Source organism: Endozoicomonas sp. NE40 (genome assembly GCF_040549045.1).
Lineage (GTDB): Bacteria > Pseudomonadota > Gammaproteobacteria > Pseudomonadales > Endozoicomonadaceae > Endozoicomonas_A > Endozoicomonas_A lisbonensis.
In genome coordinates, this window is sequence record NZ_JBEWTB010000002.1 from 1,161,885 (window position 1) to 1,219,555 (window position 57,671).

General features: G+C 50.2%; 43 protein-coding genes (2 of these 43 cut by a window edge). 23 read left to right on the plus strand and 20 right to left on the minus strand.

All coding sequences use genetic code 11. From position 1 onward, the window contains the following. The 4 genes from xdhA to V5J35_RS06175 all read left to right on the plus strand — a co-directional run. Window positions 1–1,303 carry the 3' portion of a xanthine dehydrogenase subunit XdhA gene (gene xdhA / locus V5J35_RS06160; RefSeq protein ID WP_354010405.1) on the plus strand. Its footprint begins 1,010 nt before the window's first position, so 1,303 of the gene's 2,313 nt are visible here — the last part of the coding sequence; its start codon lies off the left edge, out of view; its stop codon occupies window positions 1,301–1,303. After that, window positions 1,304–2,218 (plus strand): xanthine dehydrogenase subunit XdhB, encoded by a 915-nt coding sequence (gene xdhB / locus V5J35_RS06165; RefSeq protein ID WP_354010406.1) that lies wholly within the window; start codon window positions 1,304–1,306, stop codon window positions 2,216–2,218. Beyond that, window positions 2,215–2,706: a (2Fe-2S)-binding protein gene (locus tag V5J35_RS06170; RefSeq protein ID WP_354010407.1), complete on the plus strand. Its 492-nt coding sequence runs from the start codon at window positions 2,215–2,217 to the stop codon at window positions 2,704–2,706. Before xdhB ends, V5J35_RS06170 begins: the two co-directional genes overlap by 4 nt. A 305-nt stretch (window positions 2,707–3,011) precedes the next feature. Beyond that, entirely contained in the window at window positions 3,012–4,802 is a 1,791-nt protein-coding gene (locus V5J35_RS06175) for a sigma-54 interaction domain-containing protein (RefSeq protein WP_354010408.1), read from the plus strand. 34 nt (window positions 4,803–4,836) lie between these two features. Here V5J35_RS06175 and ggt read toward each other — a convergent pair whose 3' ends face one another. The 4 genes from ggt to yqeC all read right to left on the minus strand — a co-directional run bounded on the left by ggt (window position 4,837) and on the right by yqeC (window position 9,071). Continuing rightward, window positions 4,837–6,582: a gamma-glutamyltransferase gene (gene ggt / locus V5J35_RS06180; RefSeq protein WP_354010409.1), complete on the minus strand. Its 1,746-nt coding sequence runs from the start codon at window positions 6,580–6,582 to the stop codon at window positions 4,837–4,839. A gap of 66 nt (window positions 6,583–6,648) precedes the next feature. Next, complete coding sequence (yqeB, locus tag V5J35_RS06185; protein WP_354016292.1) at window positions 6,649–7,620, minus strand: selenium-dependent molybdenum cofactor biosynthesis protein YqeB; 972 nt, start codon at window positions 7,618–7,620, stop codon at window positions 6,649–6,651. Then, window positions 7,595–8,263, minus strand: a complete 669-nt coding sequence (locus V5J35_RS06190) for an XdhC family protein (RefSeq protein ID WP_354016293.1) — start codon at window positions 8,261–8,263, stop codon at window positions 7,595–7,597. The genes yqeB and V5J35_RS06190 overlap by 26 nt, the downstream gene beginning before the upstream one ends. Continuing rightward, a complete protein-coding gene (yqeC, locus tag V5J35_RS06195) occupies window positions 8,253–9,071 on the minus strand; it encodes a selenium cofactor biosynthesis protein YqeC (protein WP_354010411.1) in 819 nt (272 codons plus the stop codon). The genes V5J35_RS06190 and yqeC overlap by 11 nt, the downstream gene beginning before the upstream one ends. A 65-nt stretch (window positions 9,072–9,136) precedes the next feature. On the opposite strand from yqeC, the gene mocA reads away from it, so the two are divergent. From mocA to pntB, 10 genes are all read left to right on the plus strand, one after another. Beyond that, window positions 9,137–9,727, plus strand: a complete 591-nt coding sequence (gene mocA, locus V5J35_RS06200) for a molybdenum cofactor cytidylyltransferase (protein WP_354010412.1) — start codon at window positions 9,137–9,139, stop codon at window positions 9,725–9,727. A 441-nt stretch (window positions 9,728–10,168) separates the two neighbouring features. Continuing rightward, a complete protein-coding gene (gene ygfK / locus V5J35_RS06205) occupies window positions 10,169–13,279 on the plus strand; it encodes a putative selenate reductase subunit YgfK (RefSeq protein ID WP_354010413.1) in 3,111 nt (1,036 codons plus the stop codon). A 99-nt stretch (window positions 13,280–13,378) separates the two neighbouring features. Then, window positions 13,379–14,704 (plus strand): putative aminohydrolase SsnA, encoded by a 1,326-nt coding sequence (ssnA, locus tag V5J35_RS06210; protein WP_354010414.1) that lies wholly within the window; start codon window positions 13,379–13,381, stop codon window positions 14,702–14,704. Between the two features lie 73 nt (window positions 14,705–14,777). Then, complete coding sequence (locus V5J35_RS06215; protein ID WP_354010415.1) at window positions 14,778–16,118, plus strand: NCS2 family permease; 1,341 nt, start codon at window positions 14,778–14,780, stop codon at window positions 16,116–16,118. A gap of 76 nt (window positions 16,119–16,194) precedes the next feature. Beyond that, entirely contained in the window at window positions 16,195–17,037 is an 843-nt protein-coding gene (locus V5J35_RS06220; protein WP_354010416.1) for an FAD binding domain-containing protein, read from the plus strand. A 1-nt stretch (window position 17,038) separates the two neighbouring features. Next, the gene (locus V5J35_RS06225; RefSeq protein WP_354010417.1) at window positions 17,039–19,930 is read left to right on the plus strand and encodes a molybdopterin-dependent oxidoreductase Mo/Fe-S-binding subunit; all 2,892 of its coding nucleotides are present in this window, start codon (window positions 17,039–17,041) and stop codon (window positions 19,928–19,930) included. Window positions 19,931–20,045: 115 nt separating this feature from the next. Continuing rightward, the gene (guaD, locus tag V5J35_RS06230) at window positions 20,046–21,365 is read left to right on the plus strand and encodes a guanine deaminase (protein WP_354010418.1); all 1,320 of its coding nucleotides are present in this window, start codon (window positions 20,046–20,048) and stop codon (window positions 21,363–21,365) included. A 153-nt stretch (window positions 21,366–21,518) separates the two neighbouring features. Then, on the plus strand, window positions 21,519–22,454 hold the full coding sequence (gene arcC, locus V5J35_RS06235) for a carbamate kinase (protein WP_354010419.1): 936 nt from the start codon (window positions 21,519–21,521) through the stop codon (window positions 22,452–22,454). Window positions 22,455–22,563: 109 nt separating this feature from the next. Next, on the plus strand, window positions 22,564–24,096 hold the full coding sequence (locus V5J35_RS06240; protein ID WP_354010420.1) for a Re/Si-specific NAD(P)(+) transhydrogenase subunit alpha: 1,533 nt from the start codon (window positions 22,564–22,566) through the stop codon (window positions 24,094–24,096). An 11-nt stretch (window positions 24,097–24,107) separates the two neighbouring features. Next, a complete protein-coding gene (gene pntB / locus V5J35_RS06245; RefSeq protein WP_354010421.1) occupies window positions 24,108–25,505 on the plus strand; it encodes a Re/Si-specific NAD(P)(+) transhydrogenase subunit beta in 1,398 nt (465 codons plus the stop codon). Window positions 25,506–25,577: 72 nt separating this feature from the next. Here pntB and V5J35_RS06250 read toward each other — a convergent pair whose 3' ends face one another. Together V5J35_RS06250 and V5J35_RS06255 are read right to left on the minus strand one after the other, a co-directional pair. Further along, window positions 25,578–28,790 carry a hypothetical protein gene (locus tag V5J35_RS06250; RefSeq protein WP_354010422.1) on the minus strand — a complete coding sequence of 1,071 codons (3,213 nt, stop codon included), beginning with the start codon at window positions 28,788–28,790 and terminating at the stop codon, window positions 25,578–25,580. 118 nt (window positions 28,791–28,908) lie between these two features. Beyond that, a complete protein-coding gene (locus tag V5J35_RS06255; protein ID WP_354010423.1) occupies window positions 28,909–29,550 on the minus strand; it encodes a hypothetical protein in 642 nt (213 codons plus the stop codon). Window positions 29,551–29,791: 241 nt separating this feature from the next. Between V5J35_RS06255 and V5J35_RS06260 the strand changes: the two genes are divergently transcribed. Beyond that, window positions 29,792–30,460, plus strand: a complete 669-nt coding sequence (locus tag V5J35_RS06260) for a hypothetical protein (protein WP_354010424.1) — start codon at window positions 29,792–29,794, stop codon at window positions 30,458–30,460. Between the two features lie 49 nt (window positions 30,461–30,509). Here the strand turns inward: V5J35_RS06260 and V5J35_RS06265 are convergent, their stop codons facing one another. Continuing rightward, entirely contained in the window at window positions 30,510–31,406 is an 897-nt protein-coding gene (locus tag V5J35_RS06265; RefSeq protein ID WP_354010425.1) for a hypothetical protein, read from the minus strand. 214 nt (window positions 31,407–31,620) lie between these two features. Here V5J35_RS06265 and V5J35_RS06270 point away from each other — a divergent pair, with 214 nt between their 5' ends. From V5J35_RS06270 to tssM, 5 genes are read left to right on the plus strand one after another with little or no spacing between them, the layout of a single operon-like run. Then, window positions 31,621–32,751 carry an FHA domain-containing protein gene (locus tag V5J35_RS06270; RefSeq protein WP_354010426.1) on the plus strand — a complete coding sequence of 377 codons (1,131 nt, stop codon included), beginning with the start codon at window positions 31,621–31,623 and terminating at the stop codon, window positions 32,749–32,751. Beyond that, window positions 32,738–33,211: a type VI secretion system lipoprotein TssJ gene (gene tssJ / locus V5J35_RS06275; RefSeq protein WP_354010427.1), complete on the plus strand. Its 474-nt coding sequence runs from the start codon at window positions 32,738–32,740 to the stop codon at window positions 33,209–33,211. Before V5J35_RS06270 ends, tssJ begins: the two co-directional genes overlap by 14 nt. Window positions 33,212–33,226: 15 nt before the next feature. Further along, window positions 33,227–34,564 (plus strand): type VI secretion system baseplate subunit TssK, encoded by a 1,338-nt coding sequence (tssK, locus tag V5J35_RS06280; protein WP_354010428.1) that lies wholly within the window; start codon window positions 33,227–33,229, stop codon window positions 34,562–34,564. Window positions 34,565–34,578: 14 nt separating this feature from the next. Continuing rightward, on the plus strand, window positions 34,579–35,469 hold the full coding sequence (gene icmH, locus V5J35_RS06285; protein ID WP_354010429.1) for a type IVB secretion system protein IcmH/DotU: 891 nt from the start codon (window positions 34,579–34,581) through the stop codon (window positions 35,467–35,469). Then, on the plus strand, window positions 35,466–38,891 hold the full coding sequence (gene tssM, locus V5J35_RS06290; protein ID WP_354010430.1) for a type VI secretion system membrane subunit TssM: 3,426 nt from the start codon (window positions 35,466–35,468) through the stop codon (window positions 38,889–38,891). Before icmH ends, tssM begins: the two co-directional genes overlap by 4 nt. A 20-nt stretch (window positions 38,892–38,911) precedes the next feature. Here tssM and V5J35_RS06295 read toward each other — a convergent pair whose 3' ends face one another. The 13 genes from V5J35_RS06295 to V5J35_RS06355 form a co-directional block, all read right to left on the minus strand. Continuing rightward, complete coding sequence (locus V5J35_RS06295; protein WP_354010431.1) at window positions 38,912–39,211, minus strand: PAAR domain-containing protein; 300 nt, start codon at window positions 39,209–39,211, stop codon at window positions 38,912–38,914. A gap of 2 nt (window positions 39,212–39,213) precedes the next feature. Beyond that, the gene (locus V5J35_RS06300) at window positions 39,214–39,792 is read right to left on the minus strand and encodes a DUF6931 family protein (protein ID WP_354010432.1); all 579 of its coding nucleotides are present in this window, start codon (window positions 39,790–39,792) and stop codon (window positions 39,214–39,216) included. A gap of 8 nt (window positions 39,793–39,800) precedes the next feature. Then, complete coding sequence (locus V5J35_RS06305; protein WP_354010433.1) at window positions 39,801–41,954, minus strand: type VI secretion system Vgr family protein; 2,154 nt, start codon at window positions 41,952–41,954, stop codon at window positions 39,801–39,803. 70 nt (window positions 41,955–42,024) lie between these two features. Next, the gene (gene tssH, locus V5J35_RS06310) at window positions 42,025–44,640 is read right to left on the minus strand and encodes a type VI secretion system ATPase TssH (RefSeq protein WP_354010434.1); all 2,616 of its coding nucleotides are present in this window, start codon (window positions 44,638–44,640) and stop codon (window positions 42,025–42,027) included. After that, window positions 44,640–45,686, minus strand: a complete 1,047-nt coding sequence (locus V5J35_RS06315; protein ID WP_354010435.1) for a type VI secretion system baseplate subunit TssG — start codon at window positions 45,684–45,686, stop codon at window positions 44,640–44,642. The genes tssH and V5J35_RS06315 overlap by 1 nt, the downstream gene beginning before the upstream one ends. Further along, entirely contained in the window at window positions 45,650–47,440 is a 1,791-nt protein-coding gene (gene tssF, locus V5J35_RS06320; protein WP_354010436.1) for a type VI secretion system baseplate subunit TssF, read from the minus strand. Before tssF ends, V5J35_RS06315 begins: the two co-directional genes overlap by 37 nt. Continuing rightward, on the minus strand, window positions 47,433–47,867 hold the full coding sequence (gene tssE, locus V5J35_RS06325) for a type VI secretion system baseplate subunit TssE (RefSeq protein WP_354010437.1): 435 nt from the start codon (window positions 47,865–47,867) through the stop codon (window positions 47,433–47,435). Before tssE ends, tssF begins: the two co-directional genes overlap by 8 nt. 5 nt (window positions 47,868–47,872) lie before the next feature. After that, window positions 47,873–49,216, minus strand: a complete 1,344-nt coding sequence (locus V5J35_RS06330; protein WP_354010438.1) for a type VI secretion system contractile sheath domain-containing protein — start codon at window positions 49,214–49,216, stop codon at window positions 47,873–47,875. Window positions 49,217–49,227: 11 nt separating this feature from the next. Continuing rightward, a complete protein-coding gene (tssC, locus tag V5J35_RS06335) occupies window positions 49,228–50,730 on the minus strand; it encodes a type VI secretion system contractile sheath large subunit (protein ID WP_354010439.1) in 1,503 nt (500 codons plus the stop codon). After that, window positions 50,727–51,245 carry a type VI secretion system contractile sheath small subunit gene (tssB, locus tag V5J35_RS06340; RefSeq protein WP_354010440.1) on the minus strand — a complete coding sequence of 173 codons (519 nt, stop codon included), beginning with the start codon at window positions 51,243–51,245 and terminating at the stop codon, window positions 50,727–50,729. Before tssB ends, tssC begins: the two co-directional genes overlap by 4 nt. Window positions 51,246–51,283: 38 nt before the next feature. Continuing rightward, a complete protein-coding gene (locus V5J35_RS06345; RefSeq protein WP_354010441.1) occupies window positions 51,284–51,856 on the minus strand; it encodes an Hcp family type VI secretion system effector in 573 nt (190 codons plus the stop codon). Between the two features lie 36 nt (window positions 51,857–51,892). After that, window positions 51,893–53,389 (minus strand): type VI secretion system protein TssA, encoded by a 1,497-nt coding sequence (locus V5J35_RS06350; RefSeq protein WP_354010442.1) that lies wholly within the window; start codon window positions 53,387–53,389, stop codon window positions 51,893–51,895. A 127-nt stretch (window positions 53,390–53,516) separates the two neighbouring features. Beyond that, entirely contained in the window at window positions 53,517–53,933 is a 417-nt protein-coding gene (locus V5J35_RS06355) for a VOC family protein (RefSeq protein ID WP_354010443.1), read from the minus strand. A 142-nt stretch (window positions 53,934–54,075) separates the two neighbouring features. Here V5J35_RS06355 and V5J35_RS06360 point away from each other — a divergent pair, with 142 nt between their 5' ends. From V5J35_RS06360 to V5J35_RS06370, 3 genes are all read left to right on the plus strand, one after another. Further along, complete coding sequence (locus tag V5J35_RS06360; protein ID WP_354010444.1) at window positions 54,076–54,843, plus strand: AAA family ATPase; 768 nt, start codon at window positions 54,076–54,078, stop codon at window positions 54,841–54,843. 229 nt (window positions 54,844–55,072) lie between these two features. Further along, window positions 55,073–56,527, plus strand: a complete 1,455-nt coding sequence (locus V5J35_RS06365) for a Mur ligase family protein (protein WP_354010445.1) — start codon at window positions 55,073–55,075, stop codon at window positions 56,525–56,527. Window positions 56,528–56,547: 20 nt separating this feature from the next. Next, window positions 56,548–57,671 carry the 5' portion of a D-alanyl-D-alanine carboxypeptidase family protein gene (locus V5J35_RS06370; RefSeq protein ID WP_354010446.1) on the plus strand. The gene runs 55 nt beyond the window's last position, so only the first 1,124 of its 1,179 coding nucleotides appear in the window; it begins with the start codon at window positions 56,548–56,550; the stop codon falls past the right edge of the window.

The window sequence follows — 57,671 nt, forward strand, 5'->3', positions numbered from 1 at the left end:
GACTGCGATGCGTTATAAGGCGATGACGCACTACTCAAACCTTCCCGCCGCCGGAGCTATGCGGGGTTATGGCTCGCCGCAGATTGTGTTTGCCGTAGAATCCATTATGGAAGAGGCGGCCCACAAAATTGGCATGGACAGCGTTGAATTTCGTCTGCGCAATGTCGCCCAAAAGGGGGATATGAATCCATTAACTGACAAACACATTACCAGCTGTGGCATCAGGGAGTGCCTGATAAAAGGCAGAGAGCGTATTGGCTGGGATAAAAAGAAAGAAGACTACAGGCATTCAAATACCCCTTCTGAGAACCCCTCTTATAACAAGCGACGCGGGCTAGGTGTCGCCTGTTTCTCTTATGGTAACGGTACCTACCCTGCCGGTGTCGAAATTGCCGGAACCCGAATGGTGCTAAACCAGGATGGACGCATTACTGTTCAGGTGGGCGCTACAGAGATCGGACAGGGTTCTGATACCGCCATCGCCCAGATGGCTGCGGAACATCTGGGGGTTCCATTTTCTGCTGTTCACGTAGTGTCTGCCCAGGATACCGATGTGACACCTTTTGATCCGGGTTCATTCGCTTCCCGGCAAACCTACGTTATTTCCAAACCCGTCTCAGAGGCAGCCAGAGAGCTGCGCCAGAAAATCCTTTGTTATGCGGCAGAGATGCTCAACTGTCCGGTTTCTGAACTGACACTCAGAGACGGTACAGTGGTTACAGAAGCCGCCGAAAGCCAGACTCTGACCCTGAAAGAACTGGCAATGGATGCCTATTACCATAAGCAGCGGGGACATCAGTTAACGGCGGATGTTTCACGCAAGACAACCACCAACGCCAGCTCTTTCGGCTGCACCTTTGTAGAAGTCGAAGTGGATATTGAACTGTGTCAGACCACGATACTCAACATCATCAATGTACACGACGCAGGCAAAATCATTAACCCGGTCCTTGCCGAAGGCCAGGTGCATGGCGGCATAGCCATGGGGCTGTCTGGTGCCATGGGGGAAGAACTGCTGGTCAATTCTGAAACCGGAACCATCTATAACAACAACCTGCTGGATTACAAAATAGCCACCATGCCCGACATGCCGGATATTGGCAGTGACTTTGTTGAAACCACTGAACCGACTTCAGCTTATGGTGCCAAGTCAGTTGGGGAACCACCGCTGTTGTCAGTGGCTCCCGCGATTCGCAATGCCATTCTGGATGCAACCGGGGTAGCCATCAACCGCTTACCCATGTCGCCTAAAGCTCTGTTTAATGCCTTTCGTGAAGCACATCTGATTCAGGAGGCAAACTGAATGTTTCCGGTAGAACAGTATTATAAAGCAGACAGTATCGATTCAGCCTGTGCTTATCTTGCCGGGCATCCTGATGCCCGGCTGATTGCAGGCGGTACTGATGTATTAATCCGGCTGCGGGAAGGGAAACCAGACTTCCGTCATCTGGTAGATATCCAGTCCATTGCAGCACTTCAACAGCTGACCATAGACAATCAGGGACGAATAACCATTGGTGCGGGTGTCACCGTTTCCCGGCTGATCCGTTTTCTGGAGCGCCATAAAGTATGTACTTCTTTAATTGAAGGTGCTTCTTCTCTCGGCGGACCACAGGTTCGCAACATGGCGACCCTTGGCGGTAATATCTGCAATGGTGCGCCCAGTGCCGACAGTGCTGCCCCCCTGCTCACCCTGAATGCGACACTGACTGTGCAAAGTCAGCATGCAACAAGAGTTGTACCGATGGAGTCCTTTTATCAGGGACCCGGCAGAGTCGACCTTAAACCGGGTGAGCTGGTCACCACCATCACTATTGATGCAGGACAGTACCGCAACACCGGCAGCCACTTCTATAAATACGCCATGCGCAAAGCTATGGACATAGCCACTATCGGTTGTGCGGTTACTTGTGAACTGGAAAACAGCCCTGAGCTGGTAAATAGCTGTGAACTCGAAAACAGCCAGCGTATAAAAGCGCTAAGAATTGCCTATACCGTCGCTGCACCGGTACCTAAACGGTGTCGTACCGCTGAAAAACTGGCAGAAAACCGCATCGCTGACCAGACGCTGGTTGAGGATATTGCCGCTGTTGTACTGGAAGATCTGAGCCCCAGAAACTCCTGGCGTGCCGCAAAAGACTTTCGTGAACATATTATCAGGACTCTGGCTCGCCGGGTTGTCACTGAAGCTATTGTCAGAGCCGGAGGCCAGCTATGAAACAGATTATCCATTGTCAGCTTAATGGCAAACCCACAGAGCTGCTGATTGATACACGACAGTCATTGCTTGAGGCCCTGAGGGAACACGGGCTGACCGGTACAAAAGAAGGGTGCAGTGTCGGTGAGTGTGGTGCCTGTACGGTACTGGTCGATGATATCCCTGTTAACGCCTGTATCTCACTGGCTGTCAGGGCAGAAGGCGCGTCAATCAGAACCATTGAAGGAGAAGCTGTAGCCGGGGAGCTGTCGCCCGTTCAGCAGGCTTATGTGGATGCCGGTGCGGTACAGTGCGGTTTCTGTACGCCGGGTCTGGTGATGAAAACCACCGCATTGATTGAAGACCTTAACCGTGAGGATTCAACCAGTTCATGCAACCTGAGCCGTGATGATATTCGTCGGGAGCATGCCGGAAATATTTGCCGCTGTACGGGTTATCAAAACGTTGTTGATGCTGCGATTAATGCAGTAAACGCTGCTCAGAAATAGCAGCATTAATTAACTCAGCAACCTTGATATAATTTTGAATATACATTCGATTTATTTGAAACATAAATGGGTCGAATGTTTTTTTTCAATAAGCCAATGCATTTGTTTTAAGTCTTTATAAAAATTTACGTATCATTTGTATAAAAAACAATACACGTCACTATTCAATTGCTTCAGCTCAATACAAAGCACCCGCCTGCTATGAGAAAAATAGAAGATACCTATCACAAAGACAGCTATTAATAAAGTTCCTTTCAGATGAACTTTATTAATAGCCAGTTTTAAGGCATTGGAAGGATAATGTGTTGAAAGCAACATCTAAATTAATGTCCATTCAGTCAACCATAGCAAGGTTCGTACAAATTCTGTCAAGAATGATAAACCTTGATGTTGAGGTTATTGATAATGAACTGGTACGTATAGCGGGAACAGGACTTTATGCCAATAATCTTGGCCGGCCATTAACCACTGGAACCAATGCCTTCAAGTGGATCATTACGAACCGAAAAGAAAAAATTATTAAGAAGTCAGGTGAGGACCCTGAATGTTTATCCTGTACCCGTAGGGTAAGTTGCCAGGAAAAAGCGTTTCTGGGCATCCCGGTACTGTTTAAAAATGAATGTCTGGGTGTGATCAGTCTGGTTTGTTTCAATGAAGAACAGCGTCAGCAACTGCTGACTAACACCTCGCTTTATATGGGATATATTGAAGATATATCCAAAGTGTTTATTGCCACTAAACTGGAGGATATGTATTACAACAACCTGAAGAATACTGAAAATGTCATCCGGTTATTATCCAGCAAAATTACTGAAGGCGTTCTGGAAGTCGACGACAAAGGCAACTGCACACATATAAATGATGCCGCTAAAAAACAGTTAAAACTGAATAAGAGTGATAAGTTAAGCCTGATCAGTGTTCGTCCATTTGGTAAGCGACGAATAGCTAACCGGGAGTCTGAAGAGTTTATTATCAAGAACGGAACTGAGGAAATTCTATCGCCGGGAATTCTTATCCAGAATGGCAACGGCAAGTTACTGGTACTGACTCAAAATGATCGGGACCCTCACCAACCGTCAGTACCCGGCAAATGTCACAGTCGTATGGTAGGAGACTCCCTGCCCATGCAAAAACTGCAGGATAAAATTGTAAAGATCGCCAGCAGCCCTTCCAGTGTTCTGATCAATGGCGAAAGCGGTTCGGGTAAAGAAGTGGTCGCCCGGTTAATTCATGAAACCGGAGCCCGCCGTAAAAAACCGTTTATCGCTATCAACTGTGCAGCCATTCCTGAACATCTGCTGGAAAGTGAGCTTTTTGGCTATGCACGGGGCGCATTTACGGGAGCCGCTACTCAAGGCAAAGAAGGTCTGATAAAAAGCGCTGATGGCGGCACACTGTTCTTAGACGAAATTGGCGATATGCCACTCAACCTTCAGGCAAAATTACTCAGGGTTCTGGACCGCCGGGAAATTTCACCGGTGGGATCGTCCACGGTCAGTACTGTTAATATCCGGGTTATCTCGGCAACACACCAGAACCTTTCGACGCTGACTGAAAAAAAACTGTTCAGAGAAGATTTATATTACCGCCTTAACGTTATCCCACTGATTGTTCCCTCCCTGCGGGAAAGAAAAGACGACATTCCTCTGTTAGCCCGGTTTTTCCTGAAAAAACAGGCGAAAGAGATGGGGCTGCCTGTACCGGTTATCAGTGAAGACACTATGAACTGCCTGACTAGCCGGGACTGGCCCGGCAATGTCAGGGAACTGGCGAACACCATGGAGTATCTGATCAATATGGTCGAGCATGGAGGCGTTATTCTTCCTGATCTCCTGCCTGACCATTTTTGTCGATCAAACGACGGCTATCATTCAAATAAGTCAGACAGTACAGCCGTATCGACCTTCTCTGTCGAGAAAAACTCATCATCAATGAGCCTGGAAGAAATGGAGAAGCAACGCATTCAGGCTGCGCTCAAAAAATATGACCTGAAAAAAGGTAAACAAAAAGTTGCGGATGAACTGGGTATTGGTATTGCGACTCTCTACCGGAAAATAAAAAAATATCAGCTTGAAGAAGATGCTGCAACAAAATGACAGCATCTCCTGTTATGAAGGCACCGGGGAAAAATCAGTCTCCCATCGCAGTACCTTCACGACGAGGGTCAGACGCGCCCACCAGACGTCCGTCCCTAAACTGAATCGCCTGAAGACCGGAATTAAGATCCATAATCCGAACCTGATAGCCCATTTTTTCCAGGGGTACCTGTAAGGCTTCTGCGCCTGTACCCGCTTCCAGCTCATAAGTACCCGAACGATTCTGCAGATGAGGCGCATCAATCGCTGCCTGAACAGAGATACCCCATTCAAGATGCCGAATCAGTGTATTCGCGACATAACTGATAATACGAGCGCCGCCCGGTGATCCCAGAACCAGGTAAGGCTGGTCATTTTTCATCACAATAACCGGTGCCATGGAAGACCTGGGGCGCTTACCTGGCTCAACGCGGTTGGCGACAGGATAACCATTTTTGTGGCTGACAAATGAGAAATCTGTCAGTTCATTATTCAACAGAAAGCCATTGGTCATAACCCGGGAGCCAAAACCGTTTTCAATAGTGCTGGTCATCGAGACAATATTTCCGTTTTTATCCACAATCGAAATATGGGTCGTGGAAGGCAACTCAATAGACTGATCGTCGGCCTGAGTCACGGCATTGTCCCAGTCAGGCTGGCCAGCATGAACCTGCTCCAATGCTTTGCCTTTTGAAATCAGACCGGCTCGTTCAGCCAGGTACTTCTGATCCAGCAGACCCTGAGGCATAGGAACATAATCAGTATCCGCCATGTAGCGGTTACGATCCGCAAAAGCCAGGCGAGTCGCGTCGCCTATTACCTGCCATGCCTCAGGACTTTCTTTCTGCAAAGAGCCAAGGTCTGCCTGAACAGAAATACCCAGAATCTGTCCAACCGTTAACGTGCCGGAGCTGGGCGGTCCCATACCACAAACGCTGTATTGCCGGTACGGAGCACAAACGACAGGTCGTTCCTTTATGCGATAACTGGCTAAATCCACATGGGAAAGCAGTCCGGGATTATCTTCCAGCTCCTGTACCTTTTTAACAATCTGCGCGCCAATTTTTCCATGATAAAACGCATCCGCTCCCTGCTTTGCCAACAGGCCAAGTGCTCTGGCGTACTCAGGATTTTTCAGCACATCACCTTCAGCCAGAGGCTGACCATCCTCCCTGAAAAAATAACGCCGAGTATCCGGATAGCGCAGCAATCGATCCTTATCCTGCTGAATTGCACTGCCGAGACGCTGGGACACCACAAAACCGCTCTCTGCCAGTTCCTGTGCCGGTTTCAGCAACGATGGCCAGGGTTGTTTACCATATCGAGCATGGAGTTCAGACATCAGTTTCACGGTTCCCGGAGTGCCTACGGAACGTCCGCCAACAACGGCATCGAAAAACGCCAATGGCTTGCCATTCTTATCCTGAAACAACTCAGGCGTTGCTGCCGCAGGTGCGGTTTCACGGCCATCAAATGTGGTCAGTTCTTTTTTTTCAGCGTCGTAATAGACCAGAAAAGCACCGCCTCCCAAACCTGACGACTGTGGTTCAACCAACCCCAGTACAGTTTGCACAGCCACCATGGCATCAATGGCACTGCCACCGGTTTTCAGTACATCGAAACCTGCCTTCACGGCCAGAGGATTGGCGGCAGAAACCATAAATTTTTCCGCAACCACCTCGATTTTAGTCGTTAATCCACTGCTGCCTTCCGGTGCGATGCCTCCCCCGGAAACCAGAGAGGCATTAAGCCATACCGGCAATAATGCCACCACTGCAAATGACATTAACTGTCTATACACAGTTTTTATTCTTCTTTTATGCATTATTTTTTAACCTTTCACTCGTCCAAATCTGGCTGTTTTTGTTTATCCGTTTTGTTTTGATAGTCTTAAAACCACTTCCAGAACACCACCGGCAATAGCCCTGGCTTTATCCGTGGTGGTGGAATGATCCACCGATGCACCCCTTGGATCAACATCACCAATTTTGAAGTGTTCACTCACTTTCAGTCCCGGATTAATCATTCCACGCACCTTGCCGCTGATCTGAGTAATCACGGGTTCTGCGTATTCTCCCACCGTGGCAACGGTCTGGCCTTCACAAACCAGATCACCAATCTTCACCAGTGGTGTCACAACACCAGCACAGGGAGAGCGCAACACACGTTCAGTACCATAGCCACCAATCACGCCGGGCGTTCCCGTATTGGCCTTTGCCTCACCGGAATAAATAATACGCCCCAGATCATGACCACGACAGGTTTCAATAACGGCATCCACATCCTTACCGGCTGAAAAACCGGGACCCAGTGCCAGTGTCACCGGAGCCATCTCCCGGTGTGTCCCAAGGTTTCGTTTTGCCAGAATGGCATCAACCATGATGGCAGGCTTCAGTTGTCGTAACGATGCCGCCTCAGGGTCAGCCATGACCGCAATGTTCCGCTGTTCAGTAATCTTCAACGCATCGGCGACTGAACGGGCTTTGCGCCCGGTCACACCTTCAATCGTTATCATTTTATCGTCGTTTACCAGGGCCTGTGCAAAGGCAATATTGGTGCGAATAACAGTTGGCTCGGGCAACTCCAGCATAATCACGTTATAACCACTGTTGTGCAGCTTAAGTGCGACTCCGGTCGCCAGATCGCCAGCGCCACGAATCACTACCCGCTTTTTCAGACCTTCCGCCACCGTGTCGCCCATTGGAACGGGCTTTTTATGGCGACTGATGGCCAGTATTTCAGACATAATGCTGACGGCGATTTCCTCGGGCGTTTCTGCGCCAAGGTCCAGCCCCACCGGTGTGCGAACCTCATTAAAACGTTCGGGGAGAGATGCCACTTTCCAATGCTTTCGCTTTCAGCGTCTTCACTTTTTTGCGGCTCGCCAGCTGACCGATGTGTCTGGCCTCTGTCTTCAATACGGTCATCAACGCCTGGGTATCTTCATGGTTGGTCGCTATAACGACCTGTGTGTCAGGGGTAATGGTGGTTTTAACAATCGCTTCAGAAATCGTGTCACCGTCAACCAGCCGGGTAAATTTGGGAAAACGTTCAGCCGTTAAATTAGGTTTCCAGGAGTCAGCAACGGTAATGGCAAATCCCAGTCTGGCAGCGAGATGGGCCACGGCCTGGTTAACATGACCCGCACCAATCAGTAACAACTGTGGCTTAACATTGTGAACATCAATAAAAACCTTCATGGCTCCACCACAGTCCATCCCCATGGCATTTTTACCACTGCGAGACATACTGGCATCCACCATCCGTGACTGGCCGGTTTTTATGGCAGCAATGGCCTCTTCAATCACATGGCGCTCCACCATGCCACCACCCACAGTACCAAAGGTTTGACCACTGTCTTCTACAAGAAGTTGCGCATTATGCCGTGGAGCTGATCCACTGGTTTCAATGATGGACGCTATAGCGAAAGGTGTATGACTGTCTGATAATTCTGCCGCTCGTGAAAAAACATTATTGGTCATTATTTAATCCATAAAGAGTGGTATTTTTAATAGGTTCCAGCCATGGATAAGGCTGAGAGAAACTACTCAAAAGTGTCGTATGAATGGAAGGTGAGTGAGCAAGAACTTCTAACGCAAAGGCCCGGCCAGATTGCCGCTGTTTCTGAGAATCCAGCTGATTCAGCAACCATATTTTTTTGCAGGGCTTCTTTTCAGAAAGCGTCTGTTTTAAATGAGGCTCTTTAAATAAACCGGACGGTGAGTTAACAAGCGCTGACATCGCCCCGGGCTTAATTCTGTCGCCAGCCTTGAGACCGGTAACGGCTGAAAACCACTCCCTTCGATGCACAGTATCAGCCGATACCGGTGACTCAATGCCTTTCCAGCCTGTTACTCCAACCAGCACCTGATAACCGTCGGGTAACACGGGTTCTTTTTCGGAAGGCGCTTTCAGGGGAAGCCGATGGGAGCCGTCTGCTTCAATAAGAATATTGTCGTATAGATCGCGCTTAATCAGTTCTGCCGGAAGATCAGCCGGAATACCAGACAGTTTCTTAGGATTTTTACAGATCATTCCGGCAACAGTAATCGACGCGGGTTCAGGCTGGCTGGTATAAAGCTCTTCAGAATCTGTGCAGCAGATCACCCGGTTAACACTGCCTGCAAAACCATCAATATTCGGATGATAAATATGCGTTGTGGTAGATAGCAGCACAGTCCGGCCTGACTGTTGCAACAATCTGGCAAGATGTTGTAAAAAACAGGTTTTTCCGCCTGCACCGGTTGCGGCAATTATTCGGTCTTTATCTGGATCTATGCCCGGGATCATTACACACCCTACTAAACCAAAAAAGCTGAACCAAAAAAGCTGAGCCAAGAAGGTATAAAAAATTAATGAATACGAAACTGCACCAATGTGAATGTCTTATAGCGGCTGCCGGCTTGTCATCCCGGATGGGGCAATGGAAAGCCATGCTTCCTTTTGGTGAACCGGATCAAACCATTCTGGATTGCAGTATTGCCAATGCGTTAAATTGTGTCTCCCGGGTTATTCTCGTTACAGGCTACCGGGGTGAAGAACTGTTTGAACGGTATACAAATAATAAGCGGATTCAAATTGTTCATAACCCGGACTATAAAAAGGGTTTATTCAGCTCACTGCAGTCAGGTATACAACAGGCAACCTCTGATCATCTATTTATTACACATGGCGATATGCCATTTATTCCAGAGGAGGTTTTTATCAACCTTTTTGCTAACAAGGGTGATGATATTGTTTTCCCGGTTTACCAGGAAAAAGCCGGACATCCTGTGCTTTTGAATCGCCGCTATTATCAACACATCCTGAATGCGCCTGTTGAAAGCCGAATGAAATCTTTATTAACAGCATTACCCCATCGTTTTATTTCTGTAAACACTCACAGTGTTCATCTGGATATCGATACACCTCAGCAGTATCAATATCTTTGCAATAAAGCTCTTTAATTTTAGTGACATATATCAATAGTTAAGTATCGTTATCAGTTTTTGTCAGCGCCTGATTATCAGATTGATAGCGATCATTTAATGGTTATCAGGCAGTTATCATAATGACGAACATTCTCGTTTAACCAGAGTTTAAATGAAAATTATTACTATTTGCCAATAATAAACAGATAAATCAACTCTCATCATTATCCGTATTTTCCGAATTAAACTGAATTTAATAAGCGTTCTTTTTTTGCTTCAGGTCAATAACTTTCTCCTAATGCCACTCTGTTGATTTTTTCCGTTCCTCTCTGTGAATAATTGGTCTGATTCATGCATTACTGAGATCAGTGACACCGTTTGCACGGTAAAACATTATGAAAAAACAGACCGGCAACCATAAAGTCACCTGAAGAAAACATTAAACGGGCAATATTCAAGCCGTATAAGGAGAAGTCAATGGGCGATATTATGCGTCCCGTTCCGTTTCAGGAAATGCTGAATCGAATTCACGGGGAATATCAGAAAAACCAGTCCTTGTTTGGCATTAAAGTTGATCAGCTGTTCAGAAAGAAAAACAACCTCAGGGTCAGCGTCTGCTCTGAAACCGCCACTACCGCAGTAGGCCCGGCAGCAGGACCTCACACACAGCTGGCCCAGAACATTATTACCTCCTGGGTGGCAGGCGGTCGCTTTATCGAGCTGAAAACCGTTCAGATCATGGACACGCTGGAAATTGAAAAGCCCTGCATTGATCCCGACGACGAGTGTTACAACACAGAATGGTCCACTGAATATACCCTGCCCAAAGCGTATGACGAATACCTGAAGTCATGGATTATCCTGCATGTTCTGGAATCGCTATTTGATCCGGCCCTGGGCGACCAGCAGGAAAAAAGCTTTATCTTTAACATGAGCGTGGGTTATGACCTGAAAGGCATCAAAACCACTCGCATGCAGACCTTCATTGACGACATGATGGACTGCAGCAGCCACGAAAACTTTGTCGCTTATAAAGAATCCATCAAACAGTGGCTGCGTCAGCCCGAGGTGATGGCAACGTTCCAGCATAAAGGGCGTCTAGAGTCACTGGAACAACAGATTGACCAGATTTCGCCAAAGATCGTCCAGTCCGTCACTCTGTCCACCATGCATGGCTGTCCTCCCCACGAAATTGAAGCCATCTGCCAGTACATGCTGACAGTGAAGCGTATCGATACCTTTGTAAAACTTAACCCAACCCTGCTTGGCTACGAACGGGTTCGTGACATCCTTGATCAGCGTGGCTTTGATTACATCAGCCTGAGCGAAGAGTCCTTCAGTCACGACCTGCAAATGGCAGACGCGCTGCCTATGTTGCGTCGCCTGCGCGAGGTAGCCTCTGATAAAGGCCATCACTTTGGTGTCAAACTCTCCAATACACTGGGCTGTATAAACGACAAAGGACGTTTGCCTGGTGATGAAATGTACATGTCAGGCCGTGCGCTGTATCCACTGACCATCAACCTGGCTGCCATCATCGCCGACGAGTTTAACGGCCAGCTGCCCATGTCCTACTCCGGTGGTGCCTGGAAAGGCAACATCGCCAATATCTTTAACACCGGCATTCGCCCGATCACCATGGCCACCGAACTGTTGAAGCCCGGTGGTTATATGCGTCTGCGTGACTGTGCCAATGCCCTGGAAGAGTCAGGCACCTGGAACAAACAGGAAGTTGACGTACACGCATTGCAGCAGCTTGCCGAGAACGCACTGACAGAGGACGAGTACACAGAAAAAAGCTGGCATGAGTCACCCCGCAAGCAGGAAGACGTATCACCACGATTTGACTGCACCATTGCCCCCTGTAAAGAAACCTGCCCTATTGGACAGGATGTGCCTGAGTATATTCAGAATGTCGCCAGAGGTGACTATCAGGGCGCGCTCAAACTCATCTACGACAAAAACCCACTGCCTGGCATCACCAGCCATATCTGTGACCATCAGTGCATGTCCAGCTGTACCCGTAAGGATTACGAAGGCTCGATAAAGATTCGTGATATGAAGCGAATCGCCGTTGAACAGGGCTGGGAACAGTATGAATCCGAATGGGAAAAGCCCAAGCAGATATCACAGGCCCGCTGCGCTGTTATTGGCGCTGGTCCAAGTGGATTGTCTGCCGCTTATTTTCTGGCGCGGGCTGGTTTCCCGGTGGTGGTGTTTGAAAAAGAAAAAGACGCTGGCGGTATTATTCGTAACATTCTGCCAAACTTCCGTATTCCGACCGAAGTGATTCAGCAGGATATTGATTTTGTAAGGGCTCACGGCGTTCAGTTTGAATTTGGCTGTGACCCGGATATTAATGCGCCGATGCTGAAAAACGTGGGTGGTTTTGACTACGTCTTTATGGGAGTCGGTGCTGAAAAAGGCAATAACATGCCACTGGAAGGTGACCGCTCCCGACTGCTGCCATCACTGTCTTTCCTGAGAACCTTTAACAGCAAGCCGGAAACGATTTCTCTTGGTAAGAATGTCGCTGTTGTTGGTGGTGGTAATACCGCTATGGACAGTGCCAGGGCTGCCCTGAAGATACCCGGTGTTGAAAAAGTGTTTGTCTTCTATCGCCGGACTGAACACGAAATGCCCGCAGACCGGGAAGAGTACCACAACGCTGTGGCTGACGGGGCAGAGTTCCACTTCCTCACCAACCCTGAATCCATGACTGACGACGGTGAACTGACCTGTCGTGTGATGGAGCTGGGAGCAGAAGACACCAGTGGCCGCCGTCGTCCGGTTGCAACAGATGAGACCATGACGATGCCAATCGACACCGTGATCACAGCCATTGGCGAATCCGCCGACACCGAGCTGCTGAACAGCATGGGCTTACCCGTTGGCCGTGATGGCTGGACCATTGTTGATAAAACCACCTGTGAAACTGCTGTTTCCGGCATTTTCCTGATTGGTGACGCCCATACCGGGCCATCGACGGTTGTTCGCTGTATCAACGAAGCCAGAAAGGCAACGGATACGATCATCAGGCGCGAGTCAGCCCGGACTCATGCGGATACCAGCGTATTGTCGTCTGATTCCCAGACCATTCGCCAGCGCAGAGGGTTCATTCCCCTGACCAACGTTACCCGGGAAAATACTGAAGCCTTTGCCGCCCAGGAAGGGGAACGTTGCCTGGAGTGCAACCACATCTGTAACAAGTGTGTAGGTGTATGCCCTAACCGTGCCAATGTGGCACTGGACATTCCCGGCTTTAAGGAGCGTTACCAGGTTCTTCATCTGGATGCGTACTGCAACGAATGCGGCAACTGCGCCCGGTTCTGTAACTGGGACAGCAAGCCTTATAAGGAAAAGCTGACCATCTTCAGCCTGATGGAAGATTTCGAAAACAGCACCAATACCGGTTTCTTTGTAGATAACGAAGATGTCTGGGTACGCCATGAAGGAGAAGTACGCAAGCTGCATATTAATGTGCTGGGCGAAACCGGTGAGCTTCCGGATGAAATGGTCACCCTTGGTCGTGTGATTCGCCATGTGTACCTCAGATACCCATATCTGCTGGGTGCTGTAGGTCATTAAGTTGGGCGTAGGTTGGGTAGAACGAAGTGACACCCAACCTACACACCGAATAAAGGTGAAAATGCATAAAACCGTCTTACCAAGATTGGAAAAACAATAATGCTACTGATAAAAAATGCTACTGCTGTACAGTTTCAGCCTGCTTCAGTGACCGAAGGGGTTGATATTCTGGTTGATGGCAACAAAATCGCCCAGGTCGGCAAAGGGATTGATCCGAAACAGGCGACAAAGGTGATTGATGCAGCTGGCCGTGTTGTTATGCCGGGCATCGTCTGCAGCCACAACCACTTTTACTCCGGACTCTCCCGGGGCGTGATGGCAGACATCAAACCCTGCCCTGACTTTGTCAGCACCCTGAAAAACCTGTGGTGGCGACTGGATCGCGGCATTGACGAAGAAATTCTGTACTACAGCGGCCTGATCTGCTCCCTTGAAGCCATCAAGTCCGGTAGCACCGCTGTTATTGATCATCACGCCTCACCAGCCTTTATCAAAGGTTCACTGAATACTCTGCGCAAAGGTTTCATGAAAGCCGGCCTCCGGGGCATGACCTGTTTTGAAACCACCGACCGCAATTTCGGCATGAAGGAACTGGAAGACGGTGTTCAGGAAAACATCGACTTTGCCAACCTGATTGACAGCGCCAAAGCGACAGCCGACGAGCCTTATCTTGTAGAAGCCCATATTGGTGCTCATGCGCCGTTTACCGTACCCAATGACGGGCTGGGACTGCTGGCTGACGCGGTTAAAGAAACCGGGCGCGGGTTGCATATTCATGTGGCTGAAGATAAATACGACAGTACATGGAGTCGTCACCATTACGGGCAGGAGCTGCTTCAGCGTCTGGATTCCTTCGGGTTGCTGAATGAAAAATCCCTGATTGCCCACGGCACTTACCTGACCGATGCCGACATTGAACTGCTGAACCATCGCGACGGTTTCCTGGTTCACAATCCACGTTCCAACATGAATAACAACGTGGGCTACAACACCCAGCTTGATAAGTTCAAAAACGTTGCTCTGGGTACTGATGGTATTGGCAGCGATATGCTGGAAGAAATGAAGTTTGCCTTCTTCAAACACCGTGATGCCGGTGGCCCTCTTTGGCCCGACAGTTTCCTGAACTTCCTGAATAACGGTAACCGTCTGCTGGAGCGCAACTTTGGCGGCCAGTTCGGGCGACTGGAACCCGGTTATCAGGCCGATCTGGTTATTCACGACTATATCAGTCCAACGCCGTTTATAGGCGACAACCTGCCGGGCCACCTTGCCTTCGGTATGGGCAGCAATGGCGTACGTACTGTGGTGGTTGACGGTGCTGTTGTCTACGAAGACCGCGAATTCCCGTTTGACATAGAAGGCATTTATGCCGAGGCACGCACAGCGGCTACACGCCTCTGGAAAAATATGGACAACCTCGACTAAGCAGACTCCGGCCGGGTTAACACCCGGCCGGTTCTGTCTTGAAAACAAGAAAGCCCCGGGGAGGGGATAAGTAATGCTAAGTACCGACGCTGACCTTAATACCGAAGCGAAACCCGACCTGCTTGAACGTCTTTTTAAACTGAAACAGCACGGCACCACTGTCAAAATGGAGGCTCTGGCGGGCTGCACCACTTTCGTCACCATGTGCTACGTGGTGTTTGTAGTACCCGAAATGCTCTCAGCAGCAGGCATGGACAGAGGCGCACTGTTTGTTGCCACCTGCCTGGTAGCAGGTCTGAGCTGTATTGTTATGGGCCTGTACGCTAACTGGCCAGTGGGGCTGGCACCGGGCATGGGTCTGAACGCATTCTTTGCCTATGCGGTTGTATTGGGCATGGGCTACTCCTGGGAACAGGCGATGGGTGCCGTATTCTGGGGGGGTATTGGCTTTATGCTGCTAAGCCTGTTCAAAGTGCGGGAGTGGATTATCAACAGTATTCCCAAAGGACTGCGTATCGGTATTACCGCCGGTATTGGTCTGTTCCTGGCACTGATTGGCCTGAAAAATTCCGGTATTGTCGTAGCTAACCCCGGCACCATTGTGGGTCTGGGTGAAATCACTGACTTTGCACCGGTAATGGCCAGCCTCAGTCTGTTTCTGATTCTGGCGCTGAGCTATCGCAAGATGAAATCCGCCGTACTGATTTCCATTGCAGTCGTCACAGGTATTGCCCTGGCGTTTGGTGACGTTCAGTTCACAGGTATTGTCTCTCTTCCTCCCAGCATTATGCCTATCTTCGGCAAACTCGACATCATGGGTGCCCTGAACCCGGACATGATCGGTGTCATTGTCGCCTTTATGTTCGTCAACCTGTTTGACACCACCGGTACCCTGATTGCCGTAGGCGATAAAGCGGGTCTGGCAGATGAAAACGGCAAAATGGAAAACATGAGCAAGGCCATGATCACCGATGGTACTTCATCCTGGGTCGGAGCCATTATGGGCGCGCCCACCGTCACCACTTATGTTGAAAGCGCCTCTGGCGTAGCAGTCGGCGGACGTACAGGTTTAACCGCCGTATTCATTGGTCTGCTGTTCCTGCTGACCCTGTTCCTGTCACCTCTGGCGGGCATGGTACCCGGTTATGCAACAGCGGGCGCACTGATGTACGTCGCTGTACTAATGACTTCCAGCCTGGGTGATATGGACTGGTCTGACCTGACTGAGGCTGGCCCGGTTGTTATCACCACCATCATGATGCCTCTGAGTTTCTCTATTGCTAACGGTATTGCCCTTGGCTTTATCGCCTATCCGGTGATCAAACTGCTGGCAGGCCGTGTCAAAGAAGTCAGTGTGAGTGTATGGGCTCTGGCCATTATGTTCGCGCTTAAGTTTGTGATCTTTGGAATTTGATGCGAAGGCGTTACCCACTTTTTCTCTCAGCTTGAATCAAAAAGCAGAGAAGAAGTGGCAACGAAAAGGACTAAGAATGATCAAGCAGTTTTTACGACCTGAGAGCCTGGATGAAGCCCTGGCACTGAAAACGAAATACGGTGATGATGCCGTTTATATGGCGGGAGGGGCGCGACTGAACGCATCTCCGACCCGTACTGAACATGAAATCGTCATCAACCTGTCAGGCATAGACCTCGAAGGCTGTGAAAAAACCGCCAGAGGCTGGGAAATTGGCGCGCTGACAACACTGCAAACCGTTGTCGACCACGTCGCTTTACCTGAAGGGCTACGCGAAGCGGCTGCCCTGGTTTACAGTCGTAATGTTCGTAACCAGTGTACCCTTGGCGGTGAAATAGCCGCAGCCCTGCCCGCCTGCCTGATCGTTCCTGCGCTGCTGGCTATGGATGCCAGAGTTGAGTTGGCTGACGGCAATGTCATGTCCGTGGCAAAGTATCAAAAACAGTGCGAAGGATTGATTACCAAAGTCATTGTTCCTGCCGAAGTCTATGCCTGCTTTAACCAGAACGTCAGCAAAAGTGCTGCCGACCTGCCCATCGTCAATGCCAGTTTTGCCATTCAGCGTGATAAGGACGGGAATGAGTCCTACGGTATAGCCGTCTCCGGTTCCTCCATCCCCTTTGCACGTATCCCGGCAGAAGATTCGATTCTTGCCTTCCTGACCAACGACATCAGCCGTCAACAGCTGGAGGAACGTATCGCAGAAACGGTTTCATGTGAGACAGATTTCAGGGGCAGTGCTGACTACAAGCGTGAAGTCAGTGGTGTACTGGTGGCTTCCATGGTTGAAGAGTACCGTCTTCAGGCAAACAAAGTTCAGGCGAGCAAGGTTCAGGCCGGCAAGGTGAAAGGACAGTAAAATGGATATTACGTTTAATCTTAACGGTAAAGAACGGGTTATCAGGGCTGAAGCCGGTGAAAATGTTCAGGTGCTTCTGAAGCGTCTGGGCATGCGTTCCGTTCGCAACAGTGACGATGGCTATGGTTTTGCCGGTTCCGACACCATTCTGCTCGATGGTCGCACCGTTAATGCCAGCCTGTTAATTGCAGCCCAGCTCGAAGGATGCGATGTAGTCACCGCTGAATCACTCAACGAGTATGGCAAACTGGGTCCGGTTCAGTCTGCCCTGATTGATGCCGGAGTCGTTCAGTCCGGCTATAACGACCCTGCCCTCGCCCTGCTGCTGACCGATCTGCTCAAGCGTAACCCGAATCCGGATCGTGCTGAAATCACCGATATTCTGTCGTCTTTATTCCTGCGAGAGAGTGCTTACCAGCAGGTGTTCGATGCAGTTGAAATCGCCAGCAAGCGTATTAAGAACCCACAATTCAACAAAACTACTGCGCCTTCTTTTGCAGACAACCTGCGCCATGTAGGCAAACCCGGCGGTAAGGTTGACGCCGCAGCAGCCATTAAAGCAGAAGCCTGTTTTGTGGAAGACTTTGTCGCTGCCGATGCCTGCGTCCTGAAGATGCTGCGCAGTCCTCATGCCCACGCTTACATTACCCATATTGATACTACCGAGGCAGAAAGCATGCCCGGTGTGGTAGCCGTATTTGACCATCGCAACTGCCCGGATGTCTATTACACACCCGGTGGCCAGACAGCTCCCGAACCTTCACCATTAGACCGTCGTCTGTTTGGTCAGAAGATGCGTCATTACGGCGACCGTGTTGCCGCTGTTGTCGCAGAAACCGAAGAACAGGCGGAAGCCGCCCTGAAAACCATCAAGGTGGACTACGAAGAGCTAAAGCCAGTACTTTCCATCCGTGAAGCCATGGCAGACGACGCTCCCATTGTTCACAATGGCGTGATCAGCTATGGCGTTGGTGCGCCGGATAATCTGGAAGAACAGAATAAAACCGCTGATGCTCGCGATGGCCGTATTCATTTCAACTTCCCGTTTGGTGGTGATCCCCGCAAGAACATTGCAGCCACCGGTCACGGCGAAATTGGTGATGTCGATAAAGGTTTTGCTGAAGCGGATGTGGTACTGGAACGTTCCTATCAGTCCCGTCAGGCACAACAGTTACCCCCTGAACAGCATCTCTGTTACACCTACATGGAAGCGGATCGTGTCATTGTTCGCGCTGCTACCCAGGTGCCATGGCATGTTCGCCGTAAGATCGCTACGGTTCTGGGCATAAAACAGCATAAAATCCATGTTATCAAAGAACGCCTGGGCGGAGGCTTTGGTTCCAAGCAGGACATTCTGGTCGAAGAGGTTTGCGCCTTTGCCACTCACGCCACCGGTCGTCCGGTACTGTTCAGGCACACCCGGGAAGAAGAGTTTATAGCCACCTCTACCCGCCATGTAGCTGAAATCGCCATCAAGATGGGGGCGAAAAAAGACGGCACCATTACAGCGTTCGACGTTGATTTCCGTTTTAACACCGGCCCTTATGGCAACCATGCGCTGACCGTTCCCTGCAACGCTCCGGCTATTTCCCTGCCTTTGTACCCCTGCGATAACGTCAAGTTCAAGGTCACCACTTACTACTCCAATATTGTTCCTACCGGAGCCTATCAGGGGTATGGCGGTCCAAAAGGTAACTTTGCGGTACAGATGATCGTGGCAGAAATGGCGGATGCCCTGGGCATCGACCAGCTGGAAATGATCGAGAAAAACCGGGTACACGAAGGCCAGTCGCTGGAGTTACTGGGTAAAGTGGGCGAAGGCAAGCTGCCAACGTCTGTACCTGTTGCCCATAGCTGTGCATTAGGCAAAGTGCTGGAACAGGGGGCGGATCAGTTTGGCTGGAACACGCCTAAAGAAGAACCTGCCGAGTCCCATATCCGTGTTGGCCGAGGTCTGGCAACCATGCAACAGAAGTCAGGTATTCCCGACATTGACCAGGCCAATGCCTGGATCAAGCTGGCTTCTGATGGCACCCTGATTGCCCACTCCGGCGGTGCAGACCTTGGTACGGGACTGGATACCGTGGTGGCAAAACTCTCCGCCGAAGTACTGTGTACCAGTCTGGATGATATTCATGTGGTGTCCGGCGATACCGACAGCTGTCTGTTTGACAAGGGTGCATACGCCTCCAGTGGTACCTGTTTCTCCGGCAATGCCGCCAAGCTGGCCGCTGAAGATCTGCGCAAAAAGATTCTGAAAACCGCTGCTCACCTTCTGGAAGAACCCTTTGAGTCACTGGACGTGGAATATCCGGGCATTGTCTGTAGTAAAGACGCCTGTAGTAAAGACAAGCGCATCAGTTTCTGCGAAGTCGCGGAATACGCTGAAAGCGGCACCGGCTGCGGGCAGCTGATGGGACAGGGCAGCTTTATCACCAGTGAGTTTGCCTTCCCTTACGGTGCCAATTTTGCCGAAGTGGCGGTGGATACCCGTACCGGTAAAGTCTCTCTGCGTAAATTCCATGCCCTGGTGGATTGCGGCACACCGGTCAATCCGGAACTGGCACTGGGACAGATCTACGGCGCCAGCCTGCGAGCCATCGGCCATACCCTGCAGGAAGCCATTCAGTATGACGACAAAGGTCGTGTAGTGAATGCCAACTTTGCAGACTACGGAGCGCCTATGGTGGGTGACCTGCCGGAAGATTTCCTGGCGACACTGGTACCCAGTAATGATCCGGTCGGTCCGTTCGGAGCGAAATCGGTGTCCGAGATCAGTGTTAATGCGGCAGCACCGGCTATTGTTTCAGCCATACACGACGCAACCGGTGTATGGATTCGTGACTGGCATATAACACCGGAGAAAATGCTGCGAGCTTTGCGGGAAAAGTAAAAACAAACAACCGGGGTAATTAAAACTGCCCCGGTTTCAATAACATAGCCCACAAAGACCCATTGAGAGCCAGTGCCAGAAGCTTTAAAGCAAATAAATAGAGAAAGGCGTTGTCATGCAATACCCAAATACGGTTAAAGCTGTCCGGGGAACGTTGCTGGATATCAGCAAAGTCGGCAGTGAACTGGAATTAATCGAAAACAATCTGCGTTATATCAAAGATGGCCTGCTGATTATCAATCAGGGCAAGATCGCTTTCGCCGGTGAGTGGGAAGATGGCAAGGATGCTTTGCCGGAGTCCCTGCGTATCTGCGATTACCGGGGCAAACTGATTGTACCGGGATTTATTGATACCCATATCCATTATCCACAGATGGAGATTGTCGGTGCTTATGGCGAACAGTTGCTCGAATGGCTGAACACCTACACCTTCCCTACCGAAATGAAATACGGCGACAAACGCTATGCCAAAGAGATGGCAGGGCTGTTTGTTAAAGAGCTGCTGAAAAACGGCACCACCACCGCCATGGTGTTCTGCAGTGTTCATCCGGAATCGGTGGATGCGCTGTTTGAAGTGTGCGACCAGCGCAATATGCGAATGATCGCCGGTAAAGTGATGATGGATCGCAATGCGCCGGATGAACTGCTGGATACACCACAAAGCAGTTACGACGACTCCCGTCGCTTATTGAAAAAATGGCACAAGCGCAATCGTCTGCTGTATGCCATAACCCCAAGGTTTGCACCTACTTCCAGCCCGGAACAACTGGAAAAAGCTATGGCCCTGCGGGAAGAGTTCCCTGATGCCTATGTGCAAACCCATCTCTCTGAAAACACCAGTGAAATTGAATGGGTGAAATCCCTGTTCCCCGAGCGTAAAAGCTATCTGGATGTGTACGACCATTACCGTTTAACAGGCGAGCGCAGTGTTTATGCCCACTGTATCCACCTGGAAGAACAGGAGTGGCAGGTCATGGCAGAAACCGGATCATCTGTAGCGTTCTGCCCTACTTCCAATATGTATCTCGGCAGCGGCCTCTTTAATTACCCCAAAGCCGTGAAAGGCAATGTGCGGGTTGGTATGGCGACGGATGTGGGCGCAGGCACCTCATTCAATATGTTCCAGACCCTGAACGAAGCCTACAAGGTTGTACAGCTGCAACAGCAGAAACTGTCAGCACTGGAAGGATTCTACCGGGCAACGCTGGGTGGCGCTCACTCTCTGTATCTGGATGACAAAATTGGTAATTTTGACATTGGCAAGGAGGCTGATTTTGTGGTGCTTGACCCAATGGCCACCCAGGTACAACAACTGCGCTGGGATAACTCAACCACCCTGAGTGAAAAGCTGTTTGTGCTGATGACACTCGGTGATGACAGGAACATTTACCGGACATACGTCGACGGAACAATGGTTTACTCCTGTACCCGATAACATCATTTTTTATTTGCTTTAAGGTTCCCTGCTTAAGAAAAGGGATTCATTTAACCAGGATTTTCGTTGCAGTCAGGACAGGAATGCCGTCACTTCTGAAAATCACCACAAGAGAATTATTAATTATTATTTTGACCATTAAACGGAAGTGCAATGAGAATTGTTATAGCTTTGGGAGGCAATGCGATCCTCCAGCGTGGTGAACCCCTTGACTGTGAAACCCAGCGTAAAAACATTCATATCGCGGCAAAATCCATTGCCAGAATCGCCCGTGACCATCAGGTGATTCTGACCCACGGCAACGGGCCACAGGTTGGCTTGCTGGCGCTGATGAATGATCACTATAAAGAGGTTGCACCTTATCCTCTGGACTCACTGGGCGCTCAAACCCAGGGCATGATCGGCTACCTGTTTGAACAGGAACTGCGTAACCAGATGCCAGGACAGAAAGTGTGCGTTATGTCCACACAAACCCTGGTCGACAGTGATGACCCGGCGTTTTCCGATCCTGATAAATTTGTTGGCCCGGTTTACACCCGTGAACAGGCTGACAGCCTGCTAAAAGAACATCCTGACTGGGTAATAAAAGCAGACGGAAAACATTTCCGTCGAGTTGTCGCATCGCCAAAACCTCAGGCCATCCTTGAATTGCCGTCACTGCAACATCTGACCAGCGCCGAAGATATTACCGTGATCTGCGGTGGCGGCGGCGGTGTCCCCGTCAGGCGCACCACAGACGGGCTGTTAAAAGACGTTGAAGCCGTTATCGATAAAGACCGTTCCTCAAGCCTGCTGGCAGAAAAGCTTAACGCTGACGCCTTCCTGATTCTGACTGATGTCCACGCCGTTGCTACGCAGTTTGGGCATCCGGATTCCAGAGATATTCGTACCGCAACTCCTGAAGGGCTTAGCCAGTTTGATTTTGCCTCCGGCTCCATGGGCCCGAAAATCGAGGCAGCTGTCGATTTTGTGAAGAACACCGGAAAAATGGCTGCCATTGGTTCCCTGAGTCGTTGCAGTGAAATTCTCTGTTCAGATTCCGGGACCGTCATTCGCCCCGACGTTGAGGGACAAGTGACGTATTACTAGCTCATTATTTCAATAAAATTGATGCTCGTAGGTTGGGTATCACTACGTTCCACCCAACCTACGTGGCCTCAAATCGTTTCCCAGAATCAAGAATAAGCGAGTTTAGATTATGCAAATAGGGATTCCCGGAGAGATTCAGGCGAATGAAAACCGGGTGGCGGCCACACCGGATACTGTCAAAAAGCTGATTAAGCTGGGTTACAGTGTAATTGTTGAAAGTGGTGCCGGATTAAAAGCCAGCTTCGATGACAACGCTTACACTCATGCCGGAGCTGAGATTAAACCACGCAGCGAGGTATGGCAGGCTGATATTGTGATGAAGGTTAATGAACCTTCGGACGAGGAGATTGGCCTGTTAAAAGATGGGGCAACCCTTGCCAGTTTCATCTGGCCCGGACAGAACGAAGCGTTGATGAACCAGTTAAGCCAGCGCAATATTAACGTGCTGGCACTGGACAGTGTGCCTCGTCTGTCCCGCTCCCAATCCCTTGATGCCCTGAGTTCCATGGCAAACATTGGTGGTTATCGTGCGGTGGTTGAAGCGTCTCACCACTTTGGTCGTTTCTTTAACGGTCAGATCACGGCCGCTGGTAAAATTCCCCCCGCTAAAGTTCTGGTGATTGGTGCTGGTGTGGCTGGTCTGGCGGCTCTTGGCGCTGCTGGCAGCATGGGTGCTATTGTCCGTGCCTTTGATACCCGCCCTGAGGTTAAGGAGCAGGTTGAAAGCATGGGGGCTGAATTTCTGGAACTTGACTATGAAGAGGAACAGGACTCTTCCGATGGTTACGCCAAAGAGATGAGCCAGGCGTTTATTGATGCCGAAATGGCACTGTTTATGGAGCAGGCCAAAGACGTCGATATCATTATCACCACTGCGCTGATTCCCGGACGTCCGGCTCCCCGGCTGATTACCGAAGAAATGGTAAAAGCCATGAAACCCGGTAGCGTTATCGTCGACCTGGCTGCCCTTACCGGTGGTAACTGCGCCTGCACAGAAAAAGATAAAGCTGTCGTAAAACACGGCGTCACCGTGATTGGCTTTACTGACATGCCCAGTCGTCTGCCTACCCAGTCTTCACAGCTGTACGGTACCAACCTGGTCAACATGCTTAAGCTGATGACACCAGAAAAAGACGGCGAGCTGGTGATTGATTTTGACGATGAAGTGGTTCGTGGCCTGACCGTTATCAAAGAAGGCAATATTACCTGGCCACCGCCGCCTGTTAAGGTCAGTGCTGCCCCGACGACCAAAGCTCAACCCAAAGCCGCAGAGGAAGAAAAACCGCAGAAACCTTCCCGCCCCTGGTTAAAGCCTGCCCTGCTGGTAGTAGGAGCCTGTCTGTTTGGCTGGGTGGCGAATGCCGCGCCGGCAAGCTTCCTGGAAAACCTTACCGTCTTTGTATTGTCGTCTATTGTCGGTTATTACGTGATCTGGAACGTGACCTCTGCCCTGCATACACCATTGATGAGCGTAACCAATGCCATCAGCGGCATTATTGTCGTTGGCGCCCTGATGCAGATGGGCAGTGACAACAGTGCGGTACTGGTACTGTCGGGTATTGCCCTTGTCGTGGCGATGGTGAACATCGTCGGGGGCTTTGCGGTCACCCAGCGCATGCTGAAAATGTTTATCAAGGAATAGGGAGGTTAACCATGTCTGAAGGATTACTGGTCTCTGCGTATCTGCTCGCAGCCATGAAGTTTGTAATGAGCCTGGCCGGACTGAGTCGACAGGAAAGCGCCAAAAACGGCAGTTTTTACGGCATGCTTGGTATGGCGGTGGCCATCATTGCCACGATAGCCCATGCCAGTATCGCCGGTATGAACTGGGTAACTGTGCTGATGATTACCGGTGCCGGTATCGGGCTGTATCTCGCCAGAACGGTTGAAATGACCGAGATGCCGCAACTGGTCGCTATTCTGAATGGTTTTGGTGGCCTGGCTGCCGTCCTGATCGGCTTTTCCAGCGCCATTGAAGCCTCGGCTGCGGCGGGGCTGGTGACCGGAATGATATCCGCCGCTGAAATCATGATTCATGATTCACAAATAGGCTTTGGTGTGATGGTCGGCACCGTGACCTTCAGTGGTTCTGTAGTGGCCTGCCTGAAACTTCACGGTCGCCTTTCCAGCCGCCCGGTTTCCCTGCCCGGAGGTCACTGGACCAATCTTGCTATTATCGGTGCCTCTGTACTGATGGCCGTGGTCTTTGTGCAGCAGCAAAACATGCTGGCACTGTCGTTAATGACAGCCTTTGCCTTTGTTTTTGGTATTACGCTGGTTCTGGGTATTGGTGGTGCCGATATGCCTGTGGTGGTGTCCATGCTGAACGCCTATTCGGGTATTGCTGCCGCAGCCACTGGTTTCATGCTGGGTAACAACCTGCTGATTATCACCGGTGCCATGGTCGGCTCTTCCGGTGCCATTCTGTCTTACCTGATGTGTGCGGCCATGAACCGGTCGTTTGTCTCTGTGATTCTTGGTGGCTTTGGTACCGAAGGCGGCACTATTGTTGCCAGTGAAGATCAGGGTGAACACACGGAATCCAGTGCGGAAGACGTGGCAGAAATGCTTAAAAATGCCACCAGCGTTATTATCACCCCCGGTTATGGTATGGCGGTTGCACAGGCCCAGCATCCTCTGCAGGAGCTGGTCAACAAGCTCCGGGAGAAAAACATCAACGTTCGCTTTGGTATTCATCCGGTTGCCGGACGGCTGCCCGGACACATGAACGTACTTCTGGCTGAAGCCAAAGTGCCATACGACATCGTTGAGGAGATGGATGAGCTGAATGATGACTTTGTCGACACCGACGTGGTTCTGGTCATCGGGGCAAACGACACTGTTAACCCGGCTGCCATGGACGATCCTAACAGCCCGATAGCCGGTATGCCGGTACTCAGGGTTTGGGAATCCGGTCAGGTGGTGATCTTTAAGCGTTCGATGGCAACCGGTTATGCCGGTGTCCAGAACCCGCTGTTCTTCAAGGATAATTCCAGCATGCTGTTTGGTGATGCGAAGAAGTCTGTACTGGATATTCTGAATTTCTTCTGAGCAGCCATCTTTTCTAACAGAATACAGGCGACAAGGTTCACACACTGAACCCTGTCGCCTTTCCTGTTCAAACTATTGCTTCTTTTGCTCCAGCTTCCTTGCAGTCTCTTCTTCCACGTATTCAAAGAGATGGGGAAGAGAGGTAAACCAGTGACGGTCTTTTTCAGTCGTAAAGTACTCCAGTGACAAATAAGGCGCCTCCGGGTACTCATTCATCTCAATTTTCAGGGGTTTGCTCAGACCCGTCCGGCAATTAAATACTTCGGTCGCTTTGGCTGTAAGACGAACAGGTATTCCCAGCGCATCTGACAGAATCGCAAAATCCTCCAGCGAGCCAGGGTTCGACAAAAAGGTGCCAGCCTGAATTCTGGCTTTCACACCTTCCAGGTTAAACTTCTCAGGCAATGGTTTTCCATTGGGCTTTTTTTCATCGGTGATCAAAGCTTGCAGGTAATCGCGCACACGCAGCTGCATGATATTACCTGTTGCAGCAAGCATGTCATCTTTTTTCGATTCAACCTGTTTTTTCACAGCCGCTTTCTGTTTTTTCCCCTTACCTTTTTTCTTCCCTTTGCCGGACTGCTGAGGTTCTTTTGCACCGGTTGATGCCTCTGGTGCTGACGCAGCTTCTGTGTGTTTAACTGCGGTTAAACCTCTCTTTCCCATCTGCCAGGAAAGCTGGGTGTCTTTAAGTGATTGTTCAAGAGAATCAAAAACATCCCCAGGCATAAACAGTCCAAATGGCAGCTGAAATGGCTGAGGTTCCTGAGATTCCGCCGCAATAGCTTCGGCTTTGGTTTCAGCGCTGCCAGAAGCTTCTGCGCCAGAACGGTCTTCTTCGCTGACTGGCTGATTGACTGCCTGACTGGATAGGGCTGAAGCAGAAGGCTCATCCGGAAGAACCTGTTCAGAAGGCGCCTCCTGTACAAGACCTTCAGCCTGTTCTGGCGCAGTTGCCGGTTCCGTTCTTGTATCAGGAATACCGGTTGCCCGTTTCACTTCGTTTCGCAGTTGAACCGGCAAGGTGTCAATCATACTTTCATCACTAAAACGTACCCTGCGGGGTCTTCGGGCTGTGGCACAGTCTTGTTGAGCCTCTTTTACAGTGTCCTTTATGTTCTTCTTATTCAGTAAGTTCTTTATAAATGCGATACTACCATTCAGTTTCACACTAAACCTTTGAATATCCCTCATGCTTTCTTCAATAATCTCTTTGTTTCCTTTCCCACTTCGCCCTGTCTTTGGTAGCTGACGTAGCACCTCCCCCCTCCGTTGGTAAATTTCAGGCAATCGCATACAGCAAGCTGAAACTTTTTCAGCTTGCTTAGTCAGGTCTTCTGCAAGATGGTGCAGCTCAAGCAGTTGATCCAGAAATTCTGTTTGTTCATCTTCCAGTTCATAAAACACATCCAGTGCAGATCTGATCGCCTGTGCTATTTCCAGAACCCCCCAGTTGACATCTTTAACCTGATCTTTAAATTCTCTAAGAACATCATTAAAACGAAATTCATGCTCAGGAGGAGGAAGCTGACCCGTTTGCAGTACCAGCTCATAGTCATAAGTAGCATCTACCAGAGCAATCAGTTTCTCCAGACGCGGAACCAGCCGGATTGCCAGAACATCGGCATACCCATAATGAGCCTGGGCCTTGTCGAACACACTGGCGTCTTTATCCTCTATAACCTCATTAAAAGCTGACTTAACGACCTTGTTGGATTCTTTCCGGGAAACAGCATCAAGTGCTTTCACCAGGGAAGGGTGTAGCTGCACCTCATAATCAGGTCGGTTATCAGGTTCATTAACAGGCGCATCGGGTGACGCTGCCCGGGCAGTCTGCTGCTGCGCTATTCGCCTCTGCCTTCGTCGTTCACGCTTCTCAAGTTTTGTCTGGACTTTTTGCTTTTGAGCCTCTTCTTCACGAATCAGCTCATTGCCAATATCAAGGCCTCTCTGCTCTAAGGTCCTCAAACGCTGGACTATTGCATCACAATGTAAGTTAATTTTCGGGAATAAATGCAGTAGCGAGGCCCGATTTTCATCGTTCACCAGTCTGTTCTCATCTATATGCCTGATTAGCTCTCCAAAAGCGTCAACTATTTTTTTCGCACCCTCAACACGCTTCTTATGTTCCCCCAGAGGTTCTGCCCGGTCATATAACCAGGTCACTGCACTCATCAGCGGCATACAGAACAACATGCAATCTTTCGCTGGTAAGTCACCACTTTTTATTCGGTGGCTGAACTCTGCCAGCAGCTCCAAAGCCACTTCCGGCTTGTCGAGAACCATTGCCGTGACAATAGCGTTGATGCATTTCTGGCTGTCACACGGCTTCTGTTTAGAATCTCTGAATATCTCCAGCCAGTGTTCGAGGTAATGTCTGTTATCAGCCAGAACCGCCCGCAGCTCCTCCTGTTTTTCATTAGCCATGTATACTATGACAGAATCTTTGATGATCGCGGCAGCCCCTTCTGCCGCTACATCAAATTCCTTAATACAGCTTTCAAGTTCAGCGACTCGGTGCTGAGCAATACTACACTGCATAACTTCTGCAAGCACACCCATCCACTCAAGATTCTGGGCAATAAACTCTTCTGCCCTGAGAATATAAAGGTCTTTATCACGCAATTTTTCAAGCATGGGAGGAGCCTTACAGACAGCTCCAAAACGCTGTTTACAGAAAGCCGAATAAAGCCGGATATACCCTCTTTCGTTCCAGTACGCTGCCTTACGCTCATCACTACCGGGAACCGCTGACACTTCCTCCAGCAGCGCCTTTTCTTCAGGTGTCTGATTCCTTTTAATGGCAGCTGCCCTGACAGCCTTATCCACCATTTTAAATTTGGGGCTGACAGGAGAAATAATGCCGTATATCTGATTCAACAGTCCGGTATGCTCGAGAATTAAGTCTTTATACTGCGACATCAAAATAAACAGACGCTGACTTTTGTCGGAAAAGCCATGAAGGCCGTATTCCACTTCAACCGGTTTATACAAGTCATTGGTTTTAATGAATTTCTTAATAGCCCTGGTTGAAAGGTCCAGCTTTTCAGCAGCCTCTGTTATTGCAGCATCTGTCTTTCTTTTTGCAACTAACTGTTCAGTTTGATGCTTATCAGGTCCAGCCAATGCTTTGGCTTGAGCGATAATGGAGCTGGAATCCTTCGGACTCTGCTGGCTGACAGTGCGCCCGGCATGGCTTGTTTTCTTTGCCTCTTCTGGCTTGTCAGAAGGCTTCTGATCTTTTGCAGTTGGTAAGCCTGGCTGGTAGTGTCCTGTAGCATCCATAGGGTAAAGGCCTTTCCGTATTATTGTTCGAAAATTGTTGGACACCGTATCAGCCAGCTAGTTCAACTCCTAAGAGGTAGATTCTGCACCCATATCGTTAACCGGAAGCTTGTTGGGCTCATTCCTGCGCCGGAGGCTTCACTTCATATACGATCCATTCCCCTCCCAGAGAATAAAGATAATATTCAACAACCAGTGCCCTCATAAATTCTTTGCAGATTCCAGTATCAGAATATTGGTATAAACCAAAATTGGGATCAAATGTCTCTATGATTTGACCATCATATCGCAGACCTATCATGTGTCCTGACTCACCCGCCGGATGCAGAAAAGCAAACAGGCAGTGGCAGGGTTTACGTGATACCCAGTTAATAACAAATGTGGGATCAAAGAAACCTGCCCCTCTTGCAGACTCTCCGGGTGTAAGATTCTGACTACTGATCAAAGCAGGAATACCATCAAACTTATCCAGCTTATATTTATCCTTGTTAACAAAAGGAATAGTCCCGCGAGTATAAGCCCCCTGTATAATTGCCATTAAGTACGGTGGGCCAAGCTCATCAACGCTACGAACCCCCCTCCCTTCTGTTGCGATACTCTTTCTCAACCAGGTGAGTGTCGCTGCTGTGCATATGCCTGCGTTATTTATGTCCCAGACGGGCTCAAAACTGACATAACGCCCCGCTCTTTTCTTATTCCATCGCACATCTATAGCAGTAGTCTTATAGCCTCTCGTCGAGAACATCTTGATTATTGTCACCGTTAACGACCTTCAATCAGGAATAGACCAAACCAATTGCGCCACCCTGTTATGGCGTCGCAAAAAGAAGCTGGGTATAAGGTTAGTTCAGACGACAAAGGACAGATTTACAGAGGGTTAAAAAAGGTGTCTCCATTACTCTCTGGATAAGCCTTCATGAGGAATGTGGGGCAAATCCTGCCTACACTGCGGATAGCTTTTTGCCCATTTGAAGCCCTCTGCCTTTGAACCGGAACTCACCATGGAAAATTATTTTTCTGGCCTTAATCCCATTGACGCTGTTGATGCTGCTGGTGCCGCTGCACAGGGTTATACACCACTGCCAGACATTGATCCGGAACTTCTTAACTATTATGAGTCCCACAAGGCTTCACTGTTAGAGCAATTGAAACAGGAAGTGGTGAAAAGAACAGCAAAGCACGTAGCTATGCAAGGCTTAAGGCTGCTGACCGGTAACCTTTCCGAAACAGTGGCTAAAGTGCCTGCCGTTATGAGCACAACCCGTCACCTCGCCTGCCTCCGCTTATTGCTGGAAACAGAAAATTACGAGTGTGTTTGCCGTGATGGGGAAGGGCAAAACTGCAAAAACATCATTCGTTATGTCATAAACCAGAAGTCCAAAAAACTCGTCAGAACCGGTGTCGATATGGTACCTGGCCTCAGCCCGATACAATCTGCTGGCTCAAAAGCTCGCGCTGCCTATAAATTCGTCCGGGGGACGCTTGGTCAGGCCAGGGGGTACATGGCTTATGACCTGCATAAGAAAATGAAAACATGCTCTCTGGCCCAGGCCACTGCGGCTGAAATGCTGGGAAGTGTTTATCTGCCACAATGCTGGATAAAAGCGTTCACCGTCAGGGACTGGGATGAAGGCTGGAAAGTTCTGGAAGAAAAAATGGCGTCAACCTGACCGATGCTTCAAAAGCCATCGTCATCAAAAACCGGGAGGAAAAGTGTACTCATTTTCTGGTTACAGAAAAGATCTGGGTAAAAGGTGTCAATGAACTGGTATTGTAGTCAGACCATTTCAAAGGCAGACACTCATCGTTATAAGTGATCATAAACTCCATCAGGTTATTGCGTTGGATCCGGTAAGAACCCGCATTGCCATCATAAAACAGAAATGAACCAGACCGCTCCTGAATGACAGCGATAGCATGCTGGCCAAACCACAGAGTCATAAAAACGGCTTTGATATCGGGATTGATATCGAATGACTCATGGATGTTTCTAAAGTTCCTGTTCCAGGGCAATTCTTGCGCTATTAAACCCAGCCGTTCTGCCTCCAGGACAATAGTTCCAACAGCGGAATCTTTTACCATTGCCTTTTCCGCAATATCGCAAGCCCGCCTGCTGGCGACAACATTCTTTTCCTCAAGCCTTGGGAAGCTGGTTGTCATGTGAAAACTTAACTGCTCCCTCAACCACAGAAGAACGATCTGCAAACAGACTCCATGTCCGGGTTCACCCTTTGCCACAAAAACAGTATAGCGCTGCTGTGACTTCGACAATTTGACGGATAAGTTTCGGGGTTCAGCGTGCAATGCCCTGAAGATATAGGAGTTCTGATTCAGCATGTTTTTTAGCAGGAACTTGATGGCTATCGCGTACCTTCTTTGCTTGTCCGGCCTGATGGCTTTAAGCAGAGCTTCAAACACAGGACCTGCATCCATTGGTGACGGAGGCTCACTCTCCCAGACAACAGGTTGATTAACCCGTTCATTGAGTGCATTCAGTAAAGGCAGCATGGAGCTTTCTTTTTGCCCGGGGTTTTCTGCCTGCTCAAGGCGGGCAGCAGGATTCACCTGCCTGATGCGAAAAATGAAATCATTTATAAATTGCTGCGTTACTATCACTGCACTGTTTACTGGACTATTCCCACAACCTGTCAGAAGCATAACACAGCCTGCACGCCCGCAAGACTGCAATTCCCCACAAACCATCTACAATCTTTAACACCAGATTATCGTCATTCCCGCCTTCGCGGGGATGGCAATGGGGTTTTATTATCTGCCGCTTCCCCCAAGTCGGCTTCCATTCTGACATTTAACCAGACCCCCGATCATTACCATGCAGTTTATGATCATCAGTGTGCCTGAAGGAGAACAGGTTGCCAGCCTGAGCCACTCGCTGAATGCCGATGAGCTGCTTATCGGTCAGTCAGAGTCCTGCCAGATCCGGTTACCCGATCGCCAGAACCGTGTTGCTGATCAGCACGCCCGCCTGACTCGTGAAGACTCACTCTGGTATGTGGAAAACCTGAGTGACCTTCCTTTACATATTAATCAGGTCGAAGTACCGGTCCAGGCCAGACAACGACTACTATTAAGCGACGGTGACATTCTTTCCTGTGGTGACTATCAACTGGCGGCCAGCGATTTCAGCCCCTGGCTGGGTGCCACGGGTCTGCTGGACACACCTGTGTTGGCAGCAACAGAAGATCAGGCACCGGAGCAGTACGAACTCACACCCACCAGCAACGGGGAAGAAAATGAAGAGGCCCTTGATGACCCTTTTGCCAGAAAACCTGCATCCGTGGACAGTCAGACTGAGGCCGGGAATGTGGATGTCGCTATGGCCGGAGCCGACAGGCCACTGGTGGATCTCGCTACGGCGACCAGCCTGAACCCTGCTCCTGAAAAGAAACCACTGATTGATGTACTGTCAGAACCAGACGACCTGGATAATGACTGGAGCATACACAGAGGACTCTGGTACGGCAAAATTACCCAGCCTCAGGAGCCGGATGAATCCTGCTTTTATCCACAGGACAGCCATCCCGTGCTGACACAGATTCCACGCATTTACTCTCCATCACCAGGCTCAGGGGAGCACGCAACAGCCTCCCCCGATACACCGGCCACACAGCAACGATCTATCTGCAAGGCAATGCTTTCAGCGCTTGATCAGGCCATCGAAGATTTTTGTCCGGATCATCTGGCTGAACAGTTCAGGCAATCCGTTACCTCTTCATCGCCGGTCACCGACACTCATCGAACGAGCCGGATACGACAACACTTTCGCTGGCAGCCTGACGAACCTTCAGACGCATCATCAAATGTCGATTTCCTGCCCAACTACCAGCACTACTATCAGCAACTGATGGTCAGCAAACGCTACCGGTTACTGTTTCTGCAGCGCTTTCGTCAAGCCTTAAAGGAACAGGAGCAGCTATTCAGGAGCAACGATGATGGAACGTAAAAGAACCGCCTTTGTATTAATCATGGTTGCCATACTTCTGTTTGGCTGCCGCTCAAAACCGTCCCCAACCATCCTGACCCTGGATATCAGCACAGGCTACGATATCAATCGTATCGGATCGGGTCTGGCGGCACCGTTGCAAACCCGTCTGTATGAACTCAGTAGCAAAACCTTATTTGAACAGGCGGACTTTCTGGATATCTACCTGAAAGACGGCAGCACATTGCAGGACAGCCTGATCAAAAAACATCAGCTTCCCGTACTCCACCCCGGCGAACACCGCAAACAGACTTTTCAACTCAACAGTGCCACCCGATACATTGGGATTTTTGGCGAATTTGCCAGCTACAACAGTGCCGTGGCCTGTGCTGTTGAAGCCGTAAAAAAAGACGTAAACAACACTGTGACGCTGGTTATCGAGGAAAACCGCTTACGACTGGTGTCCACACCCAACAAATAACAGGGCAGCGAACCCATGAATCACACGTTTGATAAAGTGGTCTGGCAGGAAGGGATGTTTTTAAGTCCTCAGCATTTCCAGCAGCAGGAGCGCTACCTTGAACACCACAGCCGCCAGATGCTCAGTTTTATACATCCGGGGCTGGCTGGCTTTTCCAGTCTGCGTATTGATACCGATCAGCTTAAAGCCGGCAAGCTGTTCCTGCGTGAAGCCTGTGGACTGTTTCCTGACGGGACACCTTTCGAGCTGACTGACAATCTGATCCGGGATATAGAAAGCGCCAATGCCGGAGCTACGGTTTATCTGGTACTTCCACTGTTACGTTCAAACCAGGTTGACACTGCCACAACAGAGCAGCTTTCCAGTGCCATACGAAACAAAAGTTTTGACCGCACCGTCAGGGACAGCACAAACCACGACAACGACGCCGTTGAACTGGAACTCTGCCTTCTGAACCCCAGCCTGATGCTGGACAGTGAACCTCTGGACGATTACACCACTCTGGCTGTTGCACGTATTCAGGAATTCAACTCCGACAGCGAGATCCTGCTGGACAGAACTTTTATCCCCCGTTGCATGGACTACCGGGTTTCCCGTTACCTGCTTGAGCAAGTACAGAACATGCAGGCCCTGATGCAGCAACGCGCAGCGCAGATTGCGGCACAGATCGGGCTGGAAGGTGAGCAGAAAAGTTTCCAGACCATGCAGATTGCCTATATGTGGCTGCAGTCCCTGAATCGCTATGGCGCCTGGCTGAAGCAGATTGAACATCAGGCCGGCGTCAGCGCTGCGCAGCTTTACCAATGCCTGGTTTTGATGGCTGCCGATCTGTCCACCTTTACCACTACCCTGGCACCGGACTTCCCGGTGTTCGATGAAAACAACATATACGCCTCGTTCGCGCCCGTCATTTCCTGCCTGTTACTGAACCTGCGACAGGCCAGCAAAGAGAAAGTCGTGACCATAAGCTGGGATAAAAGCCTGTACAAACGCCGTCGTTTATTGCGCTGCCAGATTGATGACCGCACCCTGTTCAACGACGGGCGTTTTATTCTTGCGGTTTCATCCAGCCTGGGTTCTCAGATAACACGCACAACCTTTACATCAGCGGCTAAACTCTGTGGTCACAACCGTATTGCAGAACGGGTACGTAATGCTCTGTCAGCCGTTCCCCTGAACCCACTGCCTGCGGTCCCCCTGGAGCTGAGAATTCAGCCAAACACCGTGTATTTTGAAATCGATACCGGAGACGCGTTGTGGCAGGAAATGATCCGAACCCGTGACAAACTGGCGCTGCATGTGGACGAACAGATGCCAGAAGATACTACCATTGAGTGCTTTGTCATTCGCTAACCGGAGCCTTTATCATGAGTACCGGGGACAACACGAATACCGGGGGCAATGTTTCTTCTGAACAGAGCCAGTGCGCAGATACGAAAGACCTGCTGACCCATTTTTCCGCAACCAGCAACCAGCTGATCAACCTGTCTGCGGAACTGCTGGCTATCCTGACTACTCTGTCGCAACAGAAAAACAGCCATAACCTGCCCGAACTACACCAGTACCTGTTGAAATGCATGAGCCATTTACACAACAACGGCCTGCGATCCGACTACTCACCCCGGTTGATGGAAAAAGCCTGTTACGCCCTGTGTGCTGCCTTTGACGAAGAAATCATGAATACCAGCTGGGGGCAGGCTGCCTACTGGGAAAATCACAGTCTTGTGGCCCAGCTGTTCAAACAGCGAAATGCCGGAGAGGTCTTTTTTATCCTGCTGGAACAGGCCCGCCAGAACACCCGTCGTATGATTGACTTCATTGAGCTGCTGTATGTGCTTCTTCGTCTGGGGTTTAAAGGCAGGTATATGAATACCGATGGACACGCACTGGCACAACTGTGCAGTGACTTATACGAGGACATCTGCAAATACCGGGGCGAAAGCCCCTTACCGTCGTTGCCAGTAACAACCAGTCCATTTCGACCCCTTCGCCAGGCATCCACCCTGCGCTTCCTTCCGGTAATACTGGCTATTCTGGTGACCTGTGGCGTACTGACTCACCTCTGGATCAAAAACGCAAACCAGGATTACAGCGACAGTCTTCGTTTACTGACCGTTTCGCACTCAGCCGGGGTCGGGCCGGATTCAGATTCAGCTTCTCCCTCTCAACCCGCCAACCCCACCTTCTTCACCGGGAGCCCGTCGGACTTAAGCAACCGCAGTAGGACAGTCTTAAATCCGGCAGGCTCCTGGTTATGAAAAAAAGCATCCTGATAGTATTTACTCTCACCGTTGTTCTGCTGATGGTATGGCTACTGCCGTTATGGGCAGGCGATACCTTTGCCTGGCTGTCCCTTCCCTGGCAGATCCTGATCACACTGGTGCTGGTTCTACCCTGGCCGCTGTACTACCTCTGGAAATACCTGCGCCGGCGCCACTCGCTGGCAGCACAAAAAGAACACGTCATAGAACAGGATGAACAGCAACGTAAACAGAAACTCAGCGAAGACTGGAAGCAGCTATGGAAAAAGTTGCATCAGCGACACGGCAGCAACCCTTATGCCCTGCCCTGGCTGATGATGCTGGGTCCCGATGGGTCGGGCAAAACAGGGTGGCTGATCGACGCAGGTTATGAACGCATCAGTGGCAAGGCGGTCAACCTGCGTTCCGGTATTGTGTTCTGGCTGGGTGAGTCTGCGGTCATCATCGAACTGACCGGACACTATTACCAGCTGAACAAAGAGTCCCAGGCGGAAGAACTGTGGCAGAACCTGATCAAGTTACTGAAAAGGAAACGTCCCAGGCGTCCCTTAACCTCAGTTATAACGGTGATGTCTTCCGAGCAACTGGTGCTTCGGCAACCCTTCGGTTTACTGGAACTGGCAAGGCAGTTGCGCTGGCGACTGATGGAGCTGAACCGGCACTTCAGGTTACAACTGCCCACATGGTTTCTGTTAACACAGGCCGACAGGCTGAATGGCTTTGCTGAATTTTTTCGAAACTGCAACCAGCAAAAACAGCTGATGCCCTGGGGGTTTTCCCTACAGGAAGGTTATCGTTCCGACCATTTTTGCCAGGCATTCAATCTTTGCCATCAGGAGCTGTGTTCATTATTGCCCACTGTGCTACAGAACGAAAAAGACGGCAATGCACGCCGGGCCATTATGCGTTATTGCCTGCAGTTTTCATTACTGGGAGAACGGTTACGCTTTTTCTGTGAAGAGCTGTTTCAGTCACAACCCCATATCCCGACACCGCAGCTGAAAGGCGTCTGGTTCAGCTCCATTGGCCAGAAGGGGAGCAGCATCAACCTGCTGGCTTCAGAGCTGGCACGTATTCACGGCTTCACCGTATTATCGGAAAGCCCACAGATACAGAACACCCAGAGCCTGTTCAACCAGCAATTTTTCAACCGGATTATTTTTAATAACATGGGAGGCGTGGGTGAAAATCCCATCGCACGCAAAATCTGGCAGCTAAAGACCGCGGCATCAATTGCAGCGCTGGTCTTTATTTTGCTGGCAGGTCTGGGATTTTGCTGGCAGCAGATCGGATACAATCAACAACTGCTTCATAAGCAGCAAACAGCAATTCGGGATTACCGGTTTGCGGTACGTCAACTGGATGATGGCAATAATAGCAACTTTGCAGACGCCGTCGCGCCTCTCAGTAAACTCAAAGAACTTAGCGACACCTACCAGAAGACGGCAACCGCCTTCTACCATCTTGGACTGATGGACTGGAACCAGACCCGGCAAATCAATGATGTCTACCAGTTCCAGCTGCAACTTCGCCTGCTTAAACCTCTGGCCGCACTGTTGCATGATCAGCTGGAGTATGCAGAGCAACAAAACAGCAGGACACTGTTTGATTCACTGCAACTTTACCTGATGCTGTTCAAACCGGATATTCGGGATACCCAACTGCTCGAAAGCCATATCCTGGGCTTACTGGCAAAGGAGAAGGTACTGGAAACCACCAACCAGATTCAGCTGACGTTGTTGTTAAAAGATCTCTGGCAGCTGAAAGACCCACGTATCAAGCCCGATATCGCTTTAATTGACCGATCCAGACAATCCCTCAGCGGGCAGCTGGACGAAAAAGTGATATACGACCATATCATCGCATTGCCACAATACCAGGGAACGATCACGATGAAAGAGTTGTTTGGCGATGACTTTGACCAGCACTTTGTGCTTAAAGACGATAAGACTCAGTCTGGACTTCCCCGGCTTTATACCCGCAGTCAATACAAAACACTCGACCTGTCACCCCTGTCGTCAATGCTGAAGCAGGAACTGGGTAACCTGAGCCTTATCAACAGGGGTCTGCCAACGGTTTCTGCGGTTGAATTAAGTCGAGTCAGCGCCAAAGTGCGGGAGCTGTATTTTCAGGATTACATCCGGGCATGGCAAAAGCTGCTGGATCGCATTGAGCTTCGTCCGGCCACCACACTGGTACAGCTCTGTAATCAGCTGTCGAACCTTTACTCAGGTGAACGCGCCCCCCTGTTCAGTATGATGGCAACGATAGCCAGTGAAACCCAGCTGGCAGATGACTCAACCAACCCGGTTGCAGCCAGCAAAACGCTGGCAACCGCTACCCAGTCTGCAAAGGTAAAAGAACTCAGTATGGCAGCCCAGCGCACAGAGGCTGTTATTACCGGGGCAGGTAATGGCCAGCCCATACCACCGGACAACCCCGCCATTGTTAATCAGGCATTCGCTGAATACGTAGGATTTGAAAAACAACAAGCCGATTCCCTGGTACCGGTGCTGTCTGCCATCGTCAAAGAGCTGCAGAGCATCAGTACACACTACAACCGAAATGTGGCTATGTATGAACAGGCGGTTCAGGTGGTTGAAGACAGGGACATTGAGCTACCCGCCCTCTGGCAGCTGACAGCAAACAGCAAAACCATTGCCGCAAAATGGTTTGAACAGGTTGCCAGCCAGTACTGGCAACAGATTATGGCTGGTGCCTCACACTATGCTCAAGACCACTGGCAGCTTAGCGTATACAGTTTTTACAGCCAGTATCTTGACCAGCGTTTTCCACTGTCAGTCAGAGCCAGCAGTAACAGCCGGATGATTGACTTTATTGATTTCTTTAAACCGAAAGGGCTGCATGACAGCTACACGACATCTGTTTTGCAACCTTTTATTCTCCGCACCGATACCGGCTGGCAGCTTAAAACAATACGGGGGCAGAAGCTCGGACTCGGAAAGCAATTCCTGAAGCAGCTGGATAATGTCAAAACTCTGCAACAGAGCCTGTTTAATGCAGATGGTACTTTACAGATTAAATACCGCATGCGCTGTACCGGGCTGACACCAGAGGCCACCGAGTTTTCCATAAGAGACAACAATGGTCGCTTTGTATACAAACACGGCCCACAACTCTGGCAGCAAAGGCTCTGGCCCAGTGATGACACTGAACAGGTAACCGTTTCTATGCTGGACAGTAGCCTGAAACTGTCACAGCAGAGCTATTCCGGTAGCTGGGCGTGGTTACGTTTTGTCTTCGACTGTCAGCAATGGCAGAACGGCAACCGGACCGAGCTGAAGTATCGCTATAAAGGTTATGATGCCAGGCTGGAACTGGATATGGATCGCCGGAGAACGCCTTTCAGCAAGACGATATACAGCCAGATAAGCCTGCCGCAGCGGATCGGACAATAACCATCCGTTATCAACCGTCTTCAGCCTCCAATGATTACAGTAGGCCAACCAGTAATAATAACCCCGCCATGGGCGGTCTCATCGCCCATTCTCGCCGCCGGACGTTCATTAATGAATACCGTTACACTGCCCATCACCACAAAATCGGGCGGCCCGACACAAATACACGGTTGCCCGACACCTGCCGCAGGCAGGCCACCTATCAGAACCGTTGACGGCATAGGCAACAGAGGACCGCCGACATGGGGAATGGGAACAACTGCCGGTGTCTGCATGGGACAGAGGTGCATATCGAGAACTCTGGCAGCAGGCCCCGCCATTTTTACCTCCCACTGCCACCGGCAGCTATGTTGACACCCAGCTTAATAAACTGTTTGAACCGTTTTTCTCCCTGTTTGCCATCCGGCAGTAATGCCGCCAGAGAGATGGCTCCCGCTACCGCATGGCTGTAAAGGTAAGCCGGTGCCGGGCTTTCAGGCGCATTCAGCGGGGTAATGCTACCCCCGCTCCAGAATACCGCCTGCGACAGCCAGCCGCAGGCATTATCCAGACCGATTTTTTTCACTTCTATTTCCGCCAGACGCCGATGGGGTTCAGTACTGTCCGTTAACCATTGATAAACCACCTGGAGGCTCCGCTGTTGTTCAGCAGGCAACGTCTCCTGCACAGTCTCAACACAACAATATCCCCACCAGATGACTTCCCGGGCAAACAGACTGTGACATAAAAACACGACCACATCCTGCCATTGATTTGTGTCGTATAACTGATTAATCAGCTGAACAGGCGACAGGTCAGGGTTAATGGATTTTCTGAAATCCGGCTCCTGCTGATACCGAACCAGAATATCGGTTGCCTTGAGTTGCGGGATTTTCTTCAACGCTGGTGCAACAATCAGCATAAATTACCTCAGTTTATTTTGGCGATCGCTCCGGACAATTCCACCAATGCCCCGGCCTTTACAGACGTCAGGGCATTGCCATTGATGGTCACCAGAGTGCCTTTCACCTCAGCATTAACCGACCCTTCCAGAGACGCTGATACCCCCCCTTTGACCTCTGCCATTACCTGAGCATCCGCCTTGACCTCAACACCACTGATCTCAACACCGGCAGGCGAGACTTTAACAGTGCTGGGACCGCAGCTGATTTCCACAGCCCCGGGAGAAAGGCTGACTTTACTGGCACCTACGGTAAACTCAACAGCGGTTTTGCCCTTGCCGGAAATGCTGGCAGCATCCAGAGACATACTCCCGGATGCCTTGCCAGTCATATTTTCCGTGGTCTCCATCTCCAGATTGCCCTGACTGTTGACTGTTGTGGCACCCTCAACTTTTAAATCGAAGCTGCCATCGGTCTGCTGCTGATACTTCCCTTTTGTCTGCAAATGGTAGTCAGCATCGGTTTTGGTAGAAAGATTTTTAGTGACCTCTGTCGACTGTTCACCCTCTACCTTGTGTGTGTCGTTTTCTTTAACCGTCCGCTCCGAAGCTTTTTCTATAAGTGTTTTATCATTGCCTGTCACGGTTCGCTCAGCATCGTTCTTGACCAGAACCTTCATATCTTTCTGGGCTTGCAGGTACACCAGTTCTTCTTCAGATTTACAGTTAAACCGCAGTTCACTGTAATGATCAGCCCCCGCACCCGGCAGGGACTTCAACCGCATCCCCTGCTCCATTGCGTTACTATAAGGCTGCTGACGTTTGCCGTTATACACGGTTCCCACCACCAGAGGCTGGTCAGGATCGCTGTCGAGAAAACCCACCAGCACTTCATCCCCCACCCTGGGAGTAAACTGGCAACCAAAACTATCTCCCGCCAAAGACTGGGCAACCCGAACCCAGCAGGAACTGTTCTGGTCACTTTTACCTTCCCTGTCCCAGTGAAACTGCAGTTTAATACGGTGGTACTTGTCCAGATAAATTTCCTCGTTATCCGGCCCCGTCACACTGGCGCTCTGTAATCCCGCCATTACCGGTTTGAGCAGACGCTGTCTGGCTTTCCAGGGAGTATCCGCAGGCAGGCAGCGAAACCGGTTGGTGTATTCCATGGAATGTCCATCTTCAACAGTGGTAAATGTATGAACGATATCACTGAGTAGCCAGCTCACCTGTTCATTGCTATCAGGGTGGTGATCCAGGTGAAATGTTGTTCCACTGGCAAAGTTAAACAGACTGCTGGCTCCACTCACCTCGCTGAATCCGGTATCAATACCCTGCATCTGCTGTGCAGAGACCGTATTGCCCGCATTTTTTTCCTGAAACCCGCCCGGGTAAAAATACTGTTGCAGATTCTTATGACGAACACTGCTGAAGGTTGTTTTGGCTTCGTCAGCCATCACCGGCTCTGCCATCTCAACGTTGTAGTCAGCCGTTACCACCGAGCCAGCACACATGCTGTAAATGTGTTCCCATTCAGTGATGGCACGTTCCAGCTTATGACTGCCTGCAAAGTATTCGACGCTGCTTTCACCGCAGTCTCCAAACAACCGGTTATTCTCCCCAATCACCAGTGTGTGTTGTTTCTGCTGCTGACGAAAAAAATAGTACCAGCCCTGGGCATTGATCAGCCGCTGGATAAAGCCCCAGTCGGTTTCATTAAACTGCACACAGTATTCACGCCGCTGGTCGTTAGAACCATTCAGTTCCAGATAGCTATGAAAACCATGTTCACGGGCGATGGTTGTAATGATCTCGCTGGTTTTCTGCTGCTGAAATACCCGACAGTTCTTTCGCTGGGATAAAAACCATGACCAGGGGGCTGCTACCAGTTCATATTGCAGATAATCCCGGCTGGACAACCTGCCAACCTGACGCACCTCTACACAGAAACCGTGAAAGAAACGTTCCCGTCGTCGTTCGGAATCCTGCAATGGCTGATAACAAAAAGAAATCGTCTGCCCCAGCAGGTCACGCTCATCCACATCCCGCGCCAGCACCAAAGCCCTGTGTTCAAACAGCTCATCCAGCCGCTCACTACTGGTTAGCCGGGAAACTATGAGTTCATTACCATTTTCCGTTGTGGCCACCAGCGGTCGTGATTCAGGGGTTATTTTTTCTGCCACTGTTGACTCCTGTTCTATTTCTTAACGGTAATGCTTCTGTAGGTTAGGTCGAGATTGAGCGGTTCACTAATCACTGAACATTGAATTCCAGCCGATGGTTCTCCAGACCAATACGAACCTGTGTAATACTTTCTCCTTTCGCCAGCCGACTCAGGCACTCTTCTGCCAGTACAGGCATCAAACGACGGTTGACCTGTTGTTCAATCGCTCTGGCTCCTGTCTGTGGGCTGTCATTCCATGCCACAAGCTGTTCAATCACGGCGTCGTCAACAATCAGCGAGGCACCATAACGGGCTTCCAGGTTTTTCTCCATTCGACGCATTACTAAACGACAGATTTTAGCCATATCAGTGTCGTTCAGTGGCAGAAAGGGAATCAGGGTAAGCCGCCCAAGGAAAGCGGGTTTGAAAAAGTGCAACAGTTCATCATTGATCACAGCAACAATATCCGCTCTGTCCGGTATTCCTTTCTCCTCATGCTCAAACTCTTCGACCAGGTCACAGATAGCCGCATCTGCAGCATTCGACGTCATAATGATAATGGTCTGACGAAAGTCCACTTCTCGCCCTTCACTGTCAGCTATACGTCCCTTATCAAATATCTGGTAAAAAATATCGTGTACACCCGGATGAGCTTTTTCCATTTCATCCAGCAACAAGACCGAGTAAGGACTGCGACGAATCGCTTCCGTCAACACACCACCCTCGCCATAACCCACATAGCCTGCCGGCGCACCAAGCAACATGGATACTTTATGTTCTTCCTTAAACTCCGTCATATTCAGTACAGTCAGATTCTGGTCTCCACCATACAATTCATCCGCCAGAGCCAGACCCGTTTCTGTTTTACCCACTCCTGACGGGCCACACATTAAAAAAACGCCAATCGGTTTACGTGGGTCAGACAGTCCTGCACGCCCTATCCGTACACTTTTACTGATTTCAGCAATGGCCTGATCCTGCCCGATTACTCTCTGCCGGAGGCTGTCTTCCAACGTCAGCAGTCGCTGAATTTCATCACTGAGCATGTCTCCAACAGGTATTCCGGTCCAGCCTGATACCACCGCTGCCACACTGTCGGCATCCACCCTGGGATACACCATGGGAATCTGCCCCTGCAGTTCCTGCAACTGTTCCTGCATCGTCTCCTGCTTTTTCTTCAGGGCTTCATTCACTTTTCCAGTCTGCAAATACTGTTCGTCAATTGCCGCTTCCTGAGTCACCAGCTCTTCAACCAGAGCCTGCTCCTTCTGCCACTGTTCCTTTAGGGTTTCGACTTCCTGAGAGACCTGTTCCAACCGCTCTTTTACGATAGTCACCTGATCCTGCTCCACAAGCCCTGCTGCCTGATCCCGGCTGAGTTCTGACAATTCTCCCAGCAGGTAGCGTTGCTGTTGCAACACCCCCTGAAGGCGCATAGGAGTCGTATGGCGGGACAGGCTTACCCGTGAGCAGGCCGTATCCAGCAAACTGATGGCTTTATCGGGCAACTGTCGTTCGGGAAGGTAGCGAATCGAAAGTCTGACGGCGCTGGTCACCGCATCATCGTGAACTCTGGTTCTGTGATGCTGCTCCAGAGTCGCAGCAACGCTACGCACCATATGAATAGCCGTTTCCTCATCAGGCTCATGGACTTTGACGGGCTGAAAGCGTCGGGCCAGGGCTGCGTCTTTTTCAAAGAACTTCTTGTATTCTGCCCAGGTGGTCGCCGCAATGGTTCGAAACTCGCCTCGTGCCAGGGCAGGTTTGAGCAGGTTCGCTGCATCATTCTGACCTGCTGCCCCTCCGGCACCAATCAACGTGTGCGCCTCGTCAATAAACACAATCACCGGCACGTCTGACTGCTTCACTTCATTGATCAGGTCTTTCAGGCGATTCTCAAACTCTCCCTTGATACTGGCACCCGCCTGTAACAGCCCAAGGTCAAGATTCAGGATTCGGATGCCTTTCAGATTGTCAGGAACATCCTCATTGATCACTTTTTGCGCCAGCCCTTCAACGACTGCCGTTTTTCCTACACCGGCGTCACCCACCAGAATAGGACTGTTTTGACGACGCCTGCACAGAATATCTATGATTTGCCGTATTTCCTGATCCCGACCGACAATTTTTCCCCCCGCACTGCTTCCCCCGGTACCAGAAGCTTTATCACTGGCAGCCGCAGCCGTCATATCGGTCGTGTATTTGCTGAGCGCCGACGCTTTTGGCTCAGCAGCCGTAGTTTCTGGCGCCTCTGCCACCTGAGCCTGTAATGCCTCTCTGGAAATCTTATGAAGTTCTTCTGTCAGAGGAGTTTCCACCATGGCAAACGAATCATTATCCAGTAACGCCAGTATCAGGTGGTGAACACCAATGGTCTGCTGGTGAAAGTTGACAGAGGCAATCAACCAGGCATCCTGAATCAGGACAACCGTGTCGTGGGATAAAGCCGGTGTGCCGTCAAAACCACCTGGCTGACGACTTAAGCGCTGTTCCAGATCGTCAATCATCGTGGTCACTGACAACTTCTGGCTGCTGATTATCTGGTTCATCGCGGCCCCGGGCTCCCGGCACAGCTGCATCAGCCAATGCTCAATTTCAACCACTTTGTGTTTACGGTTAACGCACAGTGCTGCTGCCGTTTCCAACGCCTGTCTCAACTCTGTTGACAGTCGCCCAATAAGAGTTTTCAGTTCAAGCTGTTTCATCACAGAGGAATCTCTGGTACGAATGATTTGTCCTGCCGTTCAGAGTGTTCTCTGTCCGGCAGCCCGGGATAATCCACAACGATGATCTGATCAGGATGTCTCTCAGGTATCAGGCAACTGAGCAAGCCCAGTCTGGCAGTACTGATACAGGGCCTGCTATTAAGTGTGGGCGAGGCAAGACAGCGTTTGGAACATTCAATCTGAAGGCGAAAGCGGGCTGCACCGGAAAAGTAAAGGGCACACATTTCCAGCATGGCAGGGGCTAATGAAAGGTCAGAAGTGATCGCTGTATATTCATCAGGATTTCTGGCCAGAATCACCACGTTGAGCCTGGTGTGCAACAGATAACAGCTGCGCCCTACCACCGCGTTTCGCCCAAGATGCCCTACACACCGGGTTTTATGGTCGACTCGACAGCGCATCCGGGTCAGGCACTCGGGAGCCAGCAGCAGGCGCACCAGAGGGGGGGCTTCCAGACGAATAGCGATTGAGAAATAGTCCTGAAGAATGCCACTCAACAGCACCAGACTGGTCGTTGTTCTGTGCAGAACCTGGGTGTATCGCACCAGATTATCCGGTGGTATCCATTGGGTGGGAATCGGCATGCCCAGCAACGTCAGTACTGTTTTATCCAGCAATCCACCTCTCTGGTAACGCTCTTCATAGCGCACAGACAGGCTGGAGCGATTAGCAACCATCGACGTCAGTTTCAGTGACCGGTGATTAAAGACAGTAAACAGGGCATGCAGGTCATCGTCGTCCCGAACCAGCCGCTGCTTCTGCTCCAGATCCTGATAAACATATGGCAGAACACCGTTGTAGCCAGTTAGCGATGGACAGGTGACTTTTATACGCCAGCCCCTGCGGGTACGCAGAATGTTGCTGATTTCCGCAGAGGCATAGCCATAAACCGGGTCACTGACCGCCCGAAATGCACCGCCGGTTATTTCGATGATCCTTATCGCCTGGGCAAACTGCCAGCGCCAGGGCTGCTGCTGCAGGCTGTCGCTCAACGATTGATCTGATAACCATGTCGGCGTGTACATCGCATATAGTCTCCGGAATCGCCTTTGAGACGAATGACCACTTCGATAAAACTGTGATAGCCAGCGTAACCCGCCACCAGAAAGTCAATCAGGTTCACGAACATCATGATGCTGACCTGTTTGAGCCTTGCGGGATCCAGCTCAATGATTAGCTCAACGCCCTGGGTAAAACACTGATGTCCGCCAATACGCAATGGAGCCACCAGGGGACGAGGCTGCATTTGCACCAGGGAATCAAGCCAGGCAGTACTGACCGAGTTGTTGCGCAGGCAATACACGTACATCAGCGTGCGAAAATTACTGGCAGGGTCACGGCCCTGTAATACCGAGGTAAAAGCGCCTTTCAGGTGTACGAGCAGGTTCAGACGATTCTTAATATTATGCTTACGTCGTATTCTTGCCGTTGGTCGCATCATCATTTCAGCGTCCGTTGGCAGTGCAATACTGTCAAGGCATTCCAGCCGGGGATTATCAGGTAACTCCAGAGCCTGCATCCCGTTGTTGCAGACCAGATGCGGTGACAGCACCATTGTCTGGTTTTTATTCATCTGAAGGTTCGGAAAAACGACCGACAGCTGTCCACATACATCAGTATCGGTTTCAGGCGGGTGGTAAAGCCAGAACCGGTCGTGACCTGTATCGTTGTGCTTCAGACCATACATTGGCGGCAGTACTTCTGGTTGCTCACCGGTAATGTCGAGCACCTTCTGAACCGACTGTACTTCCAGAGTGTTGACAGAATGAGTATCGGGAACCAGCTGGTAACTGAGCTGTCGGTGATCAACAACCACAGGTTCTGCAATATGCTCAAACAGGTTAATAACAGGCGCACAGCCCAGGCTGTAACGAATACCGTCAAGGGCTGACACCTGCTCATCAGCAATATCTTCCAGAAACACCAGCAGAGTAACCCGCTGACAGGAAAACTGCCGCAAAGCATTGCCAATATCCAGCAAACGAAAACCGAAAAATAACTCTGGCCAGGCAAACAGCTCCAGCATCATCTGATAATCAAGGAAGGTACTGTTTTCATGGGTTATCATGGAATCCCTTTCGGTAAACCCTACCGCTGCGAATTGTCCCATAGACAGAACAACCTGCTGTTCCTTGTCATTGACCAGAACCATCTGACAGCGATGCCGGGAAAGGTAGTCGTACATCTGAGCCTGATGCCGGGCCAGCCCCTGAAAGTGAATACTGATTTCTGAGAAGGGTGCCAGATCAGAAAAACTGCGTGAGTCATCCAGCATACTCAGCTCCAGTTTCAATAAGGCGGTTGATGATTCAGGATAATCAATGCCTGAAAAGGTAAACGGCCTTAATTCAAACTGGCTTTCCGTGATATCAAAGGGACACAGTTGCAATTCCCGTGTAGTTTGAAACCGGCAGAATTGATCTTCATTGATATAAGCCCTGAAACGGGTACCTGGAGGCAACGCTGCCACCTGCGACTGGCCACTGGAAGGTGCAATCCGGATCATGCTGGTTGAAGGCAGGGACTGCAGGCACATGGGAAAAACAATATTCAGCAGACTGTTGGAAAGCTGGGTTGACCCCTCCGCAAGCTGCCGAGACAACCGGGCATTAATCAGGGCGAAAGATTCCAGCAGCCGCGCGACATGAGGATCAGACACCGAGTTGTAGCTAACCCCCAGGTGACTGGCCAGCTGAGGGTGTTCCTCTGCAAATGCCCTCGCTTCAGTGTACAGAAAGCTCAGCTCTCGCTCGTACCAGGACATCAGGGTGTTAGGCAAAGCGATTCTCCTCTATATCCAGATGGCTGCTGGTGAGATTAAGGACCGAATCAAATACGACAGGAATCATTTGTTGTTTCTCACTCTGCAGTACACCCTCAATGCGAATAGACAGGCGATTTCCCCGTTCCCTGACTCTGTCTACTTCGACCAGAACTTCCTGCAGCCGGGGTTCGTAATAAAAGAGCATTTTCTCGATTTCCCGACATAAACGATTGTCCTGAAAATCACTATGCCCAAGATTTCTGGTAGACAGTCCATAACCGTAAAGCGAATGACATGACAATATTTCAGATTTTGCAGTTTCCCGGCTTTGCCTTGTTTCAAGCAGGTATCGGATATTGCGCCGCACCGAATGCTTCAGGTCTTCCATATTATCACCAGACGGAGCTTCCTTAAGAAAAGCAGCCAGCAGGTCTACATTCATGACGTTCACCCCTGGAACCTGGCAGCTGTTCTGGCTGCATGAATGGCAGCCAGTTCACTGGCGTCAGTTTTCAGGACGATATGAGTGTTGATCGCATCAAACTGATACTGTGGCTGCAGCTCAACCTGACAATGATAAATGCCCAGGCTGGCATCGCCTGAAATCGTTGCTGATGCATGCCTCAGAGGGTAGCGGGCCAGTATAGGCGCGTCAGCATAGTCGACATTGGACACATACCCCTGCAACCAGTCATTTAAGTCCTTTTCACAGGCTTCTGCACTCTGGTAACTACCAATACGTTCCCTGATTAATACTTTCAGATAGTGTCCAAAACGACACCCAATCAGTGTCGTCTGAATCATGCTGAGAACTCTCCAGTCATCGTTGTCCACTGGAGGCATAAAGACAGAGCGGTTGTTAAAAAAAGCCAGTTCCTGAGTCAGGTAGCAGGTTGCCAGGGGAATAAAGCCCTGTTCACTGTAAAACTCCTCAAGGCTGTCTGTAAGGCGTATCCGGGCTGCCTGCGGTAAACCGGTACGAGAGCCAATCATAGCCCCGCCGAATTCCGATTCCCTGAGAAAACCGAACCAGCGAATGCGATTAAACTCCTTCATCACATTTCCGGCAAATGCAAAGGCGCTACTGCCCCACAGGTGATCACCTCCCTTATCGCCAACTGAGTATTCATTAAAGTGAATGCGGTGATAGCAGGCCTGCCAGGGAGTCCGAAGCAGCTGTTCAGGCAGGGTCAGTCCCAGAAACCGGCTGACACCCTGTGTACGCAGATGCCGCCAGCCCACAAAGTCATTGCTGTCAAGAATACGTTTGACCCGGGCCAGGTCAGACCAGACGTTAATATCATCAGTTCCCAGAAAATTCCGGGCAACGGGCAGGATTACCGGACACAGGGCGTGCTGACCCAGCTCACCTAGCAGTTGCAGCAGGTAAAAATCATCTGAACCGCTGATTTCATCCATTTCGGATGAAACCGGATGATCCACCAGCAGCAAACCAAATGGCTGCCCTCCCAGAGTATTCAGTTCCTGCTCACAGATCAGGCGGTGCAGAACAGACGAGCGGATACTGACACCCTGATCAAGATCATTTGCCAGTTCTTCCCAGCTGAGATCCAGAATCCTGACATGTAACAGCTTTCCCACCTGATAAGCAGGAACCGCCTCCAGCATAAACCACAGACCTCTCCACAGAGCTTCCAACCGCTTGTAGGCAGGATGCTGAATGATTACATTGAGCTGTAGCGTAACCATTTCATCAATACCGGCCACCAGCTTCTGAATCAGTGCTTCAGCCTGCGACAGTCGTTTTTGTTCTGGTGAAAACAGACTCATACGTCCTGCCCTCACCCACCACCACCTCCTCCTGGAATATTCGCAACCATACGCAGCGATGTAGTCAGCTCTTCCATCTGCAGCCAGGGGCGCAGGTAGGCAATCGCTGAATAACAGCCCGGTCGCCCGGCCTGCTCTTCAACAGTAATGGTTGATTCCCGCAGTGGAGTTTTAGCTCGTGCCTCATTCCCCGCCGCATTAGCATTGGTGTATTCGCTAATCCATGTGGACAGATATTTCTCTACATCAGAAGGGTTCATGGCAGAGCCAATCTGATCCCGCCCCATAACTTTCAGGTAATGGGCGATGCGGGAACTGGCCATAATGTAGGGCAGCCGGGCAGAAATGGCGGCATTGGCTGTGGCATCTTTGTCAAGATACACTTTGGCTCTTTGCAGAGTCTGCGCCCCAATAAAGACACCGTAGTTACCATTCTTATAATGAACTAATGGCAGGAGCCCCAGATCTGAGAGTTCTTTCTCACGCTCATCGGTCAGATTGACCTGCGTTGGACACTGTTGCACCAGATCGCCCGCTTCTGACGTGTAAGTGTAGTTTGGCAAATCAGAAACTTTACCTCCATTTTCCAACCCACGAATGCTGGTACACCAACCAAAGGCACTAAACGCATCATTAATCAGTAACCCCATATCGTAGACAGCATTACTCCAGGTAAAATCGTCCATGGATGACGGTCGTCGTTTTCCATCAGCCGATTTAGGAAATTCTTCATAGCCAAAGGCTTTCACCGAACGCCCTCCTGTGCCATAAGGAGTCCGTGCCAGGGTTTGGGGCATGGTCAGGGCCACATAACGGGAATCATCACTGTCCCTGAAGCCGTTCCAGCTGGCATAAACGGGAGATTCAAAACCCGAAGCCACCGGTCTGCCTTCACTAAACGCTTCGAAGCTGCTGAACTCGAAAAGGGTAGGGCTTACCCCCCCGATAAATGGTGCATGGGAAGCAGCAGCTACAGTTCCCAGATAACGCAGCAAGGCAACATTTTCGTCATTATGATCAAACGTGTAGTCACCTAGCAGTACGCCATAAGGCTCACCGCCCGCTGTACCAAATTCACTCTGGTAAACCAGGTTAAAAAGACGACTACGGTCAATAGAGGGGGCATCTTCGAACTGCTCGATCAACTCATCACGGGTAATGTCCAGCATGCGAATTTTCAGCTGGGTACCCAGCTCACTGTTCTGCACCAGCTTACTGAGTCCACGCCATGAACCTTCCAGCTTCTGAAACTCAGGCTGGTGCAGAACCTCTGACAGCTGCATTGACATTCGCTCATCCAGCAAGTTGACCGCTTCTTCAATGGTTTTTTGCAGGCTCTTGCTCCATGTAACCGTTCCGGATAACGCCTGCTGAGTCAGGGTAGCAAGGAGCTCTCTGGTGGTATCCGGTGAAGTCTGGCTGGTTGCAGCAATAGCCCTGTCAAGAAAAGTGGCAGGAGCTTCCTGAGCCTCAGAACTCTCTGCAGCGGCAGTTTCGCCCTGTTGCTCACTCATGATTCTGCCTCCTCTCCATCAGAGCTGACACCAAGTTCCTCACAAAGGCTATTCAGTGCTTCAGTACTTTGCAGTACTTCTTTCAGTAATCTTTCAAGGTCACGGGAGCGGTCGGCATGAGCCAGCAGTTCCCGCAACTGATTGCGCACCTCCATCAACTTCGCTAACGGTTCAATTTGCTGAACCAGATTTTCAGGCTCAAAGTCCCGCATTGAGCTGAAAAGCAGCTTAACGTTAAATCCACTGTCATCGTCGGCCAGTTTGTTACTGACCCTCATATCCAGCTGCGGCCCAACGTTAGCCATTACGGTGTCGAAATTCTCCCTGTTGATATCAGTAAAGGTACGATAATCAACTTCTTCTTTCTGGTTATCAGGTTTGTCACCAGAAAATTCACCAATAACTCCAACGACAAAAGGCAACTCACGTTTTTCATAGGCTCCATTCGTTTCGACATCGTAGGTAATGCTGACACGGTTTTTGCTGACCCGTTTGTGCTGAGTACTTAGGGGCATGAGTTACTCCAGTCATCTTTAATTCAAAATCAGCTGCTTCACAGTGCGTCGGTAGCGCCACCGCCGCCACCTGTTTCGACATCGGCATGAGACTCAGCCTTGCCGGTTGGCAGGTCATAAGTAACATCACCACCTGCTTCCAACATGCCGCCTGCGGTCTCATTCCAGTGTTTAAGCAGGATTTTGCTGTAAGCTAGTGCATAACACTCGAAGGGCGTTGCCCCGTCAGCAATGTTAAGGTTGATATCGACAATACGGGCATTGCTTAACTGCAGATGAAGGTAAACTTCAGCCCCCTGCCCTGACCGATCCGGTTTGGTAATGATAATATCGACGGTATCGCCATCTTTACCCGGTACATACATCCGTGACAGGAGTACTTCAGAAGCACCATCCATCTCCTTGGTAAACGTAATTTCACTCATCGCTACCATACCTGAGTCCCGGTTCATACCATTACCGATATCCATGGAGACCGAACGAGACGCACGCCAGCTCAGGGAGCGAATAGCAAACCACCCACTCTTACTTGTCTTGTCGCCGCCAGTGTATAAAGAAGTGGCTCCTCCCTTAATCTTGTTCTTCCCCAACTTCATAAACATATTAGCCATGATAGTTTTCCTCCGTTGTCAGTGCATTAGCACTGATCAGAAAAGATCATCCAGGTTGTTAATCACCAAGTCTTCAGAGCTTGATTCTGGTTGTGACGATTCTTCGTCTGCAGATGCTGATGCCTGACTCTGACCCTGATCATTAACAACGTCAGAATCAGGCAAGTTTGCAATAGTCTCCTCTGGCTCTGCAGTTCTCTCTGGCTCCACTTCTGCTGGTAGCCCAGCTGGCTCAGGCACGGCTGGCTCAGATATGACTGGCGCAGATATAACTGGCTCAGGAATACTGGGCGCTTCCTGCCCCTGCGTGGCCAATAGAGAAGCCAGAGACATTTCCGGTTTGCCCGGAATGGGCTTTCTGGTCGTCATGTTCATACCTGTCAGATCAGTAATTCGCTCCAGAAACGCCTCATTCCCCTGAAGTAATTCATGCATTAACTCCGGTAAAGGGGTGTAGCCCCAGCGAATAGCTTTCTCCAATAAATACGACACTGGACTTTGAGGTTCTGTCTTCTGGAAAAAATCCGCCAGACGGCGCAACTGATGAAATGCCTGATTCCGTTCAAAGCCCGCTGCCAAAGAATCACCTGTCCTGCTATCCTCCAGGATTTCGCTACCATCGCCATTTGCCCCGGACTCACTATCAGACCCCGATAACCCTGTTGTTAAAGTAGCTGTTTTCTCAGAAATTTCTTGTTCCAATTCAGCCGCTTTTCGGGCATCCAGCGGCCATGGCTCAATAATTCCTTCTGTCAGGTTTTGCATGGCGTTCAGGTTGGCATCCAGTTGCTCTCTTAAAAAGCGACTACCCGGTGCGGCCATATTCAGTTCGGCAAAGCAGGACTGCAGGGTTTTATCCAGTGCGTCCAGTGCGTCCAGCACATCCTGCATGCTATTGATGCGTTTAACGATTTCATCCTCGTTGTCGAGAATGTCTGAATGCGATTCCTGAAGCTGGTTGCGAAGTTCAGCTTCATCCCGCTGATAACGGACATAATCAATGTCTCCAACCAGTGGCAGCATGCGCAGAGGCACTGCTATCTGACAGCTGTCTTCTGATTCACCAAACAGCAGTTTCAGCGGCCGTGACTGTAATTCAGCGCGTTCCCTGGCTATCCCCTGCTCGTCACTGGAACGGATTTTTTCATCCGGCAACAGGGGCTGAACATCAGGCCAGAAGGTTTGGATAACCTGTTCTATAAAGTTCAGTACACGAGCCAGACGAATGTACGGCTGATCAGAAAAGAGCTGTGCCATAGCCAGCCAGACCAGGCATTCAAGGTCCCGGGAGTTGGTCTGGAGAATATCCAGCAGCATGGCTTCCAGTTCTGACCAGTTTTCCTGATTGACAATCAGTAACTCTTCCAGCTCAGAAGGATCAGGATTCAGGGACAACTTATGCAAACTGGTCTGGGCAACGTTATAAACGTTGCGCAATGGTCTATAGAGTTGCCGGTTGGATTTCAGGTATTCACCGGAAGGGTGGTCTTCTGATACCGGCGAGCACAATACACCGGCAAGTTCCTCAGACATCAGGCCATACATGGTAGATCTTTCACGTGATGGTTTTAATCTGAAGAGTAGACTCTTTGGGAAAAGTTTGCCTGCCACAGGTAATAAAACAAATCACTATCTGTGGCAGGCTTGTTACTAAAAGTTATTAAGCGTTTGCTACCGTCAGGCCAACCTCCTGACCATACGACAGTTCAAGGTTATGTCCGTCCGGATCTTTGATAAAAGCCCAGTAGCCAGCAGGGTAACCCGAGTCTACCGGCTCCCGTACCAGGATATTGGCTTTACGAGCGCGGTCGCACAGTTTGTCCAGCGCCTCCCGTGACTCACACCCGACGCCAAGATGCGCGAAAGACCCCGGGGCCGGTGCAGACTGGTTCGATTCAATCAACACAATAACAAAGGGTCTGGTTTGATCCGACAACCACACCACATGGGTAGACTCGGGTTCAATGCCACGTTCATGAACCACTTTCATATTGGCGTATTCACCATAGAACCGGACACTGGCGTCAATGTTCTTAGACGTCAGTGCAATATGGGTCAGCCCGACATCTCTGTTCATCCGATGTACCTCCTCTGTCAAGCGGGACGTTATTGTTATTATTTAACCATACTGGGTATTTGTTCTTTCGGCTATAACTGCTGGTCATGTTGGTCATGTTGGTCATGTTGGTCATCAGCTATTTGAGCCAGGAGAACAAATAATGAAAACACTACCCTACCTGAGAGAGATTTCACTGAAGAACGAGAAAATTGAGCATTGGAACAATTACCCTTTCACCATTCCCGCAATCCGGAGTATTGATCACCTGCCGTTTTCACCGGAAGTGACTTTCTTTATTGGTGAAAACGGCAGCGGAAAGTCTACTCTGCTGGAAGCTATTGCCGTCGCCATGGGTTTCAACCCTGAGGGTGGCACAAAAAACTTCAACTTTGGCACCCGTGAGTCTCACTCAGCCCTGCACCAGTTTTTAAGGCTTGTTAAATCGATCAGGAAACCAGCAGACGGTTTTTTTCTCAGAGCAGAAAGCTTTTTTAATGTCGCAACAAACATTGAACAGTTAGACAATGAAGGCGGAGGTCCGCCGATTATAGATGCCTATGGCGGTACCTCGCTCCACGAGCAATCTCATGGAGAGTCATTTCTATCGCTGATACTCAACCGGTTCTGGGGTAAGGGTCTGTATATTCTTGATGAACCGGAGGCGGCTCTTTCACCAGCCAGACAGCTAACGGTTCTGTCCCGGATGAATCAACTGATACAGAAAGAGTCACAGTTTATTATTGCTACCCACTCTCCCCTGTTAATGGCTTACCCCGGGGCATTGATTTATCATTTTACTGACTCAGGCATTGAGTCGGTTAACTATGAGGAAACCGAGCATTACCAGATAACCCGGTCGTTTCTTGCCAATCCTGACAGGATGTTGCGGGAACTGTTTGAAGACAACCAGTACAATACAATACCGTAGTCGTACATATAACAATCCCGAAACAAATCACGAACCTGTTCAGGTTTACGCCTGCCAGTTAATGTCATCACCCACTGTTTCATCAACTATTGTGCCAGATACCCACAAATCTATAGTTAATCATCGAATCCACTGATCAATATCAGTAAAACATTCAATTTAACTGATAAGGTCACTCACCATACAATGCTGTTTATGATTTGCTAATGCTCCGCCAGCTAAGGTTTCCATGCTCTTACAATCAACTTTGACTTCCCTACGGAAACTGCCGCTGACCTGTTTTGAGGCTGACAGTCGCAAAGTTCTGCCCGGCAGCATTTTTGTCTGCAGCCAGGGCTTGAACCACGATAGCCATCATTTTGTTGATGAAGCCGTTGCCCGTGGGGCCATCGGTCTGATTGCAACCCGTCCGGTGGATACCCGTTTGCCCTGTTTTGTCATGCCCGGTCACGCCATGAGCATTAGCCTGATCAGCCATTATTATCAGAACCCTCAACGACAGTTGTTCAATATTGGTGTCACCGGCACGAACGGAAAAACGACAGTCGCCTACAGTTTGCACAAGATTCTGAACCAGACCAGCCCTTCAGCCTATACCGGTACGCTGGGTTGTGAGTTCGATGGCCACCAGGGTGAACTGATTAACACAACGCCCGATGCCATCACCCTGCTGAACCTGATGAAACGCATGGTCGACAAGGGTGTTACCCATCATGTGATGGAAGTCAGCAGCCACGCACTGGATCAGGATCGGGTCAGCTGCATGGATTACGACATCACTATCTTTACCAATCTGGGTGAAGACCATATTGACTATCACGGCAGTCGAGACGACTACCTGCAAGCCAAACTTCGCCTTGCTGACCGGCTGAAACCGGACGGTTTTGCCATTATCAACCTGGATGACCCCATGGCAATGGCAATCATGGATCGCTGCCAGCAGAAGTCACGCATTCTGACCTATTCCACACAGAACCCTGAAGCCAGCCTGTACGCGGACCCTGTCAGTGCCTCCTGTCAGGGAGCAGAGTTTCAGCTTCATTATCAGGGAAGTGCTTACAAAGTCAGCACTCCTCTGCCTTTCCAGTTCAATGTAGAAAACAGCCTGGCCATTCTTGCCCCCCTGCTGGCGACCGGGCAGGAACCGGAACAGGCCATCAATTATTTGAAATACCTGTCACCGGTTCCGGGTCGCTGTGAAGTAATTTCACTGGGCAATGGCGCAACAGCCATTGTTGACTACGCCCACAACCATGATGCCCTGAGCGGTCTGATTCGCCATGTACGACAACATACCAATGGTCATGTCCTGACCGTCATTGGCGTGACCGGTGATCGACTGATGGATGCAGAAGTGATAGGCCGATGCTGCAGCCAGCTGTCTGATCACAGTTTTTTTACCACTGACAACCCCATGGGACTTGAGCCTGACACGATTCTTGCCAGTATGTGCAGGCAGGCCATCTCCAACAAAATCACCATTGAAGCCAACCGGGAAAGAGCTATTGCCCTTGCCCTGAGTCGGTTTTCCCAACAAAAACACAGTAACGATGTTCTGCTGGTGTGTGGAAAGGGACCTGAAACCTGGCAGTACACCAGCATCGACAAGCTGCAATCTGAACCTTATGCGGGCGACAAAGCGGTTATTGAAACCTATGCCCGTGCTGGAGGGCTGCTGCTATAACAGCGGCCTGATATAACGATATGATGAAAAAAAACGTACTGACTTTACTCTCTGGATTTTTACTCACCGCCACAGCGGCCACCGCCCAGACGGTCATTGTACCGGATGCGCCACAGGTGAATGCCAAAGGCTATGTGCTGATGGATTACCATTCCGGCAAAGTGATCGCGTCCTCCAATGAAAATGAGCATCTGGCACCCGCCAGCCTGACCAAAATCATGACCAGCTATGTGATCGGGCAGGAGCTGAACAATGGTCGTCTGGCCCTGGATGACAAAGTGACGGTCAGCCGTAACGCCTGGGCAAGAAACTTCCCCGGCTCGTCACTGATGTTTATAGAAGTTGGAGAGAAAATTGCCATCTCTGACCTGTATCGTGGTCTGGTCATCCAGTCCGGTAATGATGCATCGGTAGCGCTGGCGGAACATGTTGCGGGCAGTGAATCCGCCTTTGTTCAGCTGATGAACAACTGGGCGCAACAGCTGGGCATGACCAACACCCTGTTCACCAACCCTCATGGTCTGGACAGTGACGGCAAACACACCACACCTCTGGATATGGCCAAACTGTCACAGGCTTTGATCCGGGATGTTCCAGATCAATACGCACTCTACAGCGAACGATCTTTTGAGTGGGCTGGCATTACCCAGTACAACCGCAACAAACTGTTGTGGGATAACAGCCTGAACGTCGATGGCATTAAAACCGGGTATACCGGAGAGGCTGGTTTCAGCCTTGTGACGTCCGCTACTGAAGACGACATGCGCCTTATTACTGTCGTGATGGGTACACCCAGCGAACAGGCCCGTATGGATGAGAGCCGCAGACTGCTGCAGTATGGCTTCCGGTTCTTTGACACCAGTAAACAGCTGACTGAAGGGGAAACACTGCAAAGTGCCAGAGTCTGGCAGGGCGAGCTGGATTATGTATCAGCCGGAGTCGATAAGGATGTGTATATCACACTCCCGGCCGTACAGATGAATCGTATGACCATGTCTTACGACATTGACAGCCCCCTCACAGCACCCATTGCCAAAGGAGAACAGATTGGTACTGTGACCTGGCAGGCAGGTGATGAGATCGTTGAACAGCGTCCGTTAATTGCCCTGGAAGCCGTTGAACGGGGTGGGCTGGTGAAAAGACT

What these genes read in the sequence shown, in the direction of transcription:
- xdhB (WP_354010406.1), top strand. Translation starts at nt 1,304, where the DNA reads ATGTTTCCGGTAGAACAGTATTATAAAGCAGACAGTATCGATTCAGCC.
- V5J35_RS06170 (WP_354010407.1), top strand. Translation starts at nt 2,215, where the DNA reads ATGAAACAGATTATCCATTGTCAGCTTAATGGCAAACCCACAGAGCTG.
- V5J35_RS06190 (WP_354016293.1), bottom strand. Translation starts at nt 8,263, where the DNA reads ATGACCAATAATGTTTTTTCACGAGCGGCAGAATTATCAGACAGTCAT.
- yqeC (WP_354010411.1), bottom strand. Translation starts at nt 9,071, where the DNA reads ATGATCCCGGGCATAGATCCAGATAAAGACCGAATAATTGCCGCAACC.
- mocA (WP_354010412.1), top strand. Translation starts at nt 9,137, where the DNA reads ATGAATACGAAACTGCACCAATGTGAATGTCTTATAGCGGCTGCCGGC.
- ygfK (WP_354010413.1), top strand. Translation starts at nt 10,169, where the DNA reads ATGGGCGATATTATGCGTCCCGTTCCGTTTCAGGAAATGCTGAATCGA.
- ssnA (WP_354010414.1), top strand. Translation starts at nt 13,379, where the DNA reads ATGCTACTGATAAAAAATGCTACTGCTGTACAGTTTCAGCCTGCTTCA.
- V5J35_RS06215 (WP_354010415.1), top strand. Translation starts at nt 14,778, where the DNA reads ATGCTAAGTACCGACGCTGACCTTAATACCGAAGCGAAACCCGACCTG.
- V5J35_RS06220 (WP_354010416.1), top strand. Translation starts at nt 16,195, where the DNA reads ATGATCAAGCAGTTTTTACGACCTGAGAGCCTGGATGAAGCCCTGGCA.
- V5J35_RS06225 (WP_354010417.1), top strand. Translation starts at nt 17,039, where the DNA reads ATGGATATTACGTTTAATCTTAACGGTAAAGAACGGGTTATCAGGGCT.
- guaD (WP_354010418.1), top strand. Translation starts at nt 20,046, where the DNA reads ATGCAATACCCAAATACGGTTAAAGCTGTCCGGGGAACGTTGCTGGAT.
- arcC (WP_354010419.1), top strand. Translation starts at nt 21,519, where the DNA reads ATGAGAATTGTTATAGCTTTGGGAGGCAATGCGATCCTCCAGCGTGGT.
- V5J35_RS06240 (WP_354010420.1), top strand. Translation starts at nt 22,564, where the DNA reads ATGCAAATAGGGATTCCCGGAGAGATTCAGGCGAATGAAAACCGGGTG.
- pntB (WP_354010421.1), top strand. Translation starts at nt 24,108, where the DNA reads ATGTCTGAAGGATTACTGGTCTCTGCGTATCTGCTCGCAGCCATGAAG.
- V5J35_RS06250 (WP_354010422.1), bottom strand. Translation starts at nt 28,790, where the DNA reads ATGGATGCTACAGGACACTACCAGCCAGGCTTACCAACTGCAAAAGAT.
- V5J35_RS06260 (WP_354010424.1), top strand. Translation starts at nt 29,792, where the DNA reads ATGGAAAATTATTTTTCTGGCCTTAATCCCATTGACGCTGTTGATGCT.
- V5J35_RS06270 (WP_354010426.1), top strand. Translation starts at nt 31,621, where the DNA reads ATGCAGTTTATGATCATCAGTGTGCCTGAAGGAGAACAGGTTGCCAGC.
- tssJ (WP_354010427.1), top strand. Translation starts at nt 32,738, where the DNA reads ATGATGGAACGTAAAAGAACCGCCTTTGTATTAATCATGGTTGCCATA.
- tssK (WP_354010428.1), top strand. Translation starts at nt 33,227, where the DNA reads ATGAATCACACGTTTGATAAAGTGGTCTGGCAGGAAGGGATGTTTTTA.
- icmH (WP_354010429.1), top strand. Translation starts at nt 34,579, where the DNA reads ATGAGTACCGGGGACAACACGAATACCGGGGGCAATGTTTCTTCTGAA.
- tssM (WP_354010430.1), top strand. Translation starts at nt 35,466, where the DNA reads ATGAAAAAAAGCATCCTGATAGTATTTACTCTCACCGTTGTTCTGCTG.
- V5J35_RS06295 (WP_354010431.1), bottom strand. Translation starts at nt 39,211, where the DNA reads ATGGCGGGGCCTGCTGCCAGAGTTCTCGATATGCACCTCTGTCCCATG.
- V5J35_RS06300 (WP_354010432.1), bottom strand. Translation starts at nt 39,792, where the DNA reads ATGCTGATTGTTGCACCAGCGTTGAAGAAAATCCCGCAACTCAAGGCA.
- tssH (WP_354010434.1), bottom strand. Translation starts at nt 44,640, where the DNA reads ATGAAACAGCTTGAACTGAAAACTCTTATTGGGCGACTGTCAACAGAG.
- V5J35_RS06315 (WP_354010435.1), bottom strand. Translation starts at nt 45,686, where the DNA reads ATGTACACGCCGACATGGTTATCAGATCAATCGTTGAGCGACAGCCTG.
- tssE (WP_354010437.1), bottom strand. Translation starts at nt 47,867, where the DNA reads ATGAATGTAGACCTGCTGGCTGCTTTTCTTAAGGAAGCTCCGTCTGGT.
- V5J35_RS06330 (WP_354010438.1), bottom strand. Translation starts at nt 49,216, where the DNA reads ATGAGTCTGTTTTCACCAGAACAAAAACGACTGTCGCAGGCTGAAGCA.
- tssC (WP_354010439.1), bottom strand. Translation starts at nt 50,730, where the DNA reads ATGAGTGAGCAACAGGGCGAAACTGCCGCTGCAGAGAGTTCTGAGGCT.
- tssB (WP_354010440.1), bottom strand. Translation starts at nt 51,245, where the DNA reads ATGCCCCTAAGTACTCAGCACAAACGGGTCAGCAAAAACCGTGTCAGC.
- V5J35_RS06345 (WP_354010441.1), bottom strand. Translation starts at nt 51,856, where the DNA reads ATGGCTAATATGTTTATGAAGTTGGGGAAGAACAAGATTAAGGGAGGA.
- V5J35_RS06350 (WP_354010442.1), bottom strand. Translation starts at nt 53,389, where the DNA reads ATGTCTGAGGAACTTGCCGGTGTATTGTGCTCGCCGGTATCAGAAGAC.
- V5J35_RS06355 (WP_354010443.1), bottom strand. Translation starts at nt 53,933, where the DNA reads ATGAACAGAGATGTCGGGCTGACCCATATTGCACTGACGTCTAAGAAC.
- V5J35_RS06360 (WP_354010444.1), top strand. Translation starts at nt 54,076, where the DNA reads ATGAAAACACTACCCTACCTGAGAGAGATTTCACTGAAGAACGAGAAA.
- V5J35_RS06365 (WP_354010445.1), top strand. Translation starts at nt 55,073, where the DNA reads ATGCTCTTACAATCAACTTTGACTTCCCTACGGAAACTGCCGCTGACC.